We start from the raw sequence: 54,496 nt of genomic DNA, 5'->3' as shown, positions 1-54,496 counted from the left end.
CTCCCCGGCCACGAGCATGCGGGCCAGGTAGTGCAGCGCGGCGTCGGGGTCCGAGCCGCGGATCGACTTGATGAAGGCGCTGACGACGTCGTGGTGCTGGTCGCCCTGCCGGTCGTAGCGGACGGTCGTCTCGGCGACGGCCCGCTCCACCGCGGACACGTCGACCACCGTGCCGCCGGTGCCGGTCACCCCGTCGGCGCTCGCCTCCAGAGCGGTCAGCGCACTGCGGGCGTCGCCGGCCGCGAGGCGTACGAGGGCGTCCTCGGCCTCGGGGGACAGCGTGACCGCACCGCGGAGGCCCCGCTCGTCGCGCACGGCACGGCGCAACAACGCGCGGACCTCGTCCTCGCTCAGGGACTCCAGTCGCAGTACCAGCAGGCGGGAGAGCAGCGGGGCCACGACCGAGAACGACGGGTTCTCGGTCGTGGCCGCGACGAGCAGCACGAGCCTGTCCTCCACGGCGCCGAGGAGCGCGTCCTGCTGGGTCTTGGAGAATCGGTGCACCTCGTCGATGAACAGCACCGTCTGCCGGTTCTGGCGGTCGCGGCGATGGCGCGCGTCGTTCATCACGTCGCGCAGTTCCTTCACCCCGCTGGACAGCGCCGAGAGGGCGACGAAGTGCCGGTGGGCCGCATCGGCGAGCAGCCGCGCGAGGGTCGTCTTCCCGGTGCCGGGCGGACCGTAGAGCAGCACCGACGCCGCCTCCCCGCCCTCCGCCAGCCGCCGCAGCGGCGAGCCGGGCCGCAGCAGGTGCGCCTGGCCGACCACCTCGGCGAGCGTGCGCGGTCGCATCCGTACCGCCAGCGGTGCGCCGGCCCGTACGGGCTCGGCGGGCGGAGTGTCGTTGGACGACGTGGGTAACGCGAACAGCCCGTCGTCCTCAGCGGCCATGGACACGCGCGGCGGCCCTTCCTGTGCAGTCAGGTCACTCATACGATCTCGGCGGCTACGCGTACAGCGTTCCACGGGCGACGACCACGGCGGACCCCGCCACCTGGACAGAATCGATCCGTTCCGGCGTCCCCGTCGCGCGAGCCCGCATCGTCGAAGGACGCCCCATCTCCACCCCTTGGCGGATCTCGATCCACTCCCCGAACGGGATCAGTCCGTGCCGGGCCAAGTGTACGGGGAGGGAGCCGGCGGCCGAGCCGGTGGCCGCGTCCTCGACCACGCCGTAGGCGGGGGAGAACATGCGCAGCCGCCACCGCGTCCCCGAGCCCGCGAAGCAGTTGGCGGCCATGTCGGGCAGCCTCGCGAGCATCCTCTGGTCCGGCTCCAGGGCGGAGAGCGCGGCCACGCTGTCCAGGCCGACGAACACGTGCCGCGGCCCGTTGTCGTAGACCTCGACCGGCAGAGTGCTGCCGGTGGCCACCAGGTCGAGACCGGTGAGCAGTTCCTCCGCGCGGTCGTAGGGCTCCCACGTCGGGAGGGGCTGCCACATGCCGGCGGCGACGGTCCGGCCGTCGTCGTCACGCTCCAGTTCGAACGCCACGGTGCCCTTGGCGGTCTCCATGCGGAGTTCCTTCGCCTCGTGCGACTCGCCGAGCACCACGGCCGTGCCCAGGGTGGGGTGTCCGGCGAACGGCAGCTCGTTCACCGGGGTGAAGATGCGGACCCGCACATCGCCGTCGTCCTGCGCGGGCAGGACGAAGACGGTCTCGGACAGGTGCATCTCCTGTGCGATCTGCTGCATGCGTGCGGCGGAGAGGCCGGAGGCGTCGAGGAAGACCGCGGTCGGGTTTCCTTCCAGCGGGACGTCGGTGAAGACGTCGGCCACCACGTACTCGTACGTACCCATGGGTTCCGTTCTCGAAGGTGTGCTGCGGGTCAGTGGGTGTCGAACAGGGCCTGGTACTGGCCGACCGCCTTCTCGGTGGCCGCGCGCTCGTCGGGGGTCGGGTCGAAGGGGTCCGCGGCCGGGGGCAGGGCACCGAACTTGAGCAGTGCGGCCATGAGCAGCATGCGTGCCTTGGTGGCGGTGAGGTTGTTGCCCGAGATGAACGTCGGGTCGGTGCGGTACGCCATGCCTCCGGTGTTGCCGCGGCCCGTGCGGACCACCGGCATGCCGGCGAAGACGGCGACGCTCAGCGCCGCGTTCCTCGTCGGGTCGGCCATCCCGAACGGCGACATGCCTTCGCACACGAAACCGGACAGGGGCGCGCCGGCGAGGTTGGCGTCGATCCGGGCGAGGATCTCGACCTCCTCCTCGGCGACGGGCGGATCGTCGGTGCCGGTTCCCGTCGCCGCGTACCGGCTGTACTTGGTGATCGAGACGTGCGGCACGGCGGTGGGCAGGAGTCCCCCGGCGTCCTTCGTCTCGACGTCGACCGAGAAGACGCCCGAGTCCAGGCTCCCGGCGACGCCGGCCACCCGCTCGGGGAGCACGGTGAGGCGCAGTTCCGAGCGGTGGGTGTGCTTGCGGGCAGGAAGGTAGGTGAGCTGCGGGGGGCCGTAGCCGCCGAGGTCGGCGACTATTCCGCCGTGGCCGCCGGTGACCTCGTAGCCGCCCGGCCGGGCGTCGACCTTGGTCACGTCCCGGGCCGAGTAGACGAGTTCGTCGACGATCACGCAGGCACCGACGCGGTCCTCGCCCCGTTCGTCCAGGGTGACGCCCGACGCGATGAACTTCACGCCGTCCACCACGTTGCGGTCGCCGTCCGCGCTCAGGGACTGGTGGCGGCGCTGCGCCGCGTGTCCGACGAGTGGCACCTTCGTGTCGACGAGCAGTCCGAGCCAGTACAGGGTCTCGTCGACGGTCGGGCTCCCCTCCAGCCACTGGACGCCGGCGAACTCGCCCGTGGCGAGGACGGACTGGACCTGGTTGGTCGCCCGGGCGAGGTCCGCCAGACCGGGCTCGCTCTGGAGGTGGTACGGGTAGTAGACGAAGAAGTCCTGCCCGAGGCGCTCGGATGCGGGACCCGTGGTGTATCCGCCGGACGGAGCGGCCCGGAAGAACTCGAAGTCGGCGACGGACCCCAGCTCGACGGGGGTGCCGTAGTCGGCCAGGCCGAACCGCTCGATCTCCTCGTAGAGGCGGCGGGCGTCGGGGTAGAACGTCTGCCGGCCGGCTTCCGGTGGTGCGTACGGTGCGGTCGAGGTCTCCTCCCATGCGGATCCGTCTGCCTGCCTCCCCATGTAGGGAAGGGGGTAGAGACCGTCGGCGGGGTCGAGTTCGACGACGTACACCGGTGTGGCGTCGTCGGACGGCTGCTCGGCGTGGAACGTGCCGTCCTCGTCGAGCCAGCCGTCCGCCGGGGCGTACAGGCCGGCCGCCTCCCGTTCGAGGGGGTGCGCGCTGAACGCCTCGACGTACAACGTCACGGGCGCCGCGAGCCGTTGGGGACGCAGGGTGTCGAACCGGCAGGGGCGCGGCGGCAGACCGTGGCGTGCGCGGGCCTTGTTCGACGTGACCAGGTCCGGTGTGTTCAGGATCGTCGCCGTGGGCCCGGCGAACACCGCGATCCGCGGTCGCGGCCTGCCGGCCCCGGGGATGTCGTCCGTCACAGCGGCCTCAGGTGCTCGATGGTGATGTGGTGCTCCTCGGCCAGCCGCTGGGCGACCAGCGAGCGGTGGCACGCCTCGGGGTCGCGCTCGACGCAGAACAGCGACGCGATGCCGCTGCTCGGCAGAGCCGCCACGATCGGATCGAGGTCGGCCGGGCCGAGGATCTCGGCCGTGTAGCGGCGGGTGTACTCGGCGGCGAGTTCGCGGCGGGAGCGCTTGCCGACCCCCTGGCGGTCGTCCTCGGCGTACTGAAGGTGACGCAGTTCGGTGGTCGGGGCGAGTTCGCGGTGGTGCCGGTAGGCGATCCGGGCCTCCGCGAGGGCCGCCTGCAGCCGGAGTGAGTTCGCCCAGGCGTAGTCCGGTCCGCGCACTCCGCGGCGCTGACGTACGTCGAGCAGCAGGCGCACGTCCGCCTGCCGTAGTCGTTCCAGGAAGGAATCGCCGTCGAAGCCGTAGACGCCGATCGTTGCCAACTTGAGCACCGAGGTCTCCTGTTCGCGCTGTTGCGCACGTTCTGCGTGCCTGCCTGCCGTTACGGGGTGTGCGGTGCGGCGATCAGGGCGGTCGTCTCCATGGGCAGCTCCGCGGTCCCGGTGATCTCCAGGCCGGCGCGGTCCAGCAGGTGCGTGATCCGGTCGAGGGTGCGGTGTTCGCCGCCCGTCGTCACCAGGAGGTGCAGGTCCCACAGGGCGGGCAGCACGGTGGAGTTCTCGTCCTCGACGAACCGGTCGAGGATCAGCAGCCGCGAGGACGAGTCCGCCATGGCGTGGCGGCAGTGCTCGAAGACACCGACGACGGCTTCGTCGTCGTGGCCGGCCAGCACCCGGCAGAGGATGTAGACGTCCCCGCCCGCCGGGACGCCCTGGAACATGTCGCCCCCGACCAGCTCGGCCCGGTCCAGGCCGACGGTGGCGGACAGGTGTTCACGCGCCTTGGGCATCATGTGCTCGCGGTCGAAGAGCGTGCCTTGGGCGTCCGGCGTGGCGCCGAGGATCGTGGCGAGCAGGTGCCCGCCGCCGCCACCGACGTCCACGACCTTCCTGCCGGAGAAGTCGAAGACCTCGGGCACCTGGTGGAAGAACATGCTCGCGGCGTTCATGGTGACCTGGAACCGGCGGGCGGTGGCCGGGTCCTGGCCCAGGTACTCGTAGAACGACCGGCCGTAGGCGACTTCGAATCCCGAGCTCCGCGTGCTGACGGCGTGGTGGGCGTGACCCCACGCGGCGTAGAACTCCTCGCCGTACAGCAGGCACATGTCGCCCAGGGACTGGGGGCCTTCGAGGAGGGCGGCGCTCACCCGGGTACCGCGGTAGCCGGTGGAGTCGCTGCCCTCGAATATGCCCATCGCCACCAGCAGGCGCATCAGACGGTGAATGCCCTGCTCGTCCGCCCCGGTCGCCTTGGCCAGTTCGGCGTCGGTGTCACGGCCGGCCTCGATGTGGTCGGGCAGTCCGAGTCTGACCGCGGTGTAGAGCGCCTGCGCCCTCCATCCTCCGGTGATGATGTCGACCACGTCCCGAGTGGCCTGCACGTCGACTGTCATGGAGTCCTCACCTCACGCTTGGCGACACGACTTGACTTGCCTCTCACGGTGAAGCCTCGTACTGCCTCACGATCCACCGGCAGATCACCTCCACGACGTAGGCCCGCTCGGCATCGTCGAGTGCGTGGCCGGCGGGGATGCCGTGCCAGCGCGCGAGGCAGGTACGGCAGCACGTCGCGGTGGCGTGCTGGGCGACGAAGACGGGATGCCCTCGGTAGGGCGTCTGACGGCCGTCGTTGTGCGGTTCGGCCGGCGCCAGCCTGCGACCGATCAGATCCTCGGCGTGCTTGCGGACGGTCGTGATCCCGCGCAGGTCGACCACCGCGCGATCCCTTCCGCGCAGCCGGAACTTCGCGCGGAAGGGGTGCCGCCCGATCCGGTCCAGCCTGTCGTCCAACCCGTCCGTCATCGGTTCCCGGCTCCTTCGAACCCAGTGGCCCCGCGGGCGATCAGGACTGCCGCTGGGTGATGTTGAACATCCAGGTGATCCCGAACCTGTCCACGAGCGTGCCGGCCTCGTCGCCCCAGATCTGCTTCTTGAGGGGCAGCGACACGGTGCCGCCGACGGACAGCTTCCCGAAGTACTCGCGCAGGCCCGCGTCGTCGCCGCCGAGGTAGAGCGCGACGTTGGTGCCCGGGTTGAAGGGGACCCGCTCCGGGACGTCCCACGCCATCACCGTGAAGCCGTCCGCGGTGATGAGTGTGGCGTGCATGATCTTGTCGGGGTCGGGCGACTCCGGCGAGCCGAAGTCGCCGAACGTGCCCAGCTCCAGCTTGCCGCCGAGGACGTCGTGGTAGAACTCCATCGCCTGCCGGGCGTTGCCGTCGAAGGCGATGTACGGGTTGAGCTGAGATCCCACCTGATGCTCCTTGCTGTCCGTGTGAACGAGTGGTGGGAAGTCCCTAGGTGGGGATCCCGCCGCGATTGATCTTCGGCACCTCGATGCCCAGCGCACGCAGCTGCTGGAACGGGTTCATGAACTCGCGTTGCTGCTTGATCTTGCCGTCTTCGAGCAGGAACGAGTGGATGAAGTGGTTCCGGTAGTAGCCGGGCGGGTAGGCCGGGTAGAGGATCTCTCCCTCCCCGTCACACTCGACCCAGAACCTGTTGGGGTCCTGTGTCTCGAAGATCTCGACGTTCTTCCATTCCCAGTCGGGGAACATGCGCAGCGACCACTCGCCGTGCGCCTTGAGCTTCTCGTGTCCCTGGGAGTTGATCGGTTCGCCGGTGTCGCTGGTCCACAGGCCGGCGCTGCCGTCCTCGGTGAAGAGCAGGTAGCGCGTCAGCCGGTTCTCGCCCTTGCGGCTCATGTAGTCCGCGACGACGGCACGGTGCCGGGCGCGCAGGTCGAGGTCGGCATCGAGCCCCTTGGACCGGTCGTCTTCCGTTCCCATCTCGTGTTCCTCACTCCGTGTTCCGGGCGTGCCCGGGGTGGACGTTGACGTGGGGTGCCCGGCCGCGTTCAGATCCGCAGCTCGGGCCGGTAGATGTCCAGCCAGGTGCTCAGGTCGAGCACGCGCTCCATGCCGTTGCGGACGTCGATCGGCATGGTGGCCGAGTCACGCCGCGTGATGTCCTCCAGCCAGCTGCGGTCCACCAGGTCGAAGACCGGGTCGTCGGTCGTGAGCAGCTCTTTGGACTGCTGCAGCAGCGCGCTCGTGTACTGCGGGTCCAGCGTGGCCGGGTAGGGGGCCTTCACCCGATCCAGCACCGACTGCGGCAGCAGGTCCGCGGTCGCGGCGCGCAGCAGGCTCTTCTCCCTGCCGTCGAAGGTCTTCAGCGACCACGGGGTGTTGTAGACGTACTCGACGAGGCGGTGGTCGCAGAAGGGGACGCGGACCTCCAGCCCGACGGCCATGCTGATCCGGTCCTTGCGCTCCAGGAGCATCCGGACGAAGCGCGTCAGGTGCAGGTGGCACATCACCCGCATCCGCATCTCGTGGTCGCTCTCGCCCTCCGCCCGCTCGACCTCGCCGACCGCGTCGGAGTACCGGTCGCGGATGTAGGTGGGAAGGTCGAGGGCGGCGGTGATGTCGGCGTTGAACCGATCGGACACCTGGGCCCGTGCGCCGCTGACGAAGACGGCCATCCAGGGGAAGGTCTGCGCGGCCTGGACCTCCGGCTGGTGGAACCACCTGTACCCGCCGAAGACCTCGTCGGCGGACTCCCCGGACAGGGCGACCGTGGACTGCTCCCGGATGGCCTGGAACAGCAGGTAGAGCGAGTTGTCCATGTCACCGAGGCTGAGCGGACTGTCCCGCGCGGTGATGACGGCTCGGCGCACCCCCGGGTCGGCGATCGAGGCGTGGTCGAGCACGATGGACTCGTGCTGGGAGCCGACGTGCGCGGCCACCTCCAGCGCGTACGGGGCGTCCGTCGTGCCCCGCAGTTCGTCGGCGACGAAGTCGTTCTCCCGTCCGACGAAGTCCACGGCGAAGCTGCGCACCTTCTCACCGGGCTCGCCGTGCTCTCCGGGCCGGCCGAGCTTGGCTGCGGCCAGCGCGGTGATCACGCTGGAGTCCAGACCGCCGGAGAGCAGGGTGCAGCGCGGGACGTCGGAGACCAGCTGGCGGCTGACGATGTCCTCGAGCAGTTCGCGCACGGTGGCGACGGTGGTCTTCTGGTCGTCGGTGTGCGGACGGGTGGGCAGCGTCCAGTAGCGGCGCTCGCGCAGACCGGAGCGGTCGACGGTGACCAGGCCGCCCGGGACCACCTCCTTCATCCCGCACCACACGGCGCTGCCCGGCGTCTGGGTGAAGCTGACCAGCTCCCGCAGTCCGGCGAGGTCCACGGCGCGGTCCGCCAGCGGGTTGGCGAGGATCGCCTTCGGCTCGGAGCCGAAGATCACCCCGTCGTCGGTGCTGGAGTAGTAGAGCGGCTTGACTCCCATCCGGTCGCGGATCATCACGAGCTTCTCGACCCTGGAGTCCCAGACGGCGAACGCGAACATGCCGTTGAGCCGTTCGGCGACCGCTTCGCCCCACTCCAGGTAGCCGTGGAGTACGACCTCGGTGTCGCTGCGGGTCTGGAAACGATGGCCCCGACGACGTAACTCGGCCCTGAGTTCGGTGTAGTTGTAGACCTCACCTGTGTACGTGATCGTCACAGGACCGTCGTCGGTGGGCACCACCATGGGCTGGGTGCCGCCTTCGAGGTCGATGACCGCCAGCCTTCGATGGCCGATCGCCGCATGCCGGTCGAGCCAGGCGCCGCGGGCGTCCGGTCCCCGGCAGGCCATGGTCTGCGTCATCGCGTCCAACTGCGCGCGCTGCTGCGTCAGATCCCGGTCGAACGAGACCCAGCCCGTCATTCCACACATCGACTTGCCTTTCTTCCTGTCGAGTCCACGGTCCAGAGCACGGTCAGGGTTGGAGCCGGTCCGTACGCCAGCCGGAACCGTCGCGCTCGTAACGCAGCCTCCGGTGCAACCGGTCCTCCGGGTCGGCCTGCCAGAACTCCACCGACGCCGGCTCCAGCAGATAGCCCAGCCAACGCTCCGGGCGGGGCAGCGCCGAGCCGTCCCGGCCCAGTTCCCGGGCCTGCTCGCGCAGCGCGTCCTCGTCCAGCAGCGGCGCGCTCTGGTGCGCCGCCACCGACATCGGGTGCGTGCTGACGGGCCGGGCCGCCCACAGGGCCTCGGACTCCTCGTCGGGCAGCGGACGGGTCGGGCCGCTCACGCTCACCTGGCGGCCGGCCTCGCGCCAGTAGAACACCCCGGACGCCCAACCCGTCTCGGCCAGGTCCCGGCCCTTGCGGCTGTCGGAGTGGCTGGCGAACACCAGGCCCGTCGCGCGGATCTTCAGAACCTGGACGATCCGGTTGGAGGCGTGGCCGCGGGTGTCGACGGTGGCCAGTGCCAGCGCGCCCGGCTCGCGGACGGCGTCCGCGACGGCGCTGTCGAACCAGGCCTGGAGCAGCTCCATGGGTTCGGCGGGCGGGGCGGTGAACTCCTCGGCGGTCCGGGGCTTCGTCGATGCGCTCACGATGACTTCACGCTCGTCTCGAAGGCCAGGCCGCGTTCGACCAGCCGGCCGGAGTGGACACCTTCGACGATGGCCTCGACGTCGGACACCATCCGCACGGCCGGCGGGTGTCCGATGAGCTCGGTGGCCCGGTTCGGCGGCATGGGGGCCGTCGGGTCGGCATCGGAATCCCACAGCATCACGGCGCCCCAGCGGTTGGTCTCCCGGTCGGAGATCCAGAACTTCAACCGCATTCCGTGGACCTCCGTCCACGGATCCACGCCCTCGTCGCGCAGGTAGACGCGCAAGGAGTCGATGGTCTGGCCGGACCCGGTCAGGTCCCACCAGGAGATGGTGGCTTTCATACGTTCACTACCTCCGCGGTCTCCATCAGCGGTACGAGCAGGTCGGCCAGGAGGCGCTCGCTGTCCTGGGTGAGCACGGACTCCAGGTGGAACTGCACCGAGCCGAAGTGCGGCCCGCGCAGGGCGTGCACCTCGCCGGTGCCGGCGTCGAGGCAGACCTTCACCTCGCCGACACCGGGGCACTGAAGCCGGTCGGCTCGCGCGCGGGCCGAGTAGGAGTTGTAGAAGCCCACGCGTTCGCGCGCGCCGAACAGGTCGATCTCGCGCTGGGTGCCCTGGTTCGGGACATCGCGGCGGCGCAGTTCGAACCCGAGGTGCCGGCAGAGCAGCTGATGGCTCAGGCAGACGGCCAGGAAGGGGATGCGCCGGGACAGCAACTCCTCGATGGCCCGGCTCACTTCGGCCATCCTGGGGTGGTCGGTCTCCCGCGGATCGCCGGGCCCGGGGCCCATGACGACGAGGTCGTGGTCGTCGAAGCGGTGGTCCGCGTCGAAACCACTGAGTTCCACGGTCAGGCCGATGGCGCGCAGCTGGTGGGCCAGCATCGCGCTGAAGGTGTCCTCGGCGTCGACGACCAGCGCCCGGCGGCCGTCCAGCATGGGATGGGGCCGCGCGCGCTTCTCGGCCTCGCTGAGCCAGAAGTTCGCGATCGTCTCGTTGCGCCCGACCAGCACCTCCTGGACCAGCGGGTGTGCGCCGAGCCGCTCGCCGGCACCCAGCGCCGCGAGCACGCCCGCGGCCTTGGTACGGGTCTCGGCGACCTCGGCGTCGGGGTCGGAGTGCCGGACCAGCGTCGCGCCCACGCCGACCTCGACGTGGCCGGTGTCGTCGACGTCCGAGGTCCGGATGTCGGCGGTACGGATGAGGATGGCCGAGTCCAGGGTGCGCGCGCCGTCGGCGTCCTGGCCGATGAGGGCGGCGACGCCCCCGTAGTAGCCGCGGCCGCGGGGCTCGTAGCGGGCGATCACCCGGCAGGCGTTCTCCAGCGGGCTGCCGGTCACGGTGGGGGCGAACATCGTCTCCCGCAGGATGTCCCGGGGATCGAGCTCGCTGCGCCCCTCGATGACGTACTCGGTGTGCGCGAGCCAGGCCATCTCCCGCAGGAACGGCCCCCTGACGCGGCCGCCGCCCTGGCAGACCCGGGCCATCATCTTGAGTTCCTCGTCGAGGACCATGTACAGCTCGTCGGTCTCCTTGCCGTCGGTGAGGAACTCCATGACCTCCGACAGGACCGGTCCTGAGGCCGGATAGCGGTAGGTGCCGCTGATCGGGGTCATCGCCGCGACACCGTCGCGCAGGCTGACGTGGCGCTCCGGTGTGGCTCCGACGAAGGTGCGGGTGCCGGTGTGCACGAGGAAGGTCCAGTAGGCGCCGGTCTCCCGGGTGAGCAACCGGCGGAACAGGCTCAGCGCGCTGCGCGTCGAGTATCCGGTGATGCTGGTGACGAAGGAGCGCTTGATGACGAAGTTCGAGCCCTCTCCGGTGCCTATCTCCTTCTTCAGCACCGCGCGAACCGTGTCGGCGTAGGCGTCGTCCTCGGTGTCGAAGCGCCCACCGGTCAGGTTGATCGGCTCGTCCGGCAGGGATCTCAGCGCCTCGGACGTGGTGATCTGCCCCTGGTCGGTCACCGACATCGCGAGCAGCGGCGAGCCGTCCGCGGCGGCGGCGAAGCCGCGCTCGGTGATCTGCTGGTGGGGCACCAGGACCAGCGCTTCCTGCCGGGCCCGGCCGGGTCGCCCCGTCCGGTCGGCCAGCGGGATGTCGGCGAGCCGGGCCGGGGTGCTGACCCGGCCCAGCAGGATCTCCACTCGGTCCGGGCCAAGGGTCTCGGGGCGGTGCAGGAGGGCGAAGGCGCCCGGATCGGGGCCAAGCACCCGGTCGAGCAAGTGCGGTGAGTTCATCGGAAGACCTCCTCGGTGGTGGTGACCACCGAGCAGCGGGCGGCCGCGTAGTCGAGGGCCAGCCGGTGGTACTCGGCGGAGAAGTCGCCGACGGCGTCGGCGACCAGGAACGGCTGGATGTCGTTGGTGAACGCCTCCAGGGCCGTCACCAGCACACCGACGTGCGCGTAGACGCCGCAGATGATCAGCTGGTCGCGGTTCTGGTCGCGCATCCGCGTCAGCAGATCCGAGCGGAAGAACGCGCTGTAGCGCCACTTGGTGAGCACCTGGTCCGCCGGCCGGGGCGTGAGTTCCGAGGCGATCTGACGATCTACGGGGTCCACCCTCATGCCCGGACCCCAGAAGTCCTTCAGCAGGCCGCGTTCCTCCTCTGTCATGCCACCGGGTTGCGCGGTGTAGAACACCGGAACGTCGAGCGCGGCGCAGCGCTCCCGCAGCAGCACGCAGTGGCGCACCAGCGGATCACGCACCGAGGAGGGAAACGGCGCGAGGAAATAGCGCTGCATGTCATGAACGAGCAGCACCGCCCGGCGCGGGTCGGGCGTCCACCGCGCGGTGCTGACGGGCAGCTCGGCCGCGGTCGGCAGTGGGTAGGCGGGGATCGGCGCTATGCCCGGCACGGTTCTCCCTCGGCCCGGTCCGTCATCACATGCGTCTGCCAGGCCGAGACCACCGACACCGCCTGGCGAGGATTGAGTCGCGGGTCGCACAACGTCGTGTGGTTCCGGCCGATCCGGTCGATGCCGTGGTGGGCGTCGACGCATTCGGTCACGTCGTCGGGCGTGGTCTCCAGATGTATCCCGCCCGGTGTTCCGCCGGCTGCGCGCACGGCGGCCTGGAACGCCGCGACCTCCCGGACGATCGTCTCCACGACCCGGGTCTTGCGTCCCTCAGCGGTGGTCAGGGTGTTGGCGTGCATGGGGTCGACCAGCCAGATCACCGGGTGTCCGGCGGAGCGCACGGCCTGGACCAACGGCGGCAGCACATCCATCGTCGCGTCAGCACCCATCCGGGCGATCAAGGTGAGTCGGCCCGGTTCCTGTCCGGGGTCGAGCCGCGCACACAGCGCGACCAGATCGGCGACCGTCATACGCGGCCCGACCTTGCACGCGACCGGGTTGACCACATCTGCCAACAGCGCGACGTGGGCCCCGTCGAGCTGGCGGGTTCGCTCACCGATCCACGGCCAGTGAGTGGACGTGAGCGCGACCCGGCCCTCCCGGTCCCGGCGCAGCATCGGGATCTCGTAGTCGAGCAGCAGGGCCTCGTGGCTGGTCCACACGGCCGGCTCGACGCGCGCCCGTGGCGTCGGGGCGAGATGGGCCATGACCTGGCTCGCCGCCCGATAACCGGCCAGCAGGCGCCGGGGGTCGGGCCTTCGCGCTTCCGGAACCGGCTCCGGACCGTTCACCATGTGCCCTCGGTACACCGGGAGTTCGACGCCACCGATCCACTCGGTGTGCGCCGACCGGGGTTTGGCGTACTGGCCGCCGATCCGGCCCACCCGCACCACCGGCTGATGAGTGATGGCGGTCATGACGCCGGCGAGCACGTTGAGCAGTCCCACTTTCCGCTCCACGTCACCCGCGGTGCATTCCGCCGGATCCTCCGCGCAGTCACCCGCCTGCACCACCTGTGCCTGCCCGGCGGCCACTTTGGCGAGCAACCCCCGTAACCGGCTCAGCGATTCGGCCTCCACGAGCGGGGGAAGGGCTGCCAGCACATCCCTGACCTGCTTGACCTGTGCCGGGTCTGCCCACTGAGGCTGTTGCCGTGCGATCGGGGCCTGCGAAACTTCGAGCGAGGTGACGTTCAAGTTTTTCTCCAGACCTCGAACACCGAGGTAGCCCGGTCAGTGGTGGGCCGTTGTCGCGTTGCCGTGGGGCGGGTAAGGGTTGTCCTGGAGGTACAGCCACGTACCGTTCGGCTGCTCTTGCACGGTGTCGCAGAAATTCCCGGTGAAGCGCGTGCGGGTACCGTCGGGATCGGTCTGCTCCAGGGAATAGTCGCCCATTATGGACGCCGTGCGGTTACGTACCCTGTCACCCGTGCGCTTCCCTCCCGCCAGCACGGTTTGGCGAGCGTTGACGGTGAGTACCGGATCGGACTTGAACCAGTCGACGTAGAACGCCCGTATTTCCTTGTGGCCCCTGATAATCGACCCGTCGTAATTGACGATCGCCGCTTCGGGGTCTTGGAGGGCGATGATTCCGTCTACGTCCTTGGCCTTGATCCGCTCGCCCAGGAGCTGCAGCAACTCGGCCGGCGTACGAGCGGCGTCCTGCGTGCTCTCGGCATTCGCCGTGACCGCGGTAGCAGATGACTTGCCCGCAGGCGCCGATGTATTCGCCATCTCGGTCTGGATGAAGGTAGGGCCCGCGATGCTCACGGCCGTAAACACAATGGCCGAGGTGGCGATCGACAACGTGAGCTTGATTCTGGTCATGGCATCTCCCCCAAATGGAGATGGCAGCAGGTCAAGAGAACGCCTCTGCGGCGTTGGCCCTTTGAATGGCCCCCGTTTGCCACCCCGCCCCGTTGATGAGGTCATGCAACATTCCGGAACTAACCTCTGTCAACCCTCCCGGAAATGCGGATGATGCCGGTCCGCTATTTATCTGCCCCAGGCGTTGAAACGGAACATCGACTGCATTACGAAGACCTGCGGGTATCGCCGTTTCCGGAGCGTGATCCGGCAGGGGTGCACGTGGCCGGTTGGAGTGGTCGGCAACAAGGAATCGCCTATTCCAGGACGTCGGAACGCTCATTTTGCGCCAGACGTGCGGGAGTGTCGGCCAATGTCCCTCCAGTGGCGTGCGTCACATCAGCCCCGCCGGGCAGATGTCCGGTCTCGCTCACGGTGAGGCAGAGTGCGCGCCTGACCGGGTGCCGCCCGGTCAGGGCGGCGCCATTCGGGACCGCCGAGGCGCCTGAAGCCGGCCCTGTCCTGTGAAGATCGCCGAGGGCATCCAGGAGATGCGCGAGTGGGCCGCCGGGCCGCCGTTGAACATCGGGGACGCCCAGATCAACAAGGCCTTCGACACGGCCGTCGCCCGCGCCCAGGAGGGTGCAGACGGGACAGCCACTGCGGCACTGTCCTGTCTCAGCTAGGTCCGGGCATCTGGGGCCCTCTGACCTGGGGTGCCCGGAGAATTCTGAGACGTCCGGATCTGGGATCGTCTCAGTTTGCTCCGGGTAGCTGTCCTACTGTGGCGGCATCCGTGACTTGCTCGACTTCGAGACAGCCCGCACCGTCGCCGAGATTCTCAGACCGCGGTCCCAATGGCCGGGCTGCATCGATTCCTGCCGCCGGGGAAGCCCAGTCGATCCATGCCGACGTCAAAGGCCCTTCAGGACACGATCAAGTGCGGACCGGCCTGCGGGCCCCCAGTTCGGCTTGCCTCCAGGCAGGCCGCGATCCCCGGCTTGGCCCATCGCCATCAGGAACAGGCTCCTCATCGCGGCCAGTCCGCGCGCCCGTCGCACCGCTGCCTCGTCCGCCTGCGCGTAGCTGTTGAAAAACCGTGAGGCGCCGCCCGCGGGGAGTAGCAGCCAGGCGGCCGCGAGGTCCCACGCCGGGTCGCCGGCGACCAGCGCGCCGAAGTCGACGACACCCGCCAGTGTCCCGTCCGCGACGACAACGTTCGCGGGATGCAGGTCGCCGTGCACCCACACCGGTGGGCCCTCCCACCCCGGGGCCGCCACCGCTTCACCCCAGACTTCACGGATCTCGTCGGCGAGGTCGGCAGGGGCAACGTCCTGGAAGAAGTGCTCGAAGCCGTCCGTGCAGTCCTTGGGGTGAGCGCCGAAGTCCGAAGCGGTCGGTGCGTCGGCGGGCGCCTCCACGTGCAGCGCCCTGAGGAAGCCCGACAGCGTCTCGGCCGCGTGGTCGCCGCGAGTGATCGAGCCATGGTCCAGCGGCGTGCCCTCGACCCATGTCATGACGGTCCAGATCTTGGGGAAGCGCTCGGACGGCGCACCGTCCCGTAGGGGGACAGGAATCGGCAGCGGCAGGCGCGAGGCCAGAGTCGGCAGCCACCGGCGCTCCTTGAGCTGGAGATCGGGGCTCGTGTCCATCCGCTGCATCCGGACGGCCAACTCGTCACCGAGGCGCCACATTTGGTTTCCCCAGCCGCCCGCCACTTCGCGGATGGGCAGCTCGGCGAGGTCCGGATGCTGCTCCCGAAGCAGGTCGCGGACCAGATCCTCGCTGATCTCAATCTCGGACTCGATCATGCCGAGTCACCGTACTTGAGGTAGGCGGAGGCCACCTTGCACTTTGGGAGATCCAGCTCCCCGACTGGATCTCCCGAGCTCTCTGAAGACCCGCAGGCAAGCGCTGCCGGTCCCGCTCCAGCCACGATTCGTAGCTCACGTGACCGCCGCACGTCGCCGACCAGTACCAGCCGCACCAGTTGCCCTGCCCGCGAAAAGACGGAAACCGCCGCTCAGGCGCGACATCCTCAAACCGGACCGGCCACAGCTCACTCAGGGAGCCCCGCCGCCGCACGCCCGCTTCAGTGACGTACTCGACCTCGAAGCCCTCCGCGGACTCGGGTACACCCTCATGTCCCGCCACCCCGGCCTTCGGTACGACGTCGCTGCCCAGCAGCTACGACCGTAGAAGGCCCGGGTCCGTCGTACCCGGAGAAGACGGAGACACCCCACAACTTGCCCGGACATGACCGAGACGACGCCTCACATGCCCGGAGATCTCCGAGACTGCCCGGACATCACAGAGACAGGACAACAGGACAGGCACCGCCGGTCGGTTGTGCGTGGCGTGGCGCACTTTTGCAAGCGGGTGCTTGCAATAGTTAGCGGGGTGCTGCACTCTGGAGTCATGGCATCGCTCAACGTCGGCAATCTCGGTGACTACCTGCGCGAACAGCGGCGCAACGCGCAGCTGTCGCTGCGGCAGCTCGCCGATGCCGCCGGGGTGTCCAATCCGTATCTGAGCCAGATCGAGCGCGGGCTGCGCAAGCCGAGCGCGGAGGTGTTGCAGCAGGTCGCCAAGGCCCTGCGGATCTCCGCCGAGACGCTGTACGTCCGGGCCGGCATCCTCGACGCCGAGCGGGACCGGGACGAGGTGGAGACGCGTGCCGTCATCCTCGCGGACCCGACGCTGAACGAGCGGCAGAAGCAGGTGCTGTTGCAGATCTACGAGTCCTTCCGCAAGGAGAACGGGTTCGGGACCGGCGACGGCTCCGCGGTCGTCGGCCTCGTGGGCGCCGAGGACGCGGCGGACGGAGACGGGGACGCCCCGCACGGCGACACCGGGATACGACGGCCCCGCACGGCCGACGGCGGCCGGCCCGCCGAGCGCCGTACCCGCGGCAGCGACGGGAGCGCCGGGAGCGACGGCAGTGACGGCGGTACGTCCGCGTCACCGTCGGCGACCCGCCGCACGCGCAAGGGCGACGGCGGTACGTCACCGTCGACCGCCCGTCGCGCTCGCAAGACCACCGGCGGTACGTCCGCCGCCCGCCGGGCCCGCAAGACCACCGGCGGCACTGACACCGACCCGCAGCAGACGGCCGGCTAGCCGGACCAGGGCACCGGCCGCACCGCTGCGGATCACACCACCCTCAGCCGAACCCTCAAGCGAAACAGAATCCGGGAGGACCATCACCATGGCCATCACCGACGACCTGCGCAAGACCCTCAGCGACCCGACGCCGCTCTACTTCGCCGCAGGCACCGCCGACCTCGCCCTTCAGCAGGCCAAGAAGGTGCCGGCCCTGGTGGAGCAGCTGCGCTCCGAGGCCCCCGCGCGGATCGACGCCGTACGCAACACCGACCCCAAGGTCGTCCAGGAGAAGGCCTCCGCCCGGGCCAAGGAGGCCACCGCCCGCGTCAAGGAGACGCAGGAGACCCTCCAGAACAAGGTCACGGAGTTCATCGGCTCCATCGACATCGACATCAAGAAGCTCGGCAGCACGATCGACGCGGACCTGAAGAAGGTCGGCGAGACCGCCCAGGACTTCGCGCTGCGCGGCGTCGGCGTGGCCGCCGAGTACGCCGTCAAGGCCCGGGAGACCTACGAGAAGGTCGCCGAGCACGGCGAGCAGGCCGTGCGCACCTGGCGCGGCGAGGCCGCCGAGAGCATCGAGGACGTCGCCGAGGGCGTCGAGGAGCTCGCCGTGGCCGTCGAGCCGAAGGCCCAGCCGGTCGAGGTCAAGGAGGAGCCGGCGAAGCCGGCCGCCGCCACGGCCGCCCCGGCGAAGAAGGCCCCCGCCAAGAAGGCCCCGGCGCGCAAGACCACCGCCAAGAAGACCACCCCGCCGGCCAAGTAGGACGGCGCAAGGCCGCAGCGCGAGCACACGGGCCGGGCACCCTGGAGGTGTCCGGCCCGTTGTACGGGTACGGTGACCGCGTAGGGACGAGCCGAGTCAGGTGGTGGACGTAGTGCTGATGCAGGGCTTCGCAGGGTTCATGTGGCTTCTGAGCATGGCCCTGATCATTTTCAGCGGCTTCGCGTTGTTCGACGCCGCCGTGCGGCGTGAGGACGCCTACCGCGCGGCCGACAAGAAGACCAAGCCGTTCTGGATGATCATCCTCGGGCTGGCCTTCGTGGTGAACCTGCTCTTCCCGATCCTGTCGTTCCTGCCGATCATCGGGCTCATCGCGACGATCGTGTACATGGTCGACGTCCGCCCCGCCATCCGCGCCCTCCCCGGCGGCGGCCGCAGCCGCCGCGGCTCCAGCAGCGACGGCCCGTACGGCCCCTGGAACGGCGGCCGGTAGACCCCCGAGCGGTACGCGAGCCGGCCGGGGCTACGGCACCCGGTCCAGCAGCAGTACCGCCACGTCGTCCGTCAGCTCGCCACCGTTGAGTTTGCGCACCTCGTTCACCGCCGCCCGCAGCAGCTCCTCGCCCCGCAGTCCCTCGGCGATCTGGCGGCGCACCATCTCCGTCATGCCCTCCTGGCCGAGCCGCTCCCGGCCCTGGCCGACATGGCCCTCGATCAGGCCGTCGGTGTAGAGCATCAGGCTCCACTCGGCGCCCAGCTCCACCTGCATGCGTGGCCAGCGGGCACCCGGCAGCAGCCCGAGGGCCGGCCCGTTGTTGTCGTACGGCAGCAGGCGGGCCGGCTTGCCCGGGCTGGCCAGCAGCGGCGACGGGTGGCCCGCCAGGCACAGGCCGGCGCGGCGGCCGTCCGGCGCGATGTCCACCGTGCACAGGGTCGCGAAGATCTCGTCATCGGCCCGCTCGTGTTCCAGCACCTGCTGGAGCGTGCCCAGCAGCTGGTCGCCGCACAGCCCCGCCAGCGTCAGCGCGCGCCACGCGATCCGCAGCTCCACGCCCAGGGCGGCCTCGTCCGGGCCGTGACCGCAGACGTCACCGATCATGGCGTGCACGGTGCCGTCCGGCGTGCGCACGACATCGTAGAAGTCGCCGCCGAGCAGGGCGCGCGAGCGGCCCGGGCGGTAGCGGGCGGCGAACCGCAGCGGGGAGCCGTCCAGCAGTGGGGTCGGCAGCAGACCGCGCTCCAGGCGGCGGTTCTCCTGGGCGCGCAGCCGGCCCTCGGCGAGCCGGCGCTCGGCCGACTCGGAGCGCTTGCGCTCCACGGCGTAGCGGATCGCCCTGCTCAGCAGCCGGCCGTCCAGCTCGTCGCGGAAGAGATAGTCCTGGGCGCCCACGCGCACCGCCTCCGCGCCGCGCTCGGCGTCGCCCGAGGCGGTCAGCGCCAGGACGGCATGCCGGGGCGCGAGCTCCAGCACGTGCTTGAGCACGGCGAGCTCGTCATCGGAGTCGCTGCGGCCCGGAGCCGGCAGCGCGAGGTCCAGCAGGATGCAGTGGACGTCGTCGGTCAGCAGCCGCCCGGCCTCGGTGAGGTTGCGGGCCGTGCGGACGCGGATCGGCTTGCCCGCCTGGTCGAGCATGTCGGGCACGATCGGCGACCCGGCCGGATCGTCCTCGATCAGCAGCAGGGTCAGGTTCGTGTGGGCGGTGTTGTTCTCCACCTTGTCCGTGATGTTCCCGGCGGTGTCCGGCGTGCGCGGGGCGGCTGCCGAGGCGTCCGTGGCGGACTGCTCGGCGGGGCCGTCGCAGCGGGACTCGGCCTGCGCCTGACCACTCTCCACGGCCGGGATCGCTCTCTGCCGCGGTATGGGTACGGGCATCGTCTTGGGTTCCTTCCCTCCCCCCGAGGGCATGGCGGGGGCGAGGGACCTCGACCCACCGACCGGGACCATAGCGGGTGTCGGCGCCCCATTGGAATGGTGTGAGCCACGCCGCTGCGCCATCGGCCAGTGTCATATGCCGCGATATGCGCCCCAGTTGGACACCGCCGGGATGCTGCGGGGATGACGAACGTCACGTCAGCACGTGGTTTGGCGGTGGATTCGGGGTGGGCTGGGTCACGTGGTCCGGGCCGCGCGGTCCATGGGGCGGCCCCTTGGCCGGTGCCTTCCCGCGCTCAGCCGGCGTCTGCGGCGGCGTCCGGTCGTACCACTCCGAGGATGGGCATCGACCCGGCTCCCGCGAGGGTCACCGTCCGCCCGGGCCGCGGCGCGTGCACGATCGCTCCGTCGCCGACGTACATCGCGACATGGCTGGCGTCGTCGAAGTAGATGATGAGGTCGCCGGGCCGCATGTCCTGGATGTCGATGTGCCGCAACCGCTTCCACTGCTCCTGCGACGTACGCGGAATGCCGCGGCCGGCGGAGATCCAGGCCTGAGAGGTCAGCCCGGAGCAGTCGTAGGTCTTCGGGCCCTCGGCGCCCCACTGGTACGGCTTGCCGATCTGGGCCGTGGCATACGCGACGGCCTTCTTGCCCTGCTCGGAGGCCTTTCCGCTGATCTCGTCGAGGATGCCGGAGTCGAGCCAGGCGGTCTGCGCCTTGCCGGCGGCCTCCTTCTCCAGCTCGGCGAGGCGCTCCTGCTCCTCCTTCTGGAGCTCGGACTCGAGCTTCTCCGCCTGCGCGATCTGCTTCTCGACCTTCTTCCGCGCGGCGGCCTTGGCCTTGCGGCCCGCCTCCAGTTTCTTCCACTGCGCTGAGGCGTCCTGCGCGTACCGCTCCAAGTCCTCCTGGGTGCGGGCCAGTTCGCCGATCAGGCCCTTGGCCGCGTGCTGGCCCTGGCGCACCCGGCCCGCTCCGTCGAGGAACTCCTGCGGATCGTCGCTCAGCATCAGATGAGCCTCGGGCGGCAGTCCGCCGCCGCGGTACTGGGCGGCGGCCGAGGCGCCCGCGCGGTCCTTCAGCTTCGCCAGCTTCTCCTGGCCCTTGACGATCTTCTTGGCCAGCTTGACGATCTCGGCGGACTGCTTGTCGGCCTTCTCCTCGGCGGCGTTGTACTCGTCGGTGGCGCGGGCCGCGGCGCGGTAGAGCTTGTCGAGCTTCTCGCGTACGGCTTCCAGGTCCTTGCTGGGCGCGAGCGTGGGGCCCGCGCTCGGGGTGGGGTCCGGGGTGGGTGCGGGACCGGGGTTCGCGAACGCCGTGCCCGGTGCCGCCAGCACAGTGAGCGCGCAGACCACGGTCACGGCCGTCGCGATCAGGCCACGCTTGCCCGGTCCCATACCTCAGCCCCCAAACTGATTAACCGTCAGTAACATCCGGTACGCCTGGGGATGCTGCCACGTCGGCGCGCGAAGCGACAGGGGTAGTACTTCCCTCGGTCCCCTCCCCGATATGCCCCCGGCATGACGATCTCCCCGCCTGTGTGACGAACGACTCAAAGAGATCGTTCCCGGCGGGCCGGTCTGCGTGGATTCACCGTGGTGCCAACGCCTCCCACCGCACCGTCACTTCGCCCTGCCGCCACCGCACCGGCCCGTCGGCCACGGGCCAGTCGGCGGCCAGGTCCCGTACCGCCCGGATCCAGCGCTGCCGGGCGCCGTAGGACGCGTAGGGCGCGGCGGCGGCCCAGGCGCGGTCGAAGTCGCACAGGAAGGCGTGCACCGGCTCGCCCGGGACGTTGCGGTGGATGAGCGCCTTCGGCAGGCGTTCCGCCAGGTCCGAGGGGCGTTCCAGGGAGCCGAGCCGGGTCGCGAAGGTGACCGTGCGCGGTCCCTCCGGGCCGAGCGCGACCCAGACGTGCCGGCGTCCGATCTCGTCGCAGGTCCCCTCGACCAGCAGCCCGCCGCGCGCCCCGGTCGCCGGATCGGCCGGCGCGAGCCGCCCGCACAGCCGGTGCCAGACGGCCTCCACCTCGCCCTCCGCGTACTGCCGCAGCACGTTCGCCGCGCGGACCAGCAGGGGCCGCTGCGGGATCGGGATCTCGAAACCGCCGTGCCGGAAGACGAGCCCCGCCCGCTCGTACGGCAGCGCCGCCGCGACCCGGGCCGGCTCGATCTCCACGCCCACCACGCGCGCGCGTGGCGCGACCCTACGCAGGCGGTGCAGCAGCTCGACGGCCGTCCACGGGGCGGCGCCGTACCCGAGGTCGACGGCCACGGGGTCGGCGGCACGGCGCAACTCGGCGCCGTGGGTGGCCGCGATCCAGCGGTCCATACGGCGCAGGCGGTTCGGGTTGGTCGTCCCGCGCGTCACCGTGCCCACGGGGCGGCGGGCGGCTGCGCGGGATGTCATGCGTACGAGGTTAAGCGGCTCCCAGGCGTGAACGGCCCCCGGTGTCGAACAGCTCCCTACGTCCCGGCCCCGCCTCCGTACGTCCCGAACTCCGGAACCCCCGCCGACTCGAACACATGCACCGACAGACCGCCCGGCGTCGTCCGGTGGCCGGTCAGCCGCAGCCCGGCCGGTGCGCCGCCGTCCGGGAAGAGGCGGCGGCCCTGGCCGACCACGACCGGGGCGATCACGAGCCGCAGCGTGTCGATCAGCCCGGCGGCCAGCAGGGACTGGGCGAGCCGGGCGCTGCCGTGGATCTGGAGCTCCCGGCCCGGCTGCCGCTTCAACTCCGCCACCTGGGCGGGGACGTCACCGGACAGGATCGTGGCCGGGTCCCAGCCGGCCGTGGTCAGGCTCTGGGAGGCGACGTACTTCGGCAGGCCGTTCATGATTCCCGCGAGAGGATGGTCGGTCATCCCCGGCCAGTCGCGGGCGAAGTTCTGGTACGTACGCCGCCCGAACAGCAACGCGTCCGCCTCACCGAGCCAGCTGCCGGCCAGCCGCTCGAACTCCTCGTCCAGATGCGGCACGAACCAGCCGCCCCGCTCGAAGCCGTCGCTGGTGTCCTCGTCCGGGGCGCCCGGCCCCTGGGAGACACCGTCGAGCGACAGAAACTCCTGCACCACGAGCTTCATCGCGCACCACCTCATCCCTCTCTCCCTCAGGCCTACCCCTACGCCCCACCTCCTCGAACGGTTGAGCGAGAAGCGGTAATGATTCGGTAAAAGTCGCGAATCAGGAAATGGAACCCAACCCTCCGCTGTTGGACCGCTGGAGGGCACGTGCGCCCTGCCCAGGCATGCCGGAGCGAGGAGGAACGCCACGTGAGCCAGTACATCGGCAGGCTCGGGCGGCGCTCCGCGTCCGCGCCCGCGCGCCTCCGGCTGCACCGCAGGCCCCGCCGGGTGGCCATGCTCTCCGTGCACACCTCCCCGCTCCACCAGCCGGGCACCGGCGACGCCGGCGGTATGAACGTCTACATCGTGGAGCTCGCGCAGCGCCTGGCCGCGATCAACATCGAGGTCGAGATCTTCACGCGCGCGACCTCGGCCGCCCTGCCGCCGACCGTCGAGCTCGCCCCGGGCGTCCTCGTCCGGCACGTCGACGCCGGTCCCTACGAGGGCCTCAACAAGGAGGACCTCCCGGCCCAGCTGTGCGCCTTCACGCACGGCGTGATGCAGGCCTGGGCCCACCACCGCCCCGGCCACTACGACCTGGTCCACTCCCACTACTGGCTCTCCGGCCACGTCGGCTGGCTCGCCGCCCAGCGCTGGGGCGTCCCCCTGGTGCACGCCATGCACACCATGGCCAAGGTCAAGAACGCCAACCTGGCCGACGGCGACACCCCCGAACCGGCCGCCCGCGTGATCGGCGAGACCCAGATCGTCGCCGCCGCCGACCGTCTCATCGCCAACACCACCGAAGAGGCCGACGAACTGGTACGGCACTACGCGGCCGACACCGACAAGGTCGCCGTGGTCCACCCGGGCGTGAACCTCAGCCGCTTCTCGCCCGCCGACGGCCGCGCCGCCGCCCGGGCCCGTCTCGGCCTGCCCCAGGACGCGCTGATCCCCCTCTTCGCGGGCCGCATCCAGCCCCTGAAGGCCCCCGACGTGCTGCTGCGCGCCGTCGCCGTCCTCCTCGACGAGCGCCCCGAGCTGCGCTCGCGCATCCTCGTCCCCGTCGTCGGCGGCCCCAGCGGCAGCGGCCTGGCCAAGCCCGAGGGCCTCCAGAAGCTGGCCGCCCGCCTCGGCATCGCGGACGTCGTACGGTTCCACCCGCCGGTTGGGCAGGACCAGTTGGCGGACTGGTTCCGCGCCGCCTCCGTGCTGGTCATGCCCTCCTACAGCGAGTCGTTCGGCCTGGTCGCCATAGAGGCGCAGGCGGCGGGCACCCCCGTGCTGGCGGCCTCGGTCGGCGGTCTGCCGGTCGCCGTGCGCGACGGCCACACCGGCTTCCTGGTGCGCGGCCACCATCCCGCCGACTACGCGCGCGTGCTGCGCGAGTTCGCCGACAATCCGGAGCTGTCGCCCCGGCTGGGCGGGCAGGCCGCCCGCCACGCCCAGTCCTTCGGCTGGGACACCGCGGCCGCCACCACGGCGGACGTGTACACGGCCGCGATGCAGGCGCATCGCCGTCGCGTACGCTCGCAGCATGGGTGAAACCGATCTGGAACAGCGTGCGGCACAGGTCGTCGAGGGAGTGCTGAAGGACGCCGACCTGGAGTGGGAGAGCCCCGAGCCCGGCACCTACGTGGCCCAGCTCCCCGGCACCCGCAAGCTCAAGACGACGGTCTCGCTGATCGTCGGCCGCCACTCCCTCTCGCTCAACGCCTTCGTCATCCGCCACCCCGACGAGAACGAGCAGGGCGTCCACCGCTGGCTCCTGGAACGCAACCTCAAGCTCTACGGCGTGAGTTACGCCGTCGACCAGCACGGCGACGTCTACGTCACCGGCCGGCTCTCCCTGTCCGCCGTCACGGCCGACGAGATCGACCGCCTGCTCGGCCAGGTCCTTGAGGCCTCCGACGGCAGCTTCAACACCCTCCTGGAGCTGGGCTTCGCCTCGGCGATCCGCAAGGAGTACGAGTGGCGGGTGTCCCGCGGGGAGTCGACACGCAACCTGGACGCGTTCGCCCACCTCACGCAACGCCCTGGCCGCTAGGGCCCTTCTGGTTCGGCGAACGCGGCCCGTCCCGCCGGCGTGACGCCCGACGGCCCGCCTACTTGATCAGGGCGTTCGCGACAATGATCACCAGGCCGATCAGCATGTCCAGGCCTCCTGCCCGGCATGAGGACGGCCATCCGTGCCCGGCAGCGCGGGCGGCCCAGGCGCCACAGCCGAACAAGGCGACGGTGTTGAACAGCAGGGCCGCGTCCACAGCCGTGGCCTCCGCCCACCATCCGGCTGCCGCGCCGAGCAGGATCGCCGCCGTGGGCAGCACCGCGGCGACCAGGGGCCACTCGGCGAGCACCGACCGCAGTCTGCTCGTGGTGGCAGCTCCGTCCTCGGACGCACGCTGGGCGATGACGTGCGCGTACCCATGGGCGGCGCCTGACGCCAGTGCGGTGAACAGGACCCACAGCGCGTCCGGACCGGGCTCTGCCTTCTCGCCCGTCGCGTCCAGGGCGGCCACCAGAGCGCTGGCCAGCACCAGTCCGTAGATGCCGCTGAACAGCGACTGTTCCGGCGGCCGATACCGCGTGACCCACCTTCGGGTGACGCTTTCGGAGCGGACCTGGTCGGCGCGGTCGGACATCACATCGCCTCGGTGCGGGAGGAGGGCAGAGTCCGCACATGCTCACCCGCGTGGCGCCGGGGAACACGACGCCACGCGCTACTCGCGGGGTTGTTGTGCCCCAAAGAGGGTCGGCAAGCGGGGATCTCCGGGCGCGTGTCGATCGCCGGGGACGTCTCGGGGCCCGAGCAGGACCGGGGCGGCGCGGTAGCCCGGAAAGCCATGGTTAGAACGCTTGCCCGCAAACGTCTTCCTTGTAGTGAAGATTCCGTGTTGCCCCTTCCTGATGGCTTTCGTCCGAGCAGGATGGAGCCTTGCCGCCCGGCCGACCGGTCACCGACTGGTTCCGGGCGGCCCCACCTCTCCGCACGCAAGGACACCGCGTTGACCAGAATCTCGCCTCGGACTGCATACGCCCGTCGCCTCGCTGCCGTGTCAGCCACGGGCCTTCTCCTGGCCGGCTCAGCACTCGCCGCCGAAGCCACTGCGGTTCCCGCGACCGACACTTCCCAGGGCACCGCCACGGCAGTGGCGTTCCGCGCAGCGCTGGACGTCTCCCGGGCCGGTTCGGCCGGAACGACGCCTCTGCGAGCCACGCTCGATGAGGTTCAAGCTCCGGCGAGCGCGGAAAAGAAGACCCTCGACGTCACCGTCGACCGCGTCAACCGCGGCCGCCCGGTCCGTCTGCTCCATGCCGACGCCGTCACGGCGAAGGCCGATGTCGCCGACGGCCGAGCCGAAGGGACGTCCCGTCTCGTACGGGCGCGAGTCCATGTGCCCGGGCTGCCTGCGCTGTCCCTGCTGGAAGTCGAACAGGTCACCGCCAGGGCAACGTGTGCCGCCGGCCGGAAACCGGCCGCCGAGTCCCAGGTACTGGGCCCCGTCACCGCTCTTGGCAAGCGGGTGGCGCTGGCGGCCGGCGGCACCGCCACCGTCGAGGCCCCGGGCGTCGGCACGGTCCGGCTTTCCCTGTCCCAGAGGGAGACGGCCAGTGACACGGCCGCCGCCACGGCACTCCGCTTGCACGTGTCCGTGGATCCCTTGCGGCTGGGCGTTGAGAAGGTGGACGGCACCGTGACCCTGGCGCAGGCCACCTGCCGGTCTCCTCAGCCGGCCTCCGAGAGCCCGGCACCGTCCGCCACGCCGTCGGGCACACCGTCGTCGGTCACCCCCGCGACGTCCGGCCGGTCGGCCCCCCTCGCGCCGTCGGCCGCGCCTTCCCAGGAGACCGGGCTGGCGGAGACCGGTGGCAGCCCCATGACGCCGTACCTGCTGGCAGGCGGGGCGGTGCTGGTCGCCGGCGGCGGAGCAGTCACCGTACTTGTCGGCAGGAGGAGCCGCAGGAACACCTGATCCAGCACGCTCGTCGCAGGCGGGGCGGGTCGGCAGCCCTGGCCGCTGCAGGTGCGGCTGGGCTGCTGACCGTTGCGACGCCGACGGTGACCGGTGTGCTGTCCGGGGCACCTGGCACCGCCGCTCGGCGGTGGACGGCGAAGGCCGATCCGGCTTCGGGCTCGACGAGGATCCGACGCGCCGGCAGCAGAGGTCACACCGCGACCGAGGATCGGTACTGGCGCGGCACAGCGGGCCGTCCCCTTCGGTAACGCCCCGGCGGCACGCCCACCAACCTGCGGAAGTGCCGGGTGAGGTGCGACTGGTCGTAGAACCCGGTCTCGGCCGCCACCTCCCCCGGGGAGCGCCCTTCGAGCAGCAGCCGCCGGGCGCGGCCCACGCGCAGGGACGTCAGGTACTGGTGCGGGGCGATGCCGTAGGCAGTGCTGAACGCCCGTACGAGATGGGCGGGATGAGCCCCGACGAGCCCGGCCGCTTCCTGCAGCCCGACGCCCTCCACGACCCGCTCGTCCAGCAACTCCCGCAGCCGCCGCGCGAGAACGGGATCCGCCGGACGGGGCTTGTCGCTGTCGCCCCCCAGATGCCCGCGCAGCCGTTCCCCGACGAACAGCAGCCTGCTCTCGGCCTCCAGTTCCTCACCGGGCCGCAGCAGCGCGCCGTGCACCTGCCCCACGCGCTTGCGCAGCAGCGGATCGCGCAGATCGGGCCGGTCGACGGCGGCCCCGATCAACTCGTCCCCCAAATACGTCCGGTCGAGATACAGCACCCGCTTGCGGAAGCCCTCCGGGGTGACGGGCGAGCCGTTGTGCGGCACGTGCGGCGGCAGCAGCGACACCGTGTCGTGCGGGGTGCCGTGCTCGTGTCGGTCGAGGTCGTACCGCACGGCGCCGGTGTCGACGATCAGCAGCGTCCAGGCGTCGTGGACGTGCATCGGGTACGCGTACTCGGTGAAACGGGCGTGGAAGACCTCGACGACGCCGGGCACGGCGGGCCGCCAGGCGGAGACGATCCGGGCGGGCTGAGAAGCCATGCAAAAAACGTACAAGACCCCGCCGAGGGCCGCCGGGCACGCTCGCATCATGAACACGCACACCGAACCGGCTCCGGAGCCGATCCGCTTCGACACGAAGATCGCCGTACTGCTGCGCGCCGACCTGGAGCCCTGGCAGCGTCTCAACGTGACGTCGTTCCTGGTCAGCGGCTTGGCTACGCAGGTCCCCGAAGTGATCGGCGAGCCGTACGAGGACGCGGACGGCGTGCCCTACCTGCCGATGTTCCGCCAGCCCGTCCTGGTCTTCGAGGCGACGAAGGAGACCCTGACCACGGCCCACAGCCGCACCCTGTCCCGCTCCCTGCCCCGTGCGATCTTCACCTCGGACCTGTTCTCCACGGGCAACGACCGCGACAACCGCGCGGCCGTACGGTCGGTGCCGACGGCGGACCTGGATCTGGTCGGCCTCGCGGTCTACGGCCCGAAGAACGCGGTGGACAAGGTGGTGAAGGGGGCGCGGATGCACCCGTGAGGCGGGACGCGGCCGTGAGGCGGCACGTCCCTGCCCGGCGACCAAAGTCGCGGACGCGTAGACCAACGGCTGACGACAGGGCGTGCCCCGCCCGCCGAGACTCGCCTCATGGAGGACGCGAGGAAAGTTCAGATGGGGAAGAAGCCCGTCCCGCCGGCGGGCGCGGGCACGGACCTGTCCGAGTCGCCCTGGGCGATCACACTCTTCTGCGTGGCCTGCGGCGCCGGCGTCGGCGCCGTGCTCCCGCTCCTCGTCCGCCTGCTGCTGAAACTGCCGTGGGCACCGCTGGAGGGCCCGGCCGAACTGCTGACCTCGATCCCGGAGCCCGCCCTCACCCTCGGCACGGTCGCGGTGGGCGCACTCGGCGGCCTGCTGCTGGGCCTCGCCGCCGCGCACGAGTCGCTGTCGGTCCGCGTCTGTGACACCCACCTCGCCCTGACCATCAGGGACAGCACGCGGGAGTTCACCCGCGAGGAGATCGCGGTGCTGTGCAGGGACGGCAAGCAGCTCGTGGTGCTGGCCCCGGACGGCATGGAACTGGCCCGGGAGCACTGCGGCCTGCCCTGGCCGCGCCTGGCCGACACCCTCGCCGGGCACGGCTACCGCTGGGCGGAGGAGGACCCGTACCGCGCGGAGTTCCGCCGCTGGGTCCCCGGCACCCCGGGTCTCCCCGAGGGCGCGGACGCCCTGCTGCGGGCCCGTGCGCAGGCCCGCGAGAGCGACGACGACGCCGAGGACGCCCGAGAGCTGCGCCGCGAGCTGCTGCGGCTGGGCGTGGTCGTACGGGACGAGGAGAAACGGCAGTACTGGCGGATCGTCGGCGGGTGACGTCAGCGGGTGACCTCGAACGCGGCGGCCTGGGGCACGAACGTCGTGTCGCCGTCCTCGGCCGTCGCCAGCGCCGAGACGTACCAGGTGCCGGTGGTCAGCTCGGACGCCTCCTTCTTGGTGGCCCGCACCGTGTACGTGCAGCGGGACGTCTCGGCGCCGGTGCTCCGGCACCTGGCGCCCTCCGCGGACCGCAGCTCCGCCTCGGTGGGGTCGAGCTTCGAACTGGCGGGCCAGGCGAGGACCTTGAGGCTGCGGACGCCCGAGTCGTCGCTCACGTCCGTGGTGAAGTGAGCGTGCCGGTACCGGTGTAGCGGGCCGAAGTGTTCGCCAGGGACGGGTCGGTGGAGGCCGAGGCGGCCGCCACGGCGAGGCCGCCGGCGGTGATTGCGCCGCGGCGGACCGCGCACGCGAGGCCCTGGCGGCGATGCGAGCCCTGCTGGACACGGTGTGAGGGAGGGCGATCCGGCTCCCGGCCTGCGACCGCAGCCCACCCTCCAGGCCCTCGACCTGCTGGCCCACCAGTGCCGGGCGACGGGCAGGGACGTGGAGATACGCCTGACGGACCGCGTGCCCGAGCGACTGCCGACGGCGGTGGACCTGGCCGCCTCCCACACGGCCGAGACGCTGCAACTCCCGGCCGCTCGCCCTCCCGCAAGGCGGCCCACGCCCTGCGCCACCCCGCCGCTCTCGTCTACCTCGCCGTCTGCGCGATCCTGCTGGCGTGGGCCCTGGCCGTGACGCTGGCCGACGGTACTGACGAGTCGATGGCGGCGGTGATCCCGCTCCTGGCGACCGCCCCCGTGAGCCTGGTCCTGCTGGTACGGCCGGACCACGGCTCGATGCTCGTCACCGCCGTCGTGCTCGGGGCGCTGGCGAACGCCCTGATCATCGGCCTGTGCGCCCGGGCGCTGCGCAGGGGCGACAGCGCGAACTAGGCGTCGGGGGTGCACGCTGCGGCGATCGACGCGCTGTTCTCGTAGAGGTGGTGCCGGGTGATCCGACCGCCCTCGACGGTGAGCCGCAGCGCGAAGGGTCCCGAGAAGGACTTGCCGGTCGCACGGACGGTCCCGGAGAGGTGCCCCATCAAAACGGCGTCGGTACCGTCGACGAGGATCGTGTCGATGGACGCGCGGGCGTCCTCCGGCACGGTGTGCTCGGCCAACTCACCGGCCTGAGCGGCACATTCGGCGGCCGTGGACCGAGGCCGGATCCAGGGCACGCCGGGGTTCTCGGCCAGCATCCAGTCGACCTTGTCCGCGAAGAGCTCGGTGAGCCCTTCGGTGTCGCCGGCGAGCCGGAGTTCGAGGAACTTCTGGACGGTGGCGCGGGTGGCGTCCGCGGTGCTGGTGGCTGTCATGGGAGCCAGCTTGCCGGGACGCCGAAGACCCGTCGATTACGTCGGAGGTAAGGACGTGGCGCCGGGCCGACGCTTTCTGCGCAGGGCCCGAGTGACGTCAGCCTCCGTACGCGGTGACCGTGGCCACCCTGCGCCACGGCGCGGGCATCGGGCTGCACCGGCTGCCGCCCACCATCTCGGAGATGCTCGGCCCCCTGGTCCTCACCGGACTGATCGTCTACTGGGGGCCGCCCGGCTGGATCCTGCCCGGCGTCATGTTCGTCGTCGTGTCCTTCACCATGAAGCCCGTCATCCACTGGGGTGCCCGCGTCCGCGACAAGCGAATCTCTGCGTCGCGCCCTCGCGTGGCAGGGGTTTGGAACGTGGTAGTCGGCAGGCATGCCGATGAAGCCTTCTGGTTCGGCGGACCGTTTGTCTTGGTTCGGACGACTGCACCGCGTGATCAGCCGTTCGCCAGTCGGGCGTGGGTGGCGGCGGAGCAGGGATATCGAGCTGTGGTCGCGTTCGCTGGGCTTCGCGGCGCTGGGGTTCCTCACGCTGGTGCCGTTGCTGATCATTGTGGCCTCTGCCGACGCTGAGCACGGGCGGGGGTTCGCGCAGTGGCTGGGGGAAGGGCTCGGTGTGTCGACGGCTTCCAGGCGGCAGGTCGAGCAGTTGTTCACCCGGCCCGGTCAGGCCCTGCGGACCACGACCGCGTTCGGTATCGCGGCCCTTGCCGTGTTCGGCCTGACTTTCGGTGCGGCGGTGCAGACCGGCTATGAGAAGGTCTGGGACCTGCCGCCTGCCCGCTGGTGGGCCAGGTGGCGGCATGTGGTGTGGCTCAGCGTCCTCACGGGATACCTCTACCTCTCCGCCACCACCACGCTGCGGCGCGAACCTCTGGCGGGCGGGGCCGTGGCTTCACTGAGTGCCGTGCTGTTCCTGTGGTGGTCCCAGCGCCTGCTGCTCGGCGGGAGGATCCGCTGGCGTGCCCTGCTGCCCGGCGCCGTGGCCACCGTGATCGGGCTGCTCGGCCTGAGAGTCTTCTCCAGGCTCGTCTTCTCACCGTTGATCGCATCCAACGCCGTCACCTACGGGCCCGTCGGAACCGTCCTCGTCATCCAGTCCTGGTTGGTCGGTTTGGGTGTCGTCGTCTTCGGCGGGGCGCTGGTCGGCCGCCTGCTGTACGAAGAACTCCCGCGCATGACACACGCACTGAAACGGCCCAGAGGCGGCCCACGGGCATGAAAGAGGCCCCCTCCTGACGGTAAAACCGCAGGTAGGGGGCCCTTTACCAATCTGCTTACTTCTTCTTCCCCTGGTTCTTGACCGCCTCGATAGCCGCCGCAGCCGCGTCAGGGTCCAGGTACGTCCCGCCCGGGTTCACCGGCTTGAAGTCGGCGTCGAGTTCGTAGGACAGCGGGATGCCCGTCGGGATGTTGAGGCCCGCGATGTCCGCGTCGGAGATGCCGTCCAGGTGCTTGACCAGGGCGCGCAGGCTGTTGCCGTGGGCGGCGACCAGGACCGTGCGGCCGGTCAGCAGGTCGGGGACGATCGCGTCGAACCAGTACGGGAGCATGCGGACGACGACGTCCTTCAGGCACTCCGTCTGCGGCCGCAGCTCCGGCGGGAGGGTCGCGTAGCGCGGGTCGGAGAACTGGGAGTACTCGGCGTCACGGTCCAGCGCCGGCGGCGGGGTGTCGTAGGAGCGGCGCCACAGCATGAACTGCTCCTCGCCGAACTCGGCGAGCGTCTGGGCCTTGTCCTTGCCCTGGAGGGCGCCGTAGTGGCGCTCGTTCAGGCGCCAGCTGCGGTGGACCGGGATCCAGAGGCGGTCGGCGGACTCCAGGGCGAGCTGCGCGGTGCGGATGGCGCGCTTCTGGAGGGACGTGTGCACGACGTCGGGGAGCAGGCCGGCGTCCTTCAGCAGCTCGCCGCCGCGCGTCGCCTCCTTCTCGCCCTTCGCGGTCAGGTTGACGTCCACCCAGCCGGTGAACAGGTTCTTCTCGTTCCACTCGCTCTCGCCGTGGCGGAGGAGGATCAGCTTGTACGGTGCGTCGGCCATGCCCCAGAGCGTAATCCACGCATTCGCCCGTTCGCGTGGCTGCCCGGCAGGCGGACGTTTGACGGGTTCTGTTAATTGAGTGGCCTCCGTCAAGCGCGGATTTGTAACGTGTGAACTCAACGTACGCCGCTTACATTCTTGCGTCCCGGGGGAGCCCATGTCGTCCATGCCGTACGGCCTGCGTGCCAGACGTGCCGTCCGGGAGACCGTCTCCGGACTGCCCCGCGAGTTCTGGTGGCTGTGGACCAGCACCCTCGTCAACCGGCTCGGCGCCTTCGTCGCGACCTTCATGGCGCTGTACCTGACGCTCGACCGCGGCTATTCCGCCACCTACGCCGGCCTGGTCGCCGCCCTGCACGGGCTCGGCGGGGTGATCTCCTCACTGGGCGGTGGCGTGATGACCGACCGGCTGGGGAGGCGGCCGACGCTGCTGATCGCGCAGGCCTCGACCGCCGTGTCCGTCGCGCTGCTCGGGTTCGTGCACCACCCGGTCGCGATCGCGGGCGTCGCGTTCCTCGTCGGCATGGCCAGCAACGCGTCCCGGCCCGCCGTGCAGGCGATGATGGCCGACATCGTCCGGCCCGAGGACCGTATCCGCGCCTTCTCCCTCAACTACTGGGCCATCAACCTCGGCTTCGCCGTCTCCTCCATGGCCGCCGGGTTCATCGCCGAGGTCAGCTATCTCGCCGGGTTCCTGATCGAGGCGGGGATGACGATGGTTTGCGCGATCCTCGTCTTCCTGCGGCTGCCGGAGTCCATGCCCGCGGAGGCGGCGAAGACGACCGTCGCCTCCGAGAAGGCGGCCGCCGACTCCGTCAGCCTCGGGACCGTACTGCGCGACGGGCGCTTCATGGGTGTCGTCGGGCTGTCCTTCCTGGTCGCGCTGATCTTCCAGCAGGCGTCGGTGGGGCTGCCGGTGGCGATGGGCGAGGCCGGGTTCACGCCCGCCGAGTACGGCATGGCGGTCGCCGTCAACGGCGTCCTGATCGTCGTGCTCCAGATCCCGGTCACACGGTTCATCGAACACCGCGACCCGCGCCGGCTGCTCGTCGTCTCGTCCGTCCTCGCGGGTTACGGCTTCGGGCTCACCGCCTTCGCCGGGTCGGTCGGCGTCATCGCCCTCACGGTGTGCGTGTGGACGCTGGCCGAGATCGTCAACGCCCCTACGCAGACGGGTCTCGTCGTACGGCTGTCCCCGCTCCACGGACGCGGGCGCTACCAGGGGATGTACAGCATGTCCTGGTCCGTCGCCGCGCTCGTCGCCCCGCTGATGTCCGGGTTCGTCATCGACCGGTTCGGGGCCGAGTGGCTGTGGGGGCTGTGCGCGGTGGTCGGGACGGTGGCCGGGCTGGGGTACGGGGTGCTGATGCGGAGGGTGTCGGCGCAGGAGCAGCCGGTTGAACCGGCTGCGCCCGATGCGTCGGCTGAGCCTGCTGCCGGAGCCCTGAGCTCTTCCTGAGGCCGGCCGACCCCTTCACCTTCACCTCACCGGACCGAACGGACGGTCCACCTCACTGGACCGTCAACGGCACCGGGTGGATCTCGTCCGCCTTGTGCCCCGCGCGTTCGTGGATGCGCTGGACCGCTTCCGCGGAGGGTGCTTCGGAGAGGCAGTAGACGAGGCCGGACTCCGGGTCCGCCCAGGCCTTCTCGAAGTGCACCTTCTCGTCCCCTTCGATGGCGAGGTCCGCGTTGTGGGCCTCGAGCAGCTGCTCTTCCGTGATGCCCTTCATGCCGTGGTGGACATCCATGAACTTGGCCATGACGTCACGCTCCTTCCCAGTATCCGGCGGCACGCCGAAACAGCGGGCATACCTCCATGGTCCGCCCGTACCGGCACGAAGGCACCACGACGTCCGAAACCTTCACAACGCCGCAGGGCCCCGGCGGCGAACCACCAAAGCCCTGCTGGTCGTACGAGAATGCCGGCGTCAGCCGCACTGGCAGGGGCCGCCCGACTGGCAGCCGCAGCCGCAGCCCGAGCCGCAGCCGCACGCGGCGACCAGGGGCAGGTTCCTGATCTCGGCGGGCTGCTCGGTCTCGCGCTGCTGCGTGGGGTCGGGCGTGGTGCTGGGGGATTCGGCCATGGGTCCCTCCTCGAGGCTGGTGCCTGTGCCCATTGGATGCCCGTTCCGCTGGGCGCATCAACGGCGCACGGAGGCGCCCGCACGCTCCAGATCCCCGCCGGCCCCCACCACGGGCCGGCTCACCCCACGCTCAGGCGCTCTCCGCCCCCGTCACCGCCTGGATCTCCGGCTGCACATCCGCCTGGAGCTCGTCCGCGTGCTCACCCGTCACCAGGTACACCACCCGCTTGGCGACCGAGACCGCGTGGTCGGCGAACCGCTCGTAGTAGCGGCCGAGCAGCGTCACGTCCACGGCCGTCTCGATGCCGTGCTTCCAGCGGTCGTCCATCAGGTGCTGGAAGAGGGTGCGGTGCAGCAGGTCCATCTCGTCGTCGTCCTGCTCCAGCTGGAGCGCCAGGTCGACGTCCTTGGTGATGATCACCTCGGCGGCCTTGGCCATCAGGCGCTGGGCGAGCTGGCCCATCTCCAGGATGGTGGCGTGCAGGTCGCTCGGGACCGCGCGGTCCGGGTAGCGCAGGCGCGCGAGCTTCGCCACGTGCTGGGCGAGGTCGCCCGAGCGCTCCAGGTCGGCCGACATGCGCAGCGACGTGACGACGATGCGCAGGTCCGTCGCCACCGGCTGCTGCCGCGCCAGCAGGGCGATGGCCCTGGCCTCCAGGTCGTGCTGCAGTTCGTCGACCTTCTGGTCGGCCTCGATGACGTTCTCGGCCAGCTTCAGGTCGGAGTCGAGCATGGCGGTGGTGGCGCGCCCGATCGCCGAGCCGACCAGCCGGGCCATCTCCACCAGACCGTCGCCGATCGAGTCCAGTTCCTCGTGGTACGCGTCCCGCATCAGGCATCCCTCTCGTGCGTCCGTGTCGGGGGTTCAAGGGCCGGGGCCCAGGTTCAAGGGCCGGGGCCCACCGCACAACCGGCGGTACGACCGTCGCACTACCAACGGTCCGAACCCCACGCTCCCACGTTCCGTCCCGTACGCGTCCGTTTCCGTCATCCCAAATGAACCAATACTGGCTCCAAGGTGAACTCTGGGCGACGAGTGTTCGAGGTCGCAGCCCGACGGCTGTGGCCCGTGCCCGACCCATGCCTAACCTGGGTGCATGGACGTGAACGCGGCGGTCGCCGCAGTGGCAGCGATCGCCGGGGTGCTCACCGGCGTCATCGCCATGCTGGCGTTCCGCTGGAGTGAGCGTGAACAGAAGCGCCCCACCCGAAGCTCCCTCCACACGGACGCGGTGCTCCCGCCGGGCGTGGACACCGTCCTGTCGGTCCTCAGATCCTCCGCCGTCGTGCTCGACGAGGCGGACGCGGTGGTCAAGGCCAGCTCGGCGGCGTACGCCCTCGGCCTGGTCCGCGGCGGCAAGCTCGCCGTCGAGCCGATGCTGCAGATGGCCCGGGACACCCGGCGCGACGGGGAGATACGCCAGGTCGAGCTGGACCTGCCGAGGCGCGGCACCGGGCGCGGAGAGGCCCTGGCCGTCTCCGCGCGGGTCGCGCCGCTCGGCTCCCGGCTGGTGCTGCTGCTCGTGGAGGACCTCACCGAGGCCCGCCGGATCGAGGCGGTGCGGCGCGACTTCGTCGCCAACGTGAGCCATGAGCTGAAGACGCCCGTCGGCGCCCTGTCCCTGCTGTCCGAGGCCGTCATGGACGCCTCCGACGACCCCGAGGCCGTCGAGCGGTTCGCCGGGCGCATGCAGATCGAGGCCACCCGGCTCACCAGCCTGGTCCAGGAACTCATCGACCTCTCCCGGGTGCAGAACGACGACCCGCTGGAGGACGCCGAGCCGGTCCGCGTCGACGAGCTCGTCGCCGAGGCCATCGACCGATGCCGGCACCAGGCCGGCGCCAAGCAGATCACCATGGCCTCGAATGTATGGGCGCCCGAAGGGCCCGAACAGGGTGGCGGGCGACGGGCGGGTGTCACCGCCGACCTGCATGTGTGGGGCAACCGCGGTCAGCTCGCCGCCGCCCTCGGCAATCTCGTCGAGAACGCGGTCAACTACTCGCCCGCCCGCACCCGCGTCGGCATAGCGGCCCGCAGGGTGAACGCGCCCGGCGGGGAGCAGATCGAGATCGCCGTCACCGACCAGGGCATCGGCATCTCCGACAAGGACAAGGAGCGCATCTTCGAGCGCTTCTACCGCGTCGACCCGGCCCGCTCCCGTGCCACCGGCGGCACGGGACTGGGGCTGGCGATCGTGAAGCACGTGGCCGCCTCGCACGGCGGGGAGGTCACGGTGTGGAGCGCCGAAGGCCAGGGCTCCACCTTCACCCTGCGGCTGCCGGAGGCCGGTGCGGCCCGCGACCGCGCACATCAGCAGCCCGCCCGAGAGATACGCGCAGGAGGCGCGGGCCTCGACGAGGAGGCCGGGCGGTCCACCCCCACATCCCCCGAATCAACCGCGTACGAAACGCTTCCTGCCCCGGAGGTCCTTCCGTGACCCGAGTGCTCGTCGTCGAGGACGAGGAGTCCTTCTCCGACGCCCTGTCGTACATGCTCCGCAAGGAGGGCTTCGAGGTCGCCGTCGCGACCACCGGGCCCGACGGACTCGACGAGTTCGAGCGCAACGGCGCCGACCTCGTCCTCCTCGACCTGATGCTGCCCGGCCTGCCGGGCACCGAGGTGTGCCGCCAGCTGCGCGGCCGCTCCAACGTCCCCGTCATCATGGTGACCGCCAAGGACAGCGAGATCGACAAGGTCGTCGGCCTGGAGATAGGAGCCGACGACTACGTCACCAAGCCCTTCTCCTCGCGCGAACTGGTCGCCCGCATCCGCGCCGTGCTGCGCCGCAGAGGCGAGCCGGAGGAGGTGACCCCCGCCGCGCTGGAGGCCGGCCCCGTCCGGATGGACGTCGACCGGCACGTGGTCACCGTCGGCGGCACCAAGATCGACCTCCCGCTCAAGGAGTTCGACCTGCTGGAGATGCTGCTGCGCAACGCCGGCCGTGTCCTCACGCGCATGCAGCTCATCGACCGCGTCTGGGGCGCCGACTACGTCGGAGACACCAAGACCCTCGACGTCCACGTCAAGCGCCTGCGCGCCAAGATCGAGCCGGACCCGGGCGCCCCGCGCTACCTGGTGACGGTCCGCGGCCTGGGCTACAAGTTCGAGCCGTAGGCCGGCCGCGTACGACGAACATGAAGGGCGGGACCTCCTGGGAGGTCCCGCCCTTTCGTACGACTGCCTCGCGCGGGCTCAGTGCCCGGCGCTCGCGGAGGCCGCGTCGGTCGGCGTGCCCGGCGACTCGTGGCCGCCCGGGGTCTCGCCGGCGGCGGGGCTCTCGGTGCCGGCCGGCGATCCGGAGGGGCTCCCCGACGGCGAACCGGACGGGGACGCCGAGCCGCCCGGCGCGGCCGGCACCTCGGTCGGGCCCCACTCGGCGAAGTAGTGCTTGGCGGGGACGACGAACGCGCGCAGGCTCACGTCGCCCGTCTTGCTGAAGGTGAAGGTGACCTTCTGGGCGTTGCCGTCCTGGACGGCCTCGCGGCTGCTCGGCAGCACGGCGGTGGCGTTGTCCTTGCCGCCCAGGATCAGCGAGCCGTGGGCCGGGATGCTCAGGCTGCCGCCCTTGGCGGGCTTGAGCTCGGCCTGCTTGCCGGTGCCGGGCAGGGTGATGGACTCCAGCGTCTCGGCGGTGTTGCCGGAGTTGAAGAAGGTGGCGGAGATCGCGGCCGGGCCGGTCGACTCGAGGTCGGGCTGCGTGATCACGATCGCGTTCTGGATCTTGATGTTGCCGACGCTCGTCGCCGCGTTGTCCGGCTTGATCTCGAGGGTCTGCGCGTCGCTGCCGGCGCCGCACGCGGCGAGCGAGGCGACGGAGAACGCGATGGCGGCCGCGGCGAGGACGCCGCGTCGAAGGCTGCTGCTCACGGCGGCGGCAACTCCTTGACTCGAGCAGAGCGGCCGATAAGGCCGCCCCAAGTGTCTGTCAGCAGGCCTCAGGTTACCGAGCCGTCCCCGCCCGGCCGCACCCGACCCCCCGGCACCCGTGCTCCCACCTGAGTCACAAGTGACACCCAGGTCACATTGCGGGGTGCTCGTCCGGCATTCACATAAGAACCTCGGGCGGCAGCGCAGATTTTCCGTGAAGGAATGCGCGAGCCATCTGGGAATTGATCACGGCGGCTCGCCCCGGACGCCCGGTGATCAATTCCGGATTCGACCGGAACCCGGCTCGGGTCACCGAACGGAGTAGCGGAAGTCGATCACACGGAACCGGACATATGGGGATGTTCGGCCGCTCGGAGGGGGGTCCGGATGCGTGTAACGTACGCGTTTCACTCGCCCCGGAGAGCCGCTCCGACCTGCGAATACCTTCCTCCATCCCCTGTCCGAAGCACGTTCCTGTTGGACTTGTCAAGCCCCGAGATATGCCCTGACCTGCGAAAACGCCATTCAGAACCCGCAGTTTCCGTGTTACCCTGGATAGCCACGGAAGGGGTACCTGTCACATGACGTTCAAGGTTGGCGACACCGTGGTCTATCCCCATCACGGGGCCGCGCTGATCGAGGCTATCGAAACTCGCCAGATCAAAGGCGTGGACAAGACCTACTTGGTGCTGAAGGTCGCCCAGGGTGACCTGACAGTGCGTGTGCCAGCGGACAATGCGGAGTTCGTCGGCGTGCGTGATGTGGTCGGTCAGGACGGGCTGGACCGAGTCTTCGAGGTGCTGCGCGCGCCGTACGCCGAGGAGCCCACGAACTGGTCCCGTCGTTACAAGGCAAACCTGGAGAAGCTCGCCTCGGGCGATGTCATCAAGGTCGCGGAAGTGGTGCGTGACCTGTGGCGTCGTGAGCGTGAGCGTGGACTCTCCGCCGGCGAGAAGCGCATGCTCGCCAAGGCCCGCCAGATTCTGGTGAGCGAGCTCGCCCTCGCGGAGAACACCAACGAGGACAAGGCCGAGGCCCTGCTCGACGAGGTTCTCGCCTCCTGAGGCGAAGCCTGTCGCTCAGCACTCTGCTGATCAATCCTGCACATCGAAATGCCGCGGTGCCCGATGACATTCTCCAGTCGCCGGGCGCTGCGGCATGTTCGTACTCGGACGCCGAATGCGCCGTCACCGCCGGATGTGTTATCACTCACGATCCGGTGCTTGGCGTGCCGGGCCCGGGCAGCCGGCTCGACCAGCGTCACGGAAGGGTCCGGTCGAGCGCGTCGCGCCCGGCACTCCTCCAGGCCATACCCACGCCAGGGCAACACACAAACCTGACAGGAACCGATGTCTGACGATTCGCGTCCCTCGCCGTCGGCCGCCCCTTCGGCAGGCCGTACGGCGGCCGTGATCCCGGCCGCCGGCCGTGGTGTACGGCTCGGCCCGGGCGCCCCCAAGGCGCTCCGCGCGCTGGGCGGCACCCCCATGCTCATCCACGCGGTCCGCGCGATGGCAGCCTCCCGCGCCGTCTCGCTGGTCGTCGTCGTGGCCCCGCCCGACGGTACCGCCGAGGTCAAGTCGCTGCTCGACGCGCACGCGCTGCCCGAGCGGACGGACTTCCTCGTCGTACCGGGCGGGCAGACCCGCCAGGCGTCCGTGAAGCTCGGCCTGGACGCGCTGCCCCCCGGCCACGACATCGTGCTGGTGCACGACGCGGCCCGGCCGCTGGTCCCGGTGGACACGGTCGACGCCGTGATCGAGGCCGTACGCGAGGGTGCCCCGGCCGTGGTCCCGGCCCTGCCGCTCGCCGACACCGTCAAGCAGGTCGAGCCCGCCGGGGCGCCCGGCGAGCCCGAGCCGGTCGTCGCCACGCCGGATCGCGCGCGGCTGCGGGCGGTGCAGACGCCGCAGGGCTTCGACCGGGCGACGCTGGTCCGGGCGCACGAGACGGTCACCGGGGACGTGACGGACGACGCCGGCATGGTCGAGCAGCTCGGCCTCACGGTCGTGGCGGTGCCCGGCCACGAGGAGGCGTTCAAGGTGACCCGGCCCCTGGACCTGGTGCTCGCGGAGGCCGTCCTGGCCCGTAGGAGGCTCAACGATGGCTTCTGACGCGATGCCGCTGCCCCAGGTCGGCATCGGCACCGACATCCACGCCTTCGAGGAGGGCCGCGAGCTGTGGTGCGCCGGCCTGAAGTGGGAGGGCGAGGGCCCGGGCCTGGCCGGCCACTCCGACGCGGACGTCGTCGCTCACGCCGCGTGCAACGCGTTGTTCTCGGCGGCCGGCCTCGGCGACCTGGGACAGCACTTCGGGACGGGCCGCCCCGAGTGGTCGGGCGCGTCGGGCATCACGCTGCTGACGGAGGCGGCCCGGATCGTCCGCGCGGCCGGCTTCCGCATCGGCAACATCGCCGTCCAGGTCGTGGGCCCGAGGCCGAAGATCGGCAAGCGCAGGGAGGAGGCTCAGAAGCTGCTGTCGGAGGCGGCCGGAGCACCGGTTTCCGTATCGGGCGCGACGACGGACGGACTGGGCTTCCCAGGACGCGGCGAGGGCCTGATGGCGGTGGCGACGGCGCTGGTCGTGCGGGCCGGGTGAACGGCTCTGCCCCACGCACCCCCCACGGCCTACTACCCTGGTCCCGTGACTATTCGCCTGTACGACACCAGCGCCCGGCAGATCCGTGACTTCTCCCCGCTCAAGCCGGGTTGTGTCTCGATCTACCTGTGCGGTGCCACCGTGCAGGCCGCACCCCACATCGGGCACATCCGGTCGGGTCTGAACTTCGACATCATGCGCCGCTGGTTCGAGTACCGCGGCTGGGACGTCACGTTCGTGCGGAACGTGACGGACATCGACGACAAGATCATCGCCAAGGCGGACCAGCAGAACCGTCCGTGGTGGGCCATCGGCTACGAGAACGAGCGCGCCTTCAACGACGGCTACGCCGTGCTCGGTTGCCTGCCGCCCACCTACGAGCCCCGCGCCACCGGCCACATCACCGAGATGGTCGAGATGATGCGTGACCTCATCGACCGCGGGCACGCCTACGAGGCCGACGGCAGCGTCTACTTCGACGTCCGCTCCTGGCCCTCCTACCTGGAGCTGTCCCGGCAGGACCTCGACGAGATGCGCCAGCCGGCCGAAGAGGGCATCACCGGCAAGCGCGACCCGCGGGACTTCGCCATGTGGAAGGCGGCGAAGCCGGGGGAGCCCAGCTGGGAATCGCCGTGGGGCCGCGGCCGTCCGGGGTGGCACCTGGAGTGCTCGGCGATGGCGCACAAGTACCTGGGCACCGCCTTCGACATCCACGGCGGCGGCCTCGACCTGGTCTTCCCGCACCACGAGAACGAGATCGCCCAGGCCAAGGCCTACGGCGACGACTTCGCCCAGTACTGGGTGCACAACGCCTGGGTCACCATGAGCGGCGAGAAGATGTCCAAGTCGCTCGGCAACTCGGTCCTGGTCAGCGAGATGGTCAAGCGCTGGCGGCCCATCGTGCTGCGCTACTACCTCGGCACCCCGCACTACCGCTCGACGATCGAGTACAGCGAGGAGGCGCTGCGCGAGGCCGAGTCGGCGTTCGCGCGGATCGAGGGCTTCGTGCAGCGCGTGGTGGAGAAGGCCGGTGCCGTCGAGCCGTCCGCCGAAGTGCCGCCGGCCTTCGCCGAGGCGATGGACGACGACCTGGGCGTGCCGCAGGCGCTCGCCGTCATCCACACCACCGTCCGGCAGGGCAACAGCGCGCTGTCCGCCGACGACAAGGAAGCCGCCGTGGCCCGGCTCGCCGAGGTCCGTGCCATGCTCGGCGTCCTCGGGCTCGACCCGCTCGACGCCCACTGGGCCGGGGAGAGCGACCGCGGCGCCGACCTGCACGGCGTGGTCGACACGCTCGTCCGCATGGTCCTCGACCAGCGCGAGGCCGCCCGGGCCCGCAAGGACTGGCCCACCGCGGACGCCATCCGCGACCAGCTCGGCCAGTCCGGCCTGGTCATCGAGGACAGCCCGCAGGGGCCGCGCTGGAGCCTCGGACCGCGCTGACCCGACCGCGATCCGGAAGATCGATTGTGCCGCCCGGGCCTCCGGGCGGCACACTTCATAGACGTACGTACGTACCGCACCCACAGACAGGTAGGTCATGGCAGCCAACAACCGCCGCATGTCCGGCAAGAAGGGCGCGCAGGTCGGCAGTGGCGGCCAGCGGCGCAAGGGCTTGGAGGGCAAGGGCCCCACTCCGCCCGCCGAGATGCGCAAGGGACACAAGAAGAACCGTGTCGCCAGCGCCAAGGCGCGGCAGACCGCGCGCCGTCCCGCGCCCCGGGGCCGCGGCGGCAAGTCCACGTCCGAGCTGGTCGTCGGCCGCAACCCGGTCTTCGAGGCGCTGCGCGACGGCGTGCCCGCCTCCACGCTGTACGTCCAGCAGTTCATCGACAACGACGAGCGCGTCCGTGAGGCCCTCCAGCTCGCCGCCGAGCGCGGCGGGATCAACCTCATGGAGGCCCCCCGCCCCGAGCTCGACCGGATGACGAACGGGCTGAACCACCAGGGGCTCGTGCTCCAGGTCCCGCCGTACGAGTACGCCCACCCGCAGGACCTCGCCGACGCCGCCCTCGACGACGGTGAGGACCCGCTGATCGTCGCGCTCGACGGTGTCACCGACCCGCGCAACCTGGGCGCGGTCGTCCGTTCCGTCTCCGCCTTCCGCGGGCACGGCGTCGTCGTACCCGAGCGGCGGGCCGCCGGGATGACGGCCGGTGCCTGGAAGACGTCCGCCGGTGCGGCCGCCCGTACGCCCGTCGCCCGCGCCACCAACCTGACGCGCGCGCTGGAGGCGTACAAGAAGGCCGGCATCGTGGTCGTCGGACTCGCCGCCGACGGCGAGGTCGAACTCGGTGATCTGGAGGCCCTGGGCGGGCCCGTCGTCATCGTCGTCGGCAGCGAGGGCAAGGGCCTGTCCCGGTTGGTCGGGGAGACCTGCGACTTCCGGGTGCGGATCCCGATGCCGGGCGGCGCCGAGTCGCTCAACGCCGGTGTGGCGGCGGGGATCGTGCTGTACGAGGCGGCCCGTCGGCGCAGCTGAACAGGCGTCCGCCACCTCACCCGTACGGGGTAATTCCGGGAGCATCGGGGCGACGAGGACAAGCTTGACGGGGTCCGGACAGATCCGGCGAGTCAAAGCAGTGTCCTATCCCGACGTCACTCGGTTAGATGAGTGTGGACACCAGAACACCCCGCACACCCACGGGGGACCGCTCGTCTGGACTCGACGACGCTCCCGCGCTGAGCATGGTGAAGGTGCCGAGCGACCCGGCGCAGGTCATCGTCAATCACGCGAGTTTCCGCGTGCAGTTGGGCGTCTCGACGCGTCGCGTCCAGTCGCCACGGGTCGCACGGCACCTGATCGCCAGCGAGGACACCGCCCGCGTCCCCGCCGTCCCCGCCGGGGCCGCGGCGGACGAGGCCGCCACCCGCCGCCGGCCCGTCGTCTGGAGCGGCAAGTCCGCGCCCGACGACACCGGCGCCCACCGACTCCTCCAGGCCGTCCGGCACGAGAGCGTCCGGCACCCCGACGAGTCCGTCAAGGACACCGGGGCCACCCAGGTCATCTCCCGCGTGGGCACCGCCCCGCAGGGCCCGGGGTACGGCGCCGGGTACCAGGACGGCGGTTACGGCGGCACCGGCTACGAGGGTGACGGCTACCAGGACGACCTCACCCAGACCGTCGAGACCCCCGTCGTCGGCCCGCAGCGCACCCACGAGCCCGCCGACGGCACGCGTCTGCTGCCGCCCATGCGCACGGTCGGCAGCGCCTACGACGAACCGGCCTACGACGAACCGGCCTACGACGAACGCGCCTACGACGAACCCGCCTACGCGGACGCAGACTTCGAGGCCGCCGCCGATGAGGCGGACGACACCGGGCGGCCCGGCAAGCGCCACGGCGACGACCCGGCACGGCACGCCTACTACCCGGGCCGCCGGCTGAACCTCGGCGTCGTCCTGCTCCCGCTGCGCGTCTTCCTCGGCTTCATCTCCATCTACGCCGGCATGGGCAAGCTGTGCGACCCCGTCTACTTCGACGGCGGCAAGCGCGGCACCATGGTGAAGTGGCTGAACACGCTGCACCCCTGGGAAGTCGCCGAGCCGCTGCGCCAGTTCGCCTTCGAGCACCCGGTCGGCTCGGGACTGGCCGTCGCCTTCGCCCAGGTCATCGTCGGCGCCCTGACGGTCCTCGGCTGCTGGCAGCGGGTCGCCGCCTGCTTCGGCGCCCTGCTGTCGGCCGCGCTGCTGGTCACCGTCAGCTGGAAGAGCGTCCCCGTCTACGAGACCCCCGACATCATCTTCCTCGCCGCCTGGTCCCCGCTGATCATCGCCGGCGCCCCCGTCTACTCCGTCGACGGCCGCCTGGTCGCCAGCGCCTGGCGCCGCCTCGGACCCCGCGCCGACATCTGGGACCTGCGCCGCTACGTGCTGCGCCGCGGCGCCCTCGTCACCGCCGTCGCCACCGGCCTCACGCTGCTCGTCGGCTCGCTGCTCGGCGGCGCCGTCCGCGACGCCGACCGGGTCGTCGTCCCGGGACCCGGCGAGGCCCCGCGCAACGAACTGCCCGGCTCCCCGCTCCCGGACGCCCCCGGCAAGCGGCAGGACAAGCGGACCCCGTCGGCCTCCACCTCGCCCACCCAGGGCGCCACGGCCGGCTCGGCCAGCCCCAGCGCGGGCACCTCGACCAGCCCGGGCGCCACCCGGGACGCCGGCACGGTCACCGGCGGCTCGCCCAGCCAGACCCAGGGCAGCGCGGGCCAGGCCCCGCCCCAGCGGTCCTCCCCGGCCGGCCAGGCCCCGAGCACCACCTCGGGCCCCAGCTCCGGCGGCCCCACCTCCGGCGGCACGGCGACCGGCGGTACTGCGTCCGGCGGAACGGGCTCGACCGGCGGCTCGGGCGACGGCGGCTCCTCGTCCACGGGCCGCCGGGGCCTGGTGGGCGGCTTGCTGGGTTAGCCGACCGGCAGGGAGAAGGGGCCCCACACCTCGGGTGTGGGGCCCCTTCCGCGGGTTCTGCGGGAAGCGAGCTCTCAGCGTCCCAACCCCGCCAGTTCCTTCGCCGCCTCCGTCAGATCCTTCGCCGTATCGATCGCGCGCCAGTACGACCCCTGGGGGATCGTGAATCCGGCCAGCTTCCGCTCGCGGGCCAGCCGGGGAAACGTCGTGCGCTCGTGGTCCCCCCGGTCCGGCAGCAACCCCGCGAACCCGGGGGAGAAGACGTACACGCCCGCGTTGATCTCGAAGGTCGACGGCGGGGCCTCGATGAAGTCCGTGATGCGGCCGAAGCCGTCCGTCTTCACCGCACCCCACGGCAGCCGTGGCCGGGCCAGGGCCAGCGTCGCGACGGCGTCCCGCTCGGTGTGGAAGTCCGCCATGTCACGCAGCGAGAACCGGGTCCAGATGTCGCCGTTCGTGGCGTACCAGGGCTGGTCCGGGTGGGGAAGATGCGCGGCGGCGTACTTGAGGCCACCGCCGCGGCCCAGGGGCTCCGACTCCACGACCGTGGTGACGGAGACGGGCAGATCGGCCGTCTCCAGCCACTTCTGGAGCACCTCGGCGAGGTGGCCGCAGGAGACCACCACGTCCGTCACGCCCTCCTCGGCGAGCCAGGACAGCTGATGGCCGATGATCGGTGTCCCCGTCCCGGGGATCTCGACCATCGGCTTGGGCCGGTCGTCGGTGTACGGGCGTAGCCGGGAGCCCTGGCCACCGGCCAGAACGACGGCTTGAACGGGGCGGGACGCGGCGCTCGGATCGCTCATGAGACCGAACTGTACGTGGCGTCCCGCCCGGGGCCGCGGCGGACGAGGTTTTCTCGCGTCGGCCGCTGCCAGCTTCTCACCTCTCGTCCGGCGGCAGGGCGGGGTGCTCAGCGGTGTGCGGCCGCGACGCCCGAGGCGAAGGCGGTGTCGCAGACCGGGCGGGCGTAGGACTGGGCGCGTGTCGGTCCGTAGACCCGGACGGCGGCCTGGCCGAGGGCGCGGGCGATGGACGTGCAGTGCTTCGCCAGCGACGGGCGGCCGTTGACGGCCTGCTGGAGATGGGTGAGGGCGACGCCCGGGTTCTCCTCCTGGAGCTCGGTGAGCAGCTTGTCGCGCAGGACGTCCTGCGGGGCGCGCTTGGCGGTCCGCGGCGTGCCGGCGGACGTGCTGGTGTCCGCCGCGGTGAGCACCGGGTCGGAGGTGCTCCCCGACCAGTCGACTCGGGTGACCGCGAGGGTCCCGGAGAGCACCAGGACGACGGGCAGGACGAAAGCGAGGGAGCGGCCGATCCGGCGGGCGGGGCCCCGGCCGCGTCGCGTCTGTTGGGTAGTGGAGTGCTTCACGCGTGTGAGGGTAGCGCGCGGTAATGGTTTGTAGACATTTAGTCACCGGTTCGGGGGATGAGAGAGCGCCCTTTTTTGGGTAAGGCGTTGACGCACACCGCTCGAAACGTCCGGTGTGCCGGGGTATTTGTCGACAACGGGAAGGGCCCCGCAGCACGCTGCGGGGCCCTCTCCGTCAACCTGGGTGATTCACCCGGGTTGTGCGTTTGCCGGTGGGTCAGTCGGACAGGCGCGCGCCCGTGGAGGTCGAGAACACGTGGGTCTCGCCGGAGCGGGGCACGATGTGCAGCTGGCTGCCCTTCTCCGGGACGTCACGGCCGCTGACGCGGACCACGAGGTCCTTGGACTCGTCGCCGACCTTCGCGGTGCCGTAGACGTAGGCGTCGGCGCCGAGCTCCTCGACGACGTTCACGGTGACCGCGAGGCCCTGCTCGACGTCCGGGCCGGCCACGTCGAAGTGCTCCGGGCGGACACCGACCGTGACGGTCTTGTCGGTGGCGGCGGCGATCGCGTCGCGCTGCACCGGCACGACCGACTTGCCGAACTTCACGCCGCCGTCGGTGATCGGGACCTCGACGAGGTTCATCGCCGGGGAGCCGATGAAGCCGGCCACGAAGAGGTTGGCGGGCCTGTCGTACATGTTGCGCGGGGTGTCGATCTGCTGGAGCAGACCGTCCTTGAGGACCGCCACGCGGTCGCCCATCGTCATGGCCTCGACCTGGTCGTGGGTGACGTAGACGGTGGTGATGCCCAGGCGGCGCTGGAGCGAGGCGATCTGCGTACGCGTGGACACACGGAGCTTGGCGTCCAGGTTGGACAGCGGCTCGTCCATGAGGAACACCTGCGGCTCACGCACGATGGCACGGCCCATGGCGACACGCTGGCGCTGACCACCGGAGAGCGCCTTCGGCTTGCGGTCCAGGTACTCGGTGAGGTCGAGGATCTTCGCGGCCTCTTCGACCTTCTGCCGGATCTCCGCCTTGTTGACGCCGGCGATCTTGAGCGCGAAGCCCATGTTGTCGGCGACGGTCATGTGCGGGTAGAGCGCGTAGTTCTGGAACACCATGGCGATGTCCCGGTCCTTCGGCGGCAGGTGGGTGACGTCGCGGTCGCCGATGCGGATGGCGCCGGCGTTGACGTCCTCGAGCCCCGCGAGCATGCGGAGCGAGGTGGACTTGCCGCAGCCGGACGGGCCGACGAGGACGAGGAACTCGCCGTCCTCGATGTCGATCTCCAGCGCGTCAACAGCGGGCTTGGTGGAACCCGGGTAGATCCGGGTCGCCTTGTCGAACGAGACAGTGGCCATGATGAATGAACCCCTTCTACCGGCAGGAACGTGCCGGACGATCCGAGTAGGAAGGCGGTGCCACGACGGGTGTTCCGTTGTGGTGTAGTCCACGCGAGTGAACTGGCTCAGGACGGTACCTGGCGTTCACGTGGTCTGTCAGTACCTCCGGGCCTGTGAACTTCGCGGAAATTTTCGAAGGCGCCTCACGGCTGCCCGTACCGGTCCGCCAGCGTCGCCACCGCCCGGGCCACGGCCTGCCGCAGCTCCGGCGGCCCGATGACCTCCGCCTCCGGACCCAGCCGGAGCAGGTCCCCGACCGCCACGGCCTCCGCCTCCACGGGCAGTTCCACCTCCACCCAGCCGTCCGCGTCCGGCGCACCCGCGCTCCGCAGGGCCCGCGCACCCGCCGCCCCGAACTGCATCGGCAGCAGCCGCTGCCCCCGCGGTGAGAGACGCACCCGGGCGACACCCTGCCGCAGGGCGGCCTCCAGCCGCCGGGACGACTCCTCCCAGTAGGCGGCCAGGTCGAAGCCGGCCGGGCGGTCGAAGAGCTCCCCGGTCTCCTCCACCGTCAGCAGACGGGACACCCGGTACGTCCGCACGGACTCCTCCGCCAGGGCGACCAGGTACCAGATGCCGCCCTTCAGGACGAGCCCCAGCGGCCGCACCTCCCGGTCGACCTCGCCCCGCCACCGCCGGTAGTGCACGCGCAGCACCCGCCCCTCCCACACGGCTGCCGCCACCGGCTCCAGGCACGGCACCGGATCGGCCTCCCGGAACCACGCCGGCGCGTCCAGATGGAACCGCTCCTGCACCCGCCGCGCCTGCCCGGCCAGCTCCGCCGGCAGCGCGGCCTGCACCTTCAGCTGGGCACTGGCCAGCACCGCTCCCAGCCCCAGGTCCCGCGCCGGACCGGGCATCCCGGCGAGGAACAACGACCCGGCCTCGGCGTCGGTCAGACCGGTCAGCCGGGTCCGGTAGCCGTCCATCAGCCGGTAGCCGCCCTCCGGCCCGCGATCGGCACACACCGGCACACCCGCCGCGCCCAGCGCCTCGACGTCCCGGTAGACCGTGCGCACGGACACCTCCAGCTCGGCGGCGAGCTCGGGCGCGGTCATCCGCCCGCGGTTCTGGAGCAGCAGGAGCAGGGAGAGGAGCCGGTCGGCACGCATGGGGGCCATTCTCCGGCGTACGCGGCCGTACCTGACAGGAGATGTCAGGTACGGCGAACAGAGTGGAGGTCCCAGAACGGCCCGCACGGCCATCGTCTGATCTCCGAGAGGACCACCCATGCCCGGCACACGCACCACCACCGGACACTTCACCTTCGCCGACTGGCAGGAGCGCGTGATCGGCCCGGGGGAGGACGCCAACCCCCGGCTCGCCCACGCCTCCGTCCGGAACACCTTCAGCGGCGGCATCGAGGCGGCCGGGACGCTCTGCGAGTACTCCATCGTCTACGTCACCCAGAAGACCGGCACCTACACCGGCATGGAACTGATCACCGGCCGGCTCGACGGGCGGGAGGGGAGCTTCGCCCTGGAGGAGCGGGGGTGGTTCGGCGAGGACGGGACGGTGCACTGCACGTTCGAGGTGGTGCGGGACTCCGGCAGCGGGCAGCTGGCCGGACTGCGGGGGAAGGGCGGGTTCACCGCGCACCACGGGGAGACGACCGTGGCGTACCGCTTCGAGTACGAGCTGGAGTAGACCGGGCGGCGGGGAACTTCGTGGCTCGGGGTAACGGGCTCTGTGTACAGTGGTGCCGCCTTCGCGTACGGCGTTGTAGTGCGCGGTGCCTCCTTAGCTCAGATGGCCAGAGCAACGCACTTGTAATGCGTAGGTCGTCGGTTCGAATCCGACAGGGGGCTCTGGTGGAACCCCAGGTCAGATGCTCTGACCTGGGGTTTCGTCGTCAGCGGACGCGGCGGCGGTGTCGGGCGCGGGCCGCGCGGCTGTTCTCGGGTCTCAGTTGTGGTCTCGGATGCGGGTCATCGACCGGGCATGAGGCGTCTGCCAAACGGCGCATCTCCGCATATGAGCCTAGAGGGTGTGATCCTTGATCTCGAAGAGGGGCGGTCGGTGGATCGTGCGGAGTTCCGTAGCGCGATCGCGTCCCATTTGGAGCGGCTTGCGAAGCATGAGTTCAGCCGCATCAGCTTCGACCGCACATTCTTGCTGGACCACTTGCGCGAGGCCAGTCGGGGCGTGGAGTACGACATTTTGCGCCGACAGGGTCCGCAGGCACCCAGGGTGAGCGAAGAAACCTGTATGGCACTACAGAACGCCTTCGTTGCACGATCTCGGCTGACTCCCATGCTTACAGGGCAAACGGATTCACTGAGCTGTTTCAGCCTTGCCGCTCCAGGGTGAGGACGGCCGCGGCGATTGACGTCATTCGATTCGGGCTGCTCCGGGATCTGCGGAAAATGCGCCAGGCCTTCAGTCGCGCCACGCCGCGTTCGACCGGTGCCCGTGCCGCGGACAGCGCACGGTTGACGGTTTGCTGGGTCGGTGTGAGCTCGCGGCCCGGCGGACGTCTGAGGGGTGTCGTCACCCACGAACTGGCTCCGATGTAGGCCCGGTCGGCGAGGATCGGGACGCCCTGGCGCTCACAGATGCGGATGATCCGGTGGGTGCGAGCAGGACGTGGTCGGGGTCGGCTTCGCGCAGCGAACGCAGCAGGCCGGGCGCGCGATCGGCGAGCAGGCCGATCACCGCGGCCGTGTAAGCGTGGGCGGTGCCGACCGAGATACCAAAGCCGGCGGCGAGCTGCGCGCACCCACCTGCGGCGGCCCAGCAGTTCGCTGGAGTCGATGCCCTTGCGTGCGTTGCGGACGCCGATGCGTTTGCCCCATAACCATCGCCGCAGGTGAGGTACGTCGTATGCCTTGTCGGCGTGAAGGCGCTGGGGCTTGGAATCGGTCGCGTGGGATTCGTGTCCCATGTGGAAATGGGACAGCATCGGCTTCAGGGCCTGGCTGTCGTGGGTGTTGGCCGAGGAGAGTCCGACGCGTAGGGGCAGTCCGTTCGCGTCGGACAGGACGTGCATCTTGGAACCCGGCTTACCCCGGTCCACGGGGCTCGTACCTGTGAGTTCGCCCCCTTTTCAGCCCGCACGTGCGCGGTGTCGAGGACCACGCTCGAGACATCGATGAGACCGGCGTCATCGAGTCGGTGCAGCACCGCCTCATGCAGCCGACCCCACACCCCGGCCCGCGACCAGATCAGGAACCGGCGGTGCGCGGTCGACTTCGATATCCCGAAACACGGCGGTAGAGCACGCCATGCGCAACCGCTGACCAGCACGTAGATGATCGCCGCGAACAGCGTCTCATCAGGCGTGTCCTGCGTCCCGCCGCCCTGCGGCCGCACCTTCGACGGGCCGCACCGCCTCGTTCACCGTCCTCGGCCCGGCCGTCGCCGACACCACCGGGATCGGCCGGACCGGCTGGGACCTGGCCGTCGCCACGTCCTCGCTCGGAGCGGTCGCCGGCGGCGTACTGTCGCTGAGCTGGCGGCCCCGGCGCGCGATCCTTGTCGGCTGCGCGCTGATGGGTCTGACGGCGATGACTCCGCTGCTGCTCGCGCTCGCCCCGTACACCTGGGTGCTGGTCGTGGCCAACTTCGTGGCGGGCGAGGGCGTCGAGCAGGCCGGCGTCGCCTGGTACGCGACCCTCAACGAGCAGATCTCCGAGGGCCGCCTGGCTCGCGTCTACGCCTACGACGACCTCGGCTCCTACCTCTCGCTCCCGCTCGCCCAGTTCCGCCGGGCCCGCCGTACTCTTCCTCGGCCTCCACGCCACCCTCCACGCGGCCGCCGCACTCATCCTCCTCGCCACCCCCTCCATCCGCGCACTGGTCACGAAGACCGCAGAACCGCTGACCGCCTCCGAAGATCCGGTGCCTCGCTGAGCTCGACTCGGACACGGGAACAGGCGGTCGTGAAACTTCTTGGCCCCGACCATGCCGGATTCATCACGGAGGACGGGCCGTTCGACGGCCGGGCCCGGCGCCTTACTCGGTGGCGACGGACGCGGCGCGGCGGGCCCCGCCCACCACGAGAACCGTCAACATGGCGAGGACGGCGCCGATCCACAGCACGCTCGTGGTGGCGATGCCGTCGACCGCGAAGCCGCCGGAGAGCGCCCCGAGCGCGATGGACAGGTTGAATGCGGAGACGTACAGCGAAGAAGCGGCCTCGGTCGCCTCCGGCGCGGCGTCGAGAATCCAGGTCTGGAAGGTGACGGGCACCGCGCCGTAGCCCAGGCCCCAAAGGATCAGGAGGGCGCCCGCGGTGACGGTGCCCGTGTCGACGAGGGCGAGAAGCACCATGGCGAGGGTGAGGACCAGGGAGATGGCCAGGACGGTCTGCCGCAGCCGCTTCGCGATGAGCGCTCCGGCGATGAAGTTGCCGCAGATGCCGGCGACGCCGAAGGTGAGCAACAGCGCGCCGATCATGTTGTCGTCGATCCCGTCGTCCTGGAGGACCGGCCGGACGAACGTGTAGGCCAGGAAGTGGCCGGTGATCACGAGAAAGGTGATGGTGATCCCGGCTCGTACACCCGCGTGGCCCTTGAAGACCTTCGGCAGGTCCTTGAACGTGATGGTCTGCTCGGCCGGCACCTTCGGCATCAGGAAGACCATGCAGGCCAGGGAGGTCAGTCCCAGGATGCCCACGACGGCGAACGCGGTACGCCAGCCGCTGAGGTCACCGATGATCGTCCCCGTGGGGACGCCCAGGACGGACGCGGTCTCGACGCCACCGAAGATGACGGCGGTGGCCCGGGGGGCGTGCTTCTCCGGCACCAGCCGGAGCGCTATGCCACCGGCGATGGACCAGAAGCCGCCCACGCTGATGCCGATCAGGAAACGGGCGGCCAGGACGACCGCGAAGCTGGTCGCGAAGGCGGAGGCCACGTTGGCCGCGCCCACCAGGCCGATCAGGACCGCCAGCACGATGCGGCGGTCGATGCGACCGGTGGCCACGGTGACCACGGGCGCGGAGACGGCGGCGACCAGACCGGGCACGGTCACCATCAGTCCCGCGGTGCCCTCGGAGACGTCCAGGGCGGAGCCGACCGGGGTGAGCAGGCCCACGGGCAGCAGTTCGGAGGTCATCAGGGAGAAGATGCCCAGGGTCACCGCCAGGACGGCGAGCCAGCCCTTGACGGGCGAACGGTCGGTGGTGGCTGACACCGGTGTGCCGACGGTGGTCACGGCTTCATCAGCCCTTCGTCAGGAATGGGTCATGGCGTGCCACGGGTGGTGGCCCCGGTGGGTCGGCCACCGCCCGTGACGGGGAACTGCCGGTTTACTCGGTGCCGGGGGTCTTGCGCGTGGTGACGTTCATCCGGTTCCACGCGTTGACGGTGAAGATGAGCGCGATGAGCTGGGCGAGCTCCTTGTCGTCGAAGTGCTTCGCGGCCTCGGTGTAGACCTCGTCCGACACACCCTGGGGCAGGAGGGTGACGGCCTCGGTCAGCGCCAGAGCGGCCCGCTCCTTCTCGGTGTACAGGCTCGACTCCTCCCAGGCGGAGAGCTGGTAGATCCGCTCTTCCCTCTCGCCGGCCTTGCGGGCGTCGGAGGTGTGGTAGTCGATGCAGTACGCGCAGTGGTTGATCTGGGAGGCGCGGATCTGCACCAGCTCGAGCAGGACCGGGTCGAGCCCCTCACGGGCGGCGGTATCGAGCGCCAGGACTGCCCTGAAGACCCTGGGGGCGACGGCGGAGAAGTTCATGCGCTGAGGAACCTGAAACGTTGTCATGCCTCAAAGTTAAGAAGGGAAGTGACCCAAGGTATGGTGCATTTCCATGTCAGAAACATGGGTCAATGTTTCTGAGCCCGGGACCGTTGGAGCTGAACCGTGCCAGGCCGCGGGAATATGGAGTTGTCGGCGCCGGCCGGGCCCGGAGTGGAGAAGGCAGCCGAACGGGCCGTGGAGGTTGCGTGCGACCTCGCGGACCTCGCGGGCGTGGACGGCTGGAGCACGGTGGCCGCTGAGGACGTCCTTGACGCGACCGACGTCCTCACCGACACCCTTGGCGGCGCAGGGGCGGAACTAGCGCAGGCCCTCGCTGTGGTGCCAGCCGCCACCACCGGCGCGCCGACGCCTGGACATCGCTACGGATGCCCAGGTGCCCGGGCGAGACGTTGCGGCGTCGGGGCCCCATGGAACGCGGCCGGGAGAGAAGGCCTCCCCAGCGTCGCGGGCTCGGTCCGGGCTCCCGAGGCATCCGTACGGACCGCTGAATGCCTGATCGGGCAACTCAGGGATACATGGGGCGCCATGGCCGGCCGCTTCATCGAGCAGTTCCCGGCCTGGCCGCGGTAGGGGTGTGTGTCGACGTCCGTGACCGCGTTCGGCAGCAGGGGCAGCACCGCCTGGGCGTCCTTGAGCACGGCGACCGCGTCGCCGATGAGGCCCTTCGTAGTCGTCCTGATGCTGGTGGCGGGCAGCGTGGTCTTGGGCGAGGTCGTCGTGCTGGTCGCCGCGCGCCGTGCCGGTCTCCCCGCGGCCCCATGTCCTCTCTTCGATGACGCTAATTGTGCGGCGCGGCGGTTGTGCCACTCGGGTCAAGGAGAAGACTGGGGAGTTGTCAGGACTGGCCCAAAGCACGGCTCCGTCAACGCTCTTCCGTACTTTTGGCCGGTACACGATGAGCTTCGGCTCTCTAGCCTGAGCGGCATG

57 protein-coding genes, 1 tRNA gene and 1 pseudogene (1 of these 59 only partly in view) are annotated in these 54,496 nt (G+C 70.6%); 22 read left to right on the top strand and 37 right to left on the bottom strand.

The annotated features are described in order from the left end of the window. From AC07F0_RS02860 to AC07F0_RS02790, 15 genes are all read right to left on the bottom strand, one after another. Positions 1–891, bottom strand: the 5' portion of a protein-coding gene (locus AC07F0_RS02860; RefSeq protein ID WP_399415455.1) for a replication-associated recombination protein A. The gene continues 471 nt to the left of window position 1, outside the view; the window shows 891 of its 1,362 coding nt (coding positions 1–891); its start codon is at positions 889–891; the stop codon falls past the left edge of the window. Between the two features lie 55 nt (positions 892–946). Next, positions 947–1,798, bottom strand: a complete 852-nt coding sequence (locus AC07F0_RS02855) for a PhzF family phenazine biosynthesis protein (RefSeq protein WP_399415231.1) — start codon at positions 1,796–1,798, stop codon at positions 947–949. A 29-nt stretch (positions 1,799–1,827) separates the two neighbouring features. Beyond that, on the bottom strand, positions 1,828–3,504 hold the full coding sequence (locus AC07F0_RS02850; protein ID WP_399415232.1) for an asparaginase domain-containing protein: 1,677 nt from the start codon (positions 3,502–3,504) through the stop codon (positions 1,828–1,830). After that, on the bottom strand, positions 3,501–3,986 hold the full coding sequence (locus AC07F0_RS02845) for a DUF488 family protein, N3 subclade (RefSeq protein WP_399415233.1): 486 nt from the start codon (positions 3,984–3,986) through the stop codon (positions 3,501–3,503). Before AC07F0_RS02845 ends, AC07F0_RS02850 begins: the two co-directional genes overlap by 4 nt. Positions 3,987–4,036: 50 nt before the next feature. Continuing rightward, a complete protein-coding gene (locus tag AC07F0_RS02840; RefSeq protein WP_478973363.1) occupies positions 4,037–5,047 on the bottom strand; it encodes a methyltransferase in 1,011 nt (336 codons plus the stop codon). A 43-nt stretch (positions 5,048–5,090) separates the two neighbouring features. Then, complete coding sequence (locus tag AC07F0_RS02835) at positions 5,091–5,456, bottom strand: DUF4186 domain-containing protein (protein ID WP_399415235.1); 366 nt, start codon at positions 5,454–5,456, stop codon at positions 5,091–5,093. Between the two features lie 40 nt (positions 5,457–5,496). Then, the gene (locus AC07F0_RS02830; RefSeq protein WP_399415236.1) at positions 5,497–5,907 is read right to left on the bottom strand and encodes a VOC family protein; all 411 of its coding nucleotides are present in this window, start codon (positions 5,905–5,907) and stop codon (positions 5,497–5,499) included. Between the two features lie 43 nt (positions 5,908–5,950). Then, the gene (locus AC07F0_RS02825; RefSeq protein ID WP_399415237.1) at positions 5,951–6,442 is read right to left on the bottom strand and encodes a PhzA/PhzB family protein; all 492 of its coding nucleotides are present in this window, start codon (positions 6,440–6,442) and stop codon (positions 5,951–5,953) included. Positions 6,443–6,510: 68 nt separating this feature from the next. Then, complete coding sequence (gene asnB / locus AC07F0_RS02820) at positions 6,511–8,367, bottom strand: asparagine synthase (glutamine-hydrolyzing) (RefSeq protein WP_399415238.1); 1,857 nt, start codon at positions 8,365–8,367, stop codon at positions 6,511–6,513. A 43-nt stretch (positions 8,368–8,410) separates the two neighbouring features. Next, the gene (gene phzG, locus AC07F0_RS02815) at positions 8,411–9,031 is read right to left on the bottom strand and encodes a phenazine biosynthesis FMN-dependent oxidase PhzG (protein WP_478973360.1); all 621 of its coding nucleotides are present in this window, start codon (positions 9,029–9,031) and stop codon (positions 8,411–8,413) included. Further along, the gene (locus AC07F0_RS02810; protein ID WP_478973357.1) at positions 9,028–9,375 is read right to left on the bottom strand and encodes a hypothetical protein; all 348 of its coding nucleotides are present in this window, start codon (positions 9,373–9,375) and stop codon (positions 9,028–9,030) included. Before AC07F0_RS02810 ends, phzG begins: the two co-directional genes overlap by 4 nt. Next, positions 9,372–11,276, bottom strand: coding sequence for an anthranilate synthase family protein (locus AC07F0_RS02805; RefSeq protein WP_478973354.1), 1,905 nt, complete (start codon positions 11,274–11,276; stop codon positions 9,372–9,374). Before AC07F0_RS02805 ends, AC07F0_RS02810 begins: the two co-directional genes overlap by 4 nt. Further along, a complete protein-coding gene (locus tag AC07F0_RS02800) occupies positions 11,273–11,896 on the bottom strand; it encodes an isochorismatase family protein (RefSeq protein ID WP_478973351.1) in 624 nt (207 codons plus the stop codon). Before AC07F0_RS02800 ends, AC07F0_RS02805 begins: the two co-directional genes overlap by 4 nt. Beyond that, positions 11,884–13,092, bottom strand: coding sequence for a 3-deoxy-7-phosphoheptulonate synthase (locus AC07F0_RS02795; RefSeq protein WP_399415243.1), 1,209 nt, complete (start codon positions 13,090–13,092; stop codon positions 11,884–11,886). Before AC07F0_RS02795 ends, AC07F0_RS02800 begins: the two co-directional genes overlap by 13 nt. A gap of 36 nt (positions 13,093–13,128) precedes the next feature. Beyond that, on the bottom strand, positions 13,129–13,722 hold the full coding sequence (locus AC07F0_RS02790) for a YybH family protein (RefSeq protein WP_399415244.1): 594 nt from the start codon (positions 13,720–13,722) through the stop codon (positions 13,129–13,131). A 503-nt stretch (positions 13,723–14,225) separates the two neighbouring features. Here AC07F0_RS02790 and AC07F0_RS02785 point away from each other — a divergent pair. Next, positions 14,226–14,387, top strand: coding sequence for a hypothetical protein (locus AC07F0_RS02785; protein ID WP_478973349.1), 162 nt, complete (start codon positions 14,226–14,228; stop codon positions 14,385–14,387). A 228-nt stretch (positions 14,388–14,615) separates the two neighbouring features. On the opposite strand, the gene AC07F0_RS02780 is transcribed toward AC07F0_RS02785, so the two are convergent. After that, on the bottom strand, positions 14,616–15,512 hold the full coding sequence (locus AC07F0_RS02780; RefSeq protein ID WP_059419680.1) for an aminoglycoside phosphotransferase family protein: 897 nt from the start codon (positions 15,510–15,512) through the stop codon (positions 14,616–14,618). Positions 15,513–16,119: 607 nt separating this feature from the next. On the opposite strand from AC07F0_RS02780, the gene AC07F0_RS02775 reads away from it, so the two are divergent. The 3 genes from AC07F0_RS02775 to AC07F0_RS02765 all read left to right on the top strand — a co-directional run bounded on the left by AC07F0_RS02775 (position 16,120) and on the right by AC07F0_RS02765 (position 18,023). After that, positions 16,120–16,821 carry a helix-turn-helix domain-containing protein gene (locus tag AC07F0_RS02775; protein WP_478973346.1) on the top strand — a complete coding sequence of 234 codons (702 nt, stop codon included), beginning with the start codon at positions 16,120–16,122 and terminating at the stop codon, positions 16,819–16,821. A gap of 88 nt (positions 16,822–16,909) precedes the next feature. After that, positions 16,910–17,572, top strand: a complete 663-nt coding sequence (locus AC07F0_RS02770) for a hypothetical protein (RefSeq protein ID WP_436726586.1) — start codon at positions 16,910–16,912, stop codon at positions 17,570–17,572. Between the two features lie 118 nt (positions 17,573–17,690). Further along, on the top strand, positions 17,691–18,023 hold the full coding sequence (locus AC07F0_RS02765; RefSeq protein ID WP_356927857.1) for a DUF2516 family protein: 333 nt from the start codon (positions 17,691–17,693) through the stop codon (positions 18,021–18,023). A 30-nt stretch (positions 18,024–18,053) separates the two neighbouring features. Here AC07F0_RS02765 and AC07F0_RS02760 read toward each other — a convergent pair whose 3' ends face one another. From AC07F0_RS02760 to AC07F0_RS02745, 4 genes are all read right to left on the bottom strand, one after another. Next, the gene (locus AC07F0_RS02760) at positions 18,054–19,403 is read right to left on the bottom strand and encodes a PP2C family protein-serine/threonine phosphatase (RefSeq protein WP_478973343.1); all 1,350 of its coding nucleotides are present in this window, start codon (positions 19,401–19,403) and stop codon (positions 18,054–18,056) included. Between the two features lie 296 nt (positions 19,404–19,699). Beyond that, a complete protein-coding gene (locus AC07F0_RS02755) occupies positions 19,700–20,800 on the bottom strand; it encodes a C40 family peptidase (protein ID WP_478973340.1) in 1,101 nt (366 codons plus the stop codon). A 193-nt stretch (positions 20,801–20,993) separates the two neighbouring features. Then, entirely contained in the window at positions 20,994–21,812 is an 819-nt protein-coding gene (locus tag AC07F0_RS02750) for a class I SAM-dependent methyltransferase (protein ID WP_478973337.1), read from the bottom strand. Positions 21,813–21,868: 56 nt separating this feature from the next. Further along, a complete protein-coding gene (locus tag AC07F0_RS02745) occupies positions 21,869–22,486 on the bottom strand; it encodes a dihydrofolate reductase family protein (protein ID WP_478973334.1) in 618 nt (205 codons plus the stop codon). 189 nt (positions 22,487–22,675) lie between these two features. Here AC07F0_RS02745 and mshA point away from each other — a divergent pair, with 189 nt between their 5' ends. Both mshA and AC07F0_RS02735 read left to right on the top strand, forming a co-directional pair. Continuing rightward, positions 22,676–24,013, top strand: coding sequence for a D-inositol-3-phosphate glycosyltransferase (gene mshA, locus AC07F0_RS02740; RefSeq protein WP_478973331.1), 1,338 nt, complete (start codon positions 22,676–22,678; stop codon positions 24,011–24,013). Continuing rightward, positions 24,006–24,515 carry a type III secretion system chaperone family protein gene (locus tag AC07F0_RS02735; RefSeq protein WP_478973328.1) on the top strand — a complete coding sequence of 170 codons (510 nt, stop codon included), beginning with the start codon at positions 24,006–24,008 and terminating at the stop codon, positions 24,513–24,515. Before mshA ends, AC07F0_RS02735 begins: the two co-directional genes overlap by 8 nt. Positions 24,516–24,573: 58 nt before the next feature. On the opposite strand, the gene AC07F0_RS02730 is transcribed toward AC07F0_RS02735, so the two are convergent. Next, positions 24,574–25,110: a hypothetical protein gene (locus tag AC07F0_RS02730; RefSeq protein ID WP_478973325.1), complete on the bottom strand. Its 537-nt coding sequence runs from the start codon at positions 25,108–25,110 to the stop codon at positions 24,574–24,576. A gap of 411 nt (positions 25,111–25,521) precedes the next feature. Here AC07F0_RS02730 and AC07F0_RS02725 point away from each other — a divergent pair, with 411 nt between their 5' ends. Continuing rightward, positions 25,522–26,442 (top strand): SCO1860 family LAETG-anchored protein, encoded by a 921-nt coding sequence (locus tag AC07F0_RS02725; RefSeq protein ID WP_478973322.1) that lies wholly within the window; start codon positions 25,522–25,524, stop codon positions 26,440–26,442. A gap of 193 nt (positions 26,443–26,635) precedes the next feature. Here the strand turns inward: AC07F0_RS02725 and AC07F0_RS02720 are convergent, their stop codons facing one another. Then, positions 26,636–27,472, bottom strand: coding sequence for a helix-turn-helix domain-containing protein (locus AC07F0_RS02720; RefSeq protein ID WP_478973319.1), 837 nt, complete (start codon positions 27,470–27,472; stop codon positions 26,636–26,638). Positions 27,473–27,521: 49 nt separating this feature from the next. Here AC07F0_RS02720 and AC07F0_RS02715 point away from each other — a divergent pair, with 49 nt between their 5' ends. Next, positions 27,522–27,965: a DUF2000 family protein gene (locus tag AC07F0_RS02715; RefSeq protein WP_436726596.1), complete on the top strand. Its 444-nt coding sequence runs from the start codon at positions 27,522–27,524 to the stop codon at positions 27,963–27,965. Positions 27,966–28,097: 132 nt separating this feature from the next. Further along, positions 28,098–28,793 carry a YqeB family protein gene (locus AC07F0_RS02710; protein ID WP_478973316.1) on the top strand — a complete coding sequence of 232 codons (696 nt, stop codon included), beginning with the start codon at positions 28,098–28,100 and terminating at the stop codon, positions 28,791–28,793. A gap of 2 nt (positions 28,794–28,795) precedes the next feature. Here the strand turns inward: AC07F0_RS02710 and AC07F0_RS02705 are convergent, their stop codons facing one another. Beyond that, a complete protein-coding gene (locus AC07F0_RS02705) occupies positions 28,796–29,071 on the bottom strand; it encodes a DUF5707 domain-containing protein (protein ID WP_478973313.1) in 276 nt (91 codons plus the stop codon). Positions 29,072–29,116: 45 nt separating this feature from the next. Here AC07F0_RS02705 and AC07F0_RS02700 point away from each other — a divergent pair, with 45 nt between their 5' ends. After that, a complete protein-coding gene (locus AC07F0_RS02700) occupies positions 29,117–29,731 on the top strand; it encodes an SCO4225 family membrane protein (RefSeq protein WP_478973310.1) in 615 nt (204 codons plus the stop codon). Here AC07F0_RS02700 and AC07F0_RS02695 read toward each other — a convergent pair. Continuing rightward, complete coding sequence (locus tag AC07F0_RS02695) at positions 29,728–30,153, bottom strand: nuclear transport factor 2 family protein (protein ID WP_478973307.1); 426 nt, start codon at positions 30,151–30,153, stop codon at positions 29,728–29,730. The genes AC07F0_RS02700 and AC07F0_RS02695 overlap by 4 nt on opposite strands. 378 nt (positions 30,154–30,531) lie before the next feature. Between AC07F0_RS02695 and AC07F0_RS02690 the strand changes: the two genes are divergently transcribed. After that, positions 30,532–31,380 carry a YhjD/YihY/BrkB family envelope integrity protein gene (locus AC07F0_RS02690; protein WP_478973305.1) on the top strand — a complete coding sequence of 283 codons (849 nt, stop codon included), beginning with the start codon at positions 30,532–30,534 and terminating at the stop codon, positions 31,378–31,380. A gap of 55 nt (positions 31,381–31,435) precedes the next feature. On the opposite strand, the gene AC07F0_RS02685 is transcribed toward AC07F0_RS02690, so the two are convergent. After that, complete coding sequence (locus AC07F0_RS02685; protein WP_020271854.1) at positions 31,436–32,197, bottom strand: phosphoglyceromutase; 762 nt, start codon at positions 32,195–32,197, stop codon at positions 31,436–31,438. Positions 32,198–32,354: 157 nt separating this feature from the next. On the opposite strand from AC07F0_RS02685, the gene AC07F0_RS02680 reads away from it, so the two are divergent. Further along, the gene (locus AC07F0_RS02680) at positions 32,355–33,656 is read left to right on the top strand and encodes an MDR family MFS transporter (protein ID WP_478973302.1); all 1,302 of its coding nucleotides are present in this window, start codon (positions 32,355–32,357) and stop codon (positions 33,654–33,656) included. 52 nt (positions 33,657–33,708) lie between these two features. Here AC07F0_RS02680 and AC07F0_RS02675 read toward each other — a convergent pair whose 3' ends face one another. The 3 genes from AC07F0_RS02675 to phoU all read right to left on the bottom strand — a co-directional run bounded on the left by AC07F0_RS02675 (position 33,709) and on the right by phoU (position 35,116). After that, entirely contained in the window at positions 33,709–33,960 is a 252-nt protein-coding gene (locus tag AC07F0_RS02675) for an SCO4226 family nickel-binding protein (RefSeq protein ID WP_436726606.1), read from the bottom strand. 168 nt (positions 33,961–34,128) lie between these two features. Next, positions 34,129–34,284, bottom strand: coding sequence for a hypothetical protein (locus AC07F0_RS02670; protein ID WP_436726607.1), 156 nt, complete (start codon positions 34,282–34,284; stop codon positions 34,129–34,131). Between the two features lie 130 nt (positions 34,285–34,414). Continuing rightward, complete coding sequence (phoU, locus tag AC07F0_RS02665) at positions 34,415–35,116, bottom strand: phosphate signaling complex protein PhoU (protein WP_436726608.1); 702 nt, start codon at positions 35,114–35,116, stop codon at positions 34,415–34,417. 265 nt (positions 35,117–35,381) lie between these two features. Here phoU and phoR point away from each other — a divergent pair, with 265 nt between their 5' ends. Beyond that, a complete protein-coding gene (phoR, locus tag AC07F0_RS02660) occupies positions 35,382–36,722 on the top strand; it encodes a two-component system sensor histidine kinase PhoR (RefSeq protein WP_478973299.1) in 1,341 nt (446 codons plus the stop codon). Next, positions 36,719–37,399, top strand: a complete 681-nt coding sequence (gene phoP / locus AC07F0_RS02655; RefSeq protein WP_030243122.1) for a two-component system response regulator PhoP — start codon at positions 36,719–36,721, stop codon at positions 37,397–37,399. The genes phoR and phoP overlap by 4 nt, the downstream gene beginning before the upstream one ends. A 78-nt stretch (positions 37,400–37,477) precedes the next feature. Here the strand turns inward: phoP and AC07F0_RS02650 are convergent, their stop codons facing one another. Further along, entirely contained in the window at positions 37,478–38,152 is a 675-nt protein-coding gene (locus AC07F0_RS02650; protein WP_478973296.1) for a copper chaperone PCu(A)C domain-containing protein, read from the bottom strand. Positions 38,153–38,733: 581 nt separating this feature from the next. On the opposite strand from AC07F0_RS02650, the gene AC07F0_RS02645 reads away from it, so the two are divergent. From AC07F0_RS02645 to AC07F0_RS02620, 6 genes are all read left to right on the top strand, one after another. Beyond that, entirely contained in the window at positions 38,734–39,216 is a 483-nt protein-coding gene (locus tag AC07F0_RS02645) for a CarD family transcriptional regulator (protein WP_003953493.1), read from the top strand. Positions 39,217–39,501: 285 nt separating this feature from the next. Further along, entirely contained in the window at positions 39,502–40,266 is a 765-nt protein-coding gene (gene ispD, locus AC07F0_RS02640; protein WP_478973293.1) for a 2-C-methyl-D-erythritol 4-phosphate cytidylyltransferase, read from the top strand. Next, entirely contained in the window at positions 40,256–40,750 is a 495-nt protein-coding gene (gene ispF / locus AC07F0_RS02635; protein WP_478973290.1) for a 2-C-methyl-D-erythritol 2,4-cyclodiphosphate synthase, read from the top strand. The genes ispD and ispF overlap by 11 nt, the downstream gene beginning before the upstream one ends. Positions 40,751–40,795: 45 nt before the next feature. Continuing rightward, positions 40,796–42,193 (top strand): cysteine--tRNA ligase, encoded by a 1,398-nt coding sequence (gene cysS, locus AC07F0_RS02630; protein ID WP_478973287.1) that lies wholly within the window; start codon positions 40,796–40,798, stop codon positions 42,191–42,193. A 97-nt stretch (positions 42,194–42,290) separates the two neighbouring features. After that, positions 42,291–43,232, top strand: coding sequence for a 23S rRNA (guanosine(2251)-2'-O)-methyltransferase RlmB (rlmB, locus tag AC07F0_RS02625; protein WP_478973285.1), 942 nt, complete (start codon positions 42,291–42,293; stop codon positions 43,230–43,232). 128 nt (positions 43,233–43,360) lie between these two features. Then, positions 43,361–45,151 carry a DoxX family protein gene (locus AC07F0_RS02620; RefSeq protein ID WP_478973282.1) on the top strand — a complete coding sequence of 597 codons (1,791 nt, stop codon included), beginning with the start codon at positions 43,361–43,363 and terminating at the stop codon, positions 45,149–45,151. A gap of 74 nt (positions 45,152–45,225) precedes the next feature. On the opposite strand, the gene AC07F0_RS02615 is transcribed toward AC07F0_RS02620, so the two are convergent. The 4 genes from AC07F0_RS02615 to AC07F0_RS02600 form a co-directional block, all read right to left on the bottom strand. Further along, positions 45,226–45,957, bottom strand: a complete 732-nt coding sequence (locus AC07F0_RS02615; protein WP_478973279.1) for a nucleotidyltransferase family protein — start codon at positions 45,955–45,957, stop codon at positions 45,226–45,228. Between the two features lie 107 nt (positions 45,958–46,064). Then, the gene (locus AC07F0_RS02610; RefSeq protein ID WP_436726617.1) at positions 46,065–46,520 is read right to left on the bottom strand and encodes a hypothetical protein; all 456 of its coding nucleotides are present in this window, start codon (positions 46,518–46,520) and stop codon (positions 46,065–46,067) included. Between the two features lie 217 nt (positions 46,521–46,737). Continuing rightward, entirely contained in the window at positions 46,738–47,826 is a 1,089-nt protein-coding gene (locus AC07F0_RS02605) for an ABC transporter ATP-binding protein (protein ID WP_478973277.1), read from the bottom strand. A gap of 185 nt (positions 47,827–48,011) precedes the next feature. After that, positions 48,012–48,980: a helix-turn-helix transcriptional regulator gene (locus AC07F0_RS02600; RefSeq protein WP_478973274.1), complete on the bottom strand. Its 969-nt coding sequence runs from the start codon at positions 48,978–48,980 to the stop codon at positions 48,012–48,014. Between the two features lie 118 nt (positions 48,981–49,098). On the opposite strand from AC07F0_RS02600, the gene AC07F0_RS02595 reads away from it, so the two are divergent. Next, the gene (locus AC07F0_RS02595) at positions 49,099–49,515 is read left to right on the top strand and encodes a DUF3224 domain-containing protein (protein WP_478973272.1); all 417 of its coding nucleotides are present in this window, start codon (positions 49,099–49,101) and stop codon (positions 49,513–49,515) included. Between the two features lie 87 nt (positions 49,516–49,602). Continuing rightward, positions 49,603–49,676: transfer RNA gene (locus AC07F0_RS02590), tRNA-Thr, on the top strand. A gap of 479 nt (positions 49,677–50,155) precedes the next feature. Here AC07F0_RS02590 and AC07F0_RS02585 read toward each other — a convergent pair. From AC07F0_RS02585 to AC07F0_RS02570, 4 genes and pseudogenes are all read right to left on the bottom strand, one after another. Continuing rightward, positions 50,156–51,189, bottom strand: a pseudogene (locus AC07F0_RS02585) (IS5 family transposase); the annotation flags it as partial. Further along, entirely contained in the window at positions 51,143–51,487 is a 345-nt protein-coding gene (locus AC07F0_RS02580) for a hypothetical protein (RefSeq protein WP_478973592.1), read from the bottom strand. The pseudogene AC07F0_RS02585 and the gene AC07F0_RS02580, both read right to left, overlap by 47 nt. A 335-nt stretch (positions 51,488–51,822) precedes the next feature. Next, the gene (locus AC07F0_RS02575) at positions 51,823–53,004 is read right to left on the bottom strand and encodes an MFS transporter (protein WP_478973269.1); all 1,182 of its coding nucleotides are present in this window, start codon (positions 53,002–53,004) and stop codon (positions 51,823–51,825) included. 115 nt (positions 53,005–53,119) lie between these two features. Continuing rightward, a complete protein-coding gene (locus AC07F0_RS02570; protein ID WP_478973266.1) occupies positions 53,120–53,572 on the bottom strand; it encodes a carboxymuconolactone decarboxylase family protein in 453 nt (150 codons plus the stop codon). Positions 53,573–54,496 lie beyond the last annotated feature (924 nt).

This window comes from Streptomyces sp. NPDC045955, assembly GCF_056430805.1.
This window is presented reverse-complemented; position numbering and strand designations above follow the sequence as displayed.

What these genes read in the sequence shown, in the direction of transcription:
- AC07F0_RS02855 (WP_399415231.1), bottom strand. Translation starts at nt 1,798, where the DNA reads ATGGGTACGTACGAGTACGTGGTGGCCGACGTCTTCACCGACGTCCCG.
- AC07F0_RS02840 (WP_478973363.1), bottom strand. Translation starts at nt 5,047, where the DNA reads ATGACAGTCGACGTGCAGGCCACTCGGGACGTGGTCGACATCATCACC.
- AC07F0_RS02835 (WP_399415235.1), bottom strand. Translation starts at nt 5,456, where the DNA reads ATGACGGACGGGTTGGACGACAGGCTGGACCGGATCGGGCGGCACCCC.
- AC07F0_RS02825 (WP_399415237.1), bottom strand. Translation starts at nt 6,442, where the DNA reads ATGGGAACGGAAGACGACCGGTCCAAGGGGCTCGATGCCGACCTCGAC.
- asnB (WP_399415238.1), bottom strand. Translation starts at nt 8,367, where the DNA reads ATGTGTGGAATGACGGGCTGGGTCTCGTTCGACCGGGATCTGACGCAG.
- AC07F0_RS02810 (WP_478973357.1), bottom strand. Translation starts at nt 9,375, where the DNA reads ATGAAAGCCACCATCTCCTGGTGGGACCTGACCGGGTCCGGCCAGACC.
- AC07F0_RS02805 (WP_478973354.1), bottom strand. Translation starts at nt 11,276, where the DNA reads ATGAACTCACCGCACTTGCTCGACCGGGTGCTTGGCCCCGATCCGGGC.
- AC07F0_RS02790 (WP_399415244.1), bottom strand. Translation starts at nt 13,722, where the DNA reads ATGACCAGAATCAAGCTCACGTTGTCGATCGCCACCTCGGCCATTGTG.
- AC07F0_RS02780 (WP_059419680.1), bottom strand. Translation starts at nt 15,512, where the DNA reads ATGATCGAGTCCGAGATTGAGATCAGCGAGGATCTGGTCCGCGACCTG.
- AC07F0_RS02775 (WP_478973346.1), top strand. Translation starts at nt 16,120, where the DNA reads ATGGCATCGCTCAACGTCGGCAATCTCGGTGACTACCTGCGCGAACAG.
- AC07F0_RS02770 (WP_436726586.1), top strand. Translation starts at nt 16,910, where the DNA reads ATGGCCATCACCGACGACCTGCGCAAGACCCTCAGCGACCCGACGCCG.
- AC07F0_RS02765 (WP_356927857.1), top strand. Translation starts at nt 17,691, where the DNA reads ATGCAGGGCTTCGCAGGGTTCATGTGGCTTCTGAGCATGGCCCTGATC.
- AC07F0_RS02760 (WP_478973343.1), bottom strand. Translation starts at nt 19,403, where the DNA reads ATGCCCGTACCCATACCGCGGCAGAGAGCGATCCCGGCCGTGGAGAGT.
- AC07F0_RS02755 (WP_478973340.1), bottom strand. Translation starts at nt 20,800, where the DNA reads ATGGGACCGGGCAAGCGTGGCCTGATCGCGACGGCCGTGACCGTGGTC.
- AC07F0_RS02750 (WP_478973337.1), bottom strand. Translation starts at nt 21,812, where the DNA reads ATGACATCCCGCGCAGCCGCCCGCCGCCCCGTGGGCACGGTGACGCGC.
- AC07F0_RS02745 (WP_478973334.1), bottom strand. Translation starts at nt 22,486, where the DNA reads ATGAAGCTCGTGGTGCAGGAGTTTCTGTCGCTCGACGGTGTCTCCCAG.
- AC07F0_RS02735 (WP_478973328.1), top strand. Translation starts at nt 24,006, where the DNA reads ATGGGTGAAACCGATCTGGAACAGCGTGCGGCACAGGTCGTCGAGGGA.
- AC07F0_RS02730 (WP_478973325.1), bottom strand. Translation starts at nt 25,110, where the DNA reads ATGTCCGACCGCGCCGACCAGGTCCGCTCCGAAAGCGTCACCCGAAGG.
- AC07F0_RS02720 (WP_478973319.1), bottom strand. Translation starts at nt 27,472, where the DNA reads ATGGCTTCTCAGCCCGCCCGGATCGTCTCCGCCTGGCGGCCCGCCGTG.
- AC07F0_RS02715 (WP_436726596.1), top strand. Translation starts at nt 27,522, where the DNA reads ATGAACACGCACACCGAACCGGCTCCGGAGCCGATCCGCTTCGACACG.
- AC07F0_RS02710 (WP_478973316.1), top strand. Translation starts at nt 28,098, where the DNA reads ATGGGGAAGAAGCCCGTCCCGCCGGCGGGCGCGGGCACGGACCTGTCC.
- AC07F0_RS02695 (WP_478973307.1), bottom strand. Translation starts at nt 30,153, where the DNA reads ATGACAGCCACCAGCACCGCGGACGCCACCCGCGCCACCGTCCAGAAG.
- AC07F0_RS02690 (WP_478973305.1), top strand. Translation starts at nt 30,532, where the DNA reads ATGCCGATGAAGCCTTCTGGTTCGGCGGACCGTTTGTCTTGGTTCGGA.
- AC07F0_RS02685 (WP_020271854.1), bottom strand. Translation starts at nt 32,197, where the DNA reads ATGGCCGACGCACCGTACAAGCTGATCCTCCTCCGCCACGGCGAGAGC.
- AC07F0_RS02680 (WP_478973302.1), top strand. Translation starts at nt 32,355, where the DNA reads ATGTCGTCCATGCCGTACGGCCTGCGTGCCAGACGTGCCGTCCGGGAG.
- AC07F0_RS02675 (WP_436726606.1), bottom strand. Translation starts at nt 33,960, where the DNA reads ATGGCCAAGTTCATGGATGTCCACCACGGCATGAAGGGCATCACGGAA.
- AC07F0_RS02670 (WP_436726607.1), bottom strand. Translation starts at nt 34,284, where the DNA reads ATGGCCGAATCCCCCAGCACCACGCCCGACCCCACGCAGCAGCGCGAG.
- phoU (WP_436726608.1), bottom strand. Translation starts at nt 35,116, where the DNA reads ATGCGGGACGCGTACCACGAGGAACTGGACTCGATCGGCGACGGTCTG.
- phoR (WP_478973299.1), top strand. Translation starts at nt 35,382, where the DNA reads ATGGACGTGAACGCGGCGGTCGCCGCAGTGGCAGCGATCGCCGGGGTG.
- AC07F0_RS02645 (WP_003953493.1), top strand. Translation starts at nt 38,734, where the DNA reads ATGACGTTCAAGGTTGGCGACACCGTGGTCTATCCCCATCACGGGGCC.
- ispD (WP_478973293.1), top strand. Translation starts at nt 39,502, where the DNA reads ATGTCTGACGATTCGCGTCCCTCGCCGTCGGCCGCCCCTTCGGCAGGC.
- ispF (WP_478973290.1), top strand. Translation starts at nt 40,256, where the DNA reads ATGGCTTCTGACGCGATGCCGCTGCCCCAGGTCGGCATCGGCACCGAC.
- rlmB (WP_478973285.1), top strand. Translation starts at nt 42,291, where the DNA reads ATGGCAGCCAACAACCGCCGCATGTCCGGCAAGAAGGGCGCGCAGGTC.
- AC07F0_RS02620 (WP_478973282.1), top strand. Translation starts at nt 43,361, where the DNA reads ATGAGTGTGGACACCAGAACACCCCGCACACCCACGGGGGACCGCTCG.
- AC07F0_RS02615 (WP_478973279.1), bottom strand. Translation starts at nt 45,957, where the DNA reads ATGAGCGATCCGAGCGCCGCGTCCCGCCCCGTTCAAGCCGTCGTTCTG.
- AC07F0_RS02605 (WP_478973277.1), bottom strand. Translation starts at nt 47,826, where the DNA reads ATGGCCACTGTCTCGTTCGACAAGGCGACCCGGATCTACCCGGGTTCC.
- AC07F0_RS02600 (WP_478973274.1), bottom strand. Translation starts at nt 48,980, where the DNA reads ATGCGTGCCGACCGGCTCCTCTCCCTGCTCCTGCTGCTCCAGAACCGC.
- AC07F0_RS02595 (WP_478973272.1), top strand. Translation starts at nt 49,099, where the DNA reads ATGCCCGGCACACGCACCACCACCGGACACTTCACCTTCGCCGACTGG.
- AC07F0_RS02570 (WP_478973266.1), bottom strand. Translation starts at nt 53,572, where the DNA reads ATGACAACGTTTCAGGTTCCTCAGCGCATGAACTTCTCCGCCGTCGCC.